A 57,671-nucleotide genomic window follows, 5' to 3' on the forward strand; every position below is an offset into this window, starting at 1 on the left:
CACCCGCTATGACAAGCTCGACGTCACGTTTGTGGGCTTCGTGCACATCGCCGGCACTATGAAATGGCTCCATTGACTTTCCGAACACGGCCTAGTCATGGCGGGTAAATTCCCCGCCGCTTGTGGTGTTCAACTGCAAGGCAAACTTAATTGAGCCGTATGGCGTTAATGGCATTTGATACCCCCGGCCGAATACTTTGGCCTTGAACGCACATAGCCCACCGGCAGATCGCGGCCTTGCTCGTATTCTCGATGCCAGCTCTTGAGCGGGTTCTTGGTTTGGTAGCTCAACTGACAAAGAGTCGCCCCAGTGCGTTTGCCGAGTTTTATTTAGAGCTTGACTGCTTGAATACGATCTTCGTATGAATACATGGAACTACCTCCAGGTAGTCCAAGATTTCCTCCGCCCACCCAACAGAAGCTGGATTTGGAGTCACGCCAATGAACTCCAAAGCTTCGGTTGAGTACCGGGGCTATGACGGTTTCAGTTGAATTTCTTCTCGCGATCGTCAGCCCTTTTGCTGGGCTGCACTCAGAAATTCATCAAACGTGTTGGGCGCGAGCAGCGCGGCAACAAGGGTGACCTCACCGTCTGCGAAAGTGAGCGCTGATGCCGGAACAGGACTCATCGCTGTGCGGCTCCGGTGATAGAGCCTTTCATCGTCATCGACTTGCCCGGGACGAAGTTGATGCAGACCCCGTCAAGCTCTTCCAGACGCAACGGCTCGCGCGTGAATCTGCAGGCATAAGAGGCCTGTTCATCCCTGCTGCAACTGTCGCTTTCCAGATGTTGACACGACGTGCAGGTGCCGAAGGGTTGTTTGCCTCTCTCTTGCGCTACCTGACCGAGCATGCGCTGCAAGGCATTGGCGAATTGACCTTGGATATTAGGGGGTAGAGAGTCCGCAGCACGGACCAAGGATTCGAAGGGGTCGTTCGCAAGAATGCCCCTGGCTTTCTCGGTCAGAACGAGCTGGACACTGCGTCTATCGTCCTCTGACCGCATGCGTGTCAGATAGCCTTGGGTTTCGAGGCTTTTGATGGTCTGTGACGCCGTGCCCCGGGTCGTCGCATGGAACGCGGCGAAAGCGGACGGCGTTCGTGAGAAGCGGTTGGCCTGCGCAAAGTACCTGAGCACCGCCCACTGGGCTGCCGTCAGACCCTCCACAAGCCCCTCGCCGGACGCTATACGCCCCAAGTGAAAGACCAGCTCCGCAATTGCGCGACTGTTCATTTTCAACTCCTTAATCATGTCACTATGATAGCGTCTAAAAACCATAATGACAAGAATGTGATTTCGAATCGATACTATATAGGCTTCTCTTTCTTACTTGTTCTAGCGTTCTCTCTGCTTACTTTGGAGCTTGACTTATGGCAATTACATTGACTGAAAATGCGGCAAAACAGATTCAGCGCCAGCTTGCCAAGCGCGGCAAGGGGATTGCCTTGCGCATCGGCGTGAAGAAAGTGGGTTGCACCGGACTGGCGCACACCTTCGACATCGCCGACGAAACTCGCGCGAACGATCACAGCTTCGAGTCGCATAACGCCCGTGTGCTGATCGATGCTGACAGCCTAGCATTCCTCGACGGCTCGCGCATCGACTTTGTCACCGAAGGCCTCAAGCAGATGTTCAAGTTTGACAACCCCAACGTCGACAGCGAATGCGGCTGCGGCGAGAGTTTCAACGTGAAAAAGACCAAGCCTGATGTCAAAAACACAGAGGTAGCACCATGAATGCAGTTGCTGAAAACATCCAGACCGAAATGTCTGCCGATTTTGTCTTTACCGACACCGCCGCGTCCAAAGTGACTGAATTGATTGCCGAAGAAGGCAACTCTGAACTGAAATTGCGTGTTTTTGTTCAGGGCGGCGGCTGCTCTGGCTTTTCCTATGGATTCACGTTCGACGAAATCGCCAACGAGGACGACATGACGATGACCAAAAATGGCGTGTCGCTGCTGATTGACGCGATGAGCTACCAGTACTTGGCGGGGGCAGAGATTGATTACAAAAATGATCTGGAAGGTGCGCAGTTCGTCATCAAAAACAATCCTGGTGCTACTTCTACTTGTGGCTGCGGGTCGTCCTTTTCAGCTTAACTCAGGAACAAAACTATGAGCGCAGTACTGCAAAATCTTGTCAACCAACCCTACAGGCACGGGTTCATCACAGACATCGAGTCGGATGTGGCACCCAAAGGGCTGAATGCAAACACCATCCGGATGATTTCGGCCAAGAAGAACGAACCCGCCTGGCTGCTCGAGTTCCGACTCAAGTCTTACCAGGCGTGGCTCAAAATGGAAGAGCCGAAGTGGCCCAACGTCCATCACCCGAAGATCGATTTCCAGGCGATTAGCTACTACGCGGCGCCCAAGCAGAAGCCGAAGTTGAAAAGCATGGACGAGGTCGATCCTGAATTGCTGCGCACCTTCGAAAAACTCGGCGTGCCGCTGCACGAGCGCATGGCGCTGGCTGGCGTTGCAGTTGACGTCATTTTCGACAGCGTGTCGGTAGCGACCACCTACAAGCACAAACTGGCCGAGGTCGGCGTCATTTTCTGTTCGATGTCGGAGGCCGTGCTGGAGCATCCGGAGATGGTACAGAAATATCTCGGTACGGTGGTGCCGACCGGCGACAACTATTACGCCGCGCTCAACTCGGCGGTATTTACCGACGGCTCGTTCTGCTTCATCCCCAAGGGCGTCAAGTGCCCGATGGACTTGTCGACTTACTTCCGCATTAATACCGAGGAGTCAGGTCAATTTGAGCGCACGCTGATCATTGCAGAGGAAGGGGCTTCTGTCTCATATCTGGAAGGTTGCACGGCACCCGCATTCAGCACCAACCAGCTGCATGCCGCGGTGGTTGAGCTCGTTGCGCTTGACAACGCCGACATCAAATACTCGACGGTGCAGAACTGGTATGCGGGTGACGAAAACGGCATTGGCGGCATCTACAACTTCGTCACCAAGCGCGGCCTGGCCAAAGGCGTCAACTCGCGCATTTCGTGGACCCAGGTCGAGACCGGATCGGCGATTACCTGGAAGTACCCGTCCGTCGTGCTGCGAGGCGACAACTCGGTGGGCGAATTTTATTCGGTCGCCGTCACCAACCACCTGCAGCAGGCCGATACCGGCACCAAGATGATCCACCTCGGCAAAAACACCCGAAGCACCATCGTCAGCAAGGGTATCTCGGCCGGGCGTTCCAACAACAGCTACCGCGGCCTGGTCAAGATTGCGCCGACCGCCGCCGGCGCGCGCAATTATTCCCAATGCGACTCGATGCTGATAGGCGACCAGTCTGGTGCCAACACCTTCCCCTACATCCAGGTGCGCAACAACAGCGCCCAGGTCGAGCACGAGGCCTCGACCTCAAAAATCGGAGAAGATCAGCTATTTTATTTTGCGCAGCGCGGCGTCAGCGCCGAAGCGGCCGTGTCGATGATCATCAACGGCTTCTGCAAGGATGTGTTTCAACAATTGCCGATGGAGTTCGCCGTCGAAGCGACCAAGCTGCTCGGTTTCAAGCTCGAAGGAAGTGTCGGATGATTTACCAAGACAGCAAAACCATACTCGAAATACGCGGGCTGTGCGCCACTGTGAATGGCATCGATATTCTGAAAGGCCTGGACTTCACGGTGAAAAGCGGCGAAGTGCATGCCATCATGGGACCGAATGGCTCGGGCAAGAGCACCTTCGCCAAAGTGCTAGCCGGTCACACGGCGTATCAGGTGACGGGCGGCAGCGTGCTGTTCGAAGGCAAGAATCTGTTTGAGCTGGCGCCCGAAGAGCGTGCCCGTGCCGGGGTGTTTCTGGCCTTTCAATATCCAATCGAGATACCCGGTGTCGCCAATAGCCAGTTTCTGCGCCTGACATACAACACGGTGCAGTCGCAGCGCGGCAAGGAAGAACTCGACCCACTCGAATTTGACGACTTTGTGCGCGAGAAGATGAAGCTGTTAGAGATGAGTCCCGATTTTCTCGACCGCAGCGTCAACGAAGGTTTTTCTGGTGGCGAAAAAAAGCGCAACGAAATCTTGCAGATGGCGCTGCTCGAACCCCGCCTGGCGATCCTCGACGAGACCGATTCCGGCCTTGACATCGACGCGCTCAGGATCGTCTCCCAGGGCGTTAACCAACTCGCCAACAAGGACAACGCCATTGTTCTGGTGACGCACTACCAGCGACTGCTCAACTACATCGTGCCCGACTTCGTCCACGTGATGGACGCCGGCCGTATCATCAAGACCGGCGGCAAGGAACTGGCGCTTGAACTCGAAACGCGGGGCTACGACTGGGTCGCTGCCGAGCACCAGGCGGTGAGCGAAACGAGGGCTGCAGAGGTGGCGACATGAGCACAGTCACATCTATTCGCCGACCCGCTGCGGGTTTCCTCGAAACGCTGCTGGCAGGCCAGCCGCAACTGCCGCCCAGCCCGTTGGCTCGGATCAACGCGCTGCGCGCCGAGGCGCTCAATCGACTCGACGCGCTGACGCTGCCCACCCTGCGTGACGAGGAGTGGCGCTTCAGCGATATTTCTCAGCTCACGAAACTGTCGTTTTCTCCGGCACTCAGCGCAAGCTATCTGGAAGCCGCCGATATCGCTCATTTTCATATTGAAGAAGCAAGCACTCTACTGGTGTTTGTCGATGGTATCTATGTGCCGCACTTGTCTAGTGCAGCTGCAAACAGCAGCGTAATGGTGTCCAACCTGCCGACGGTCCTTTCCACGCACGCCGCAACCATCGAAGCACATCTCGGCCGTCACGTTGCCTTCCGCGACAACATATTCGCTGCGCTCAATACTGCCTTCCTGCAGGATGCGGCAGTGATTGTGGTGCAGCGCAACGTGGCGCTTGCATCGCCGGTACATTTACTGTTTATTGCGACGCAAAAAGAGGTTGTCAGCACTCCCCGTTGCCTGGTGGTTGCCGAAACTGGTAGCGAAGTGACGGTGATCGAGGATTACGTCGTGTTGTATAAACCACGTTGGCAAGAAGAAGCCCATTTCACCAACGCTGTGACCGAAATTGCGCTGGAAGCCAATGCGCGTGTGAATCACATCCGGATTCAGCGCGAAGGTGCACAAGCATTTCATATTGCCAATTGCGCGGTGTCCCTGGGGCGTTCGAGCAATTTTCAATCGGTTAGCGTCGCGCTCGGCGCACAGATTTCGCGCTATAACCTCGACGTCTTGCTGGCCGAAGGTGCCGAGTGCGCGGTCGATGGGCTGGCACTGATCGCAGCGAATCAGCTGGCCGACACCCACACCAGCATCGACCACGCACAGCCGCACGGCGTGAGCCGCCAGCTGCACAAATGCATCGTCGGCGGCAGCGCGCACGCGGTGTTCAACGGCAAGATCATGGTGCGCCAGGGTGCGCAGCGCACCGACTCGGTACAGTCGAGCCGCAACCTGCTCCTCACCGGCAAGGCCCACGTCGACACCAAACCTCAGCTGGAGATTTTTGCCGATGACGTGAAATGCGCGCATGGCGCGACCATCGGCCAGCTCGACAGCGAGGAAGTCTTTTACCTGAAGAGCCGCGGACTGTCTGACAGCATCGCTCGCAATCTGCTGACCTATGCCTTCGGCGCCGAGATCATCGAGCGCATCCCCGTCGCATCGCTCAAGCACCGGCTGGAGCAGACGGTGCTTGAACAAACCAGCAGCCCCTCATGAACGCCATCCAAACCGTACTCGCCGCCCCATCGGCACGCGTCCTGCTGGCGTCCGTGCCTGGCGTGACAACGACCAGCAGGATGCCCACTAGGGAACCATTCGATGTGGAGCGCATACGCGCCGACTTTCCGATCCTCCAACTCCAGATCGACGGTAAGCCGCTGGTCTATCTCGACAACGCCGCATCAAGCCAGATGCCGCAGCAGGTGATCGACCGCCTGGTGCGCTACCAGACAAGCGAGCACGCCAATATCAACCGCGCGGTGCACTATTTGTCGGAGACCGCGACCGCCGAATATGAGACCGCTCGGCGCAAGCTGCAGCGCTTCATCAATGCACCCGACGAGCGCGAAGTGATATTCACCAGCGGCACCACCGATGCAATCAACCTGGTAATGCACGGCTACGGCCGCAAGTTCATCAAGGCCGGCGACGAGATTATTCTGACAACGCTTGAGCACCATTCGAACATCGTGCCATGGCAGATGCTGGCCGAAGAAACGGGCGCGAAAATCCGCGTGGTACCGATCAACGACGCCGGTGAACTGATGATCGATGAATATGAAAATCTGTTCAACGAGCGCACCAAGCTGGTCGGTGTGATGCAAGTTTCGAACGCGCTGGGCAGCATCAACCCGGTCAAGCAGATGATCGCTTTCGCGCATGCCCATGGCGTGCGGGTGCTGGTGGACGGCGCCCAGGCGGTGCCGCACCTGCAGGTCGATGTTCAGGATCTGGACTGCGACTTCTACGCCTTCTCAGGGCACAAGCTGTGCGGCCCGACCGGCATCGGCGTGCTGTATGGCAAGGCCGAGCTGCTAGAAAAAATGCAGCCCTTCAAGGGCGGCGGCGACATGATTTTGTCGGTGACCTTCGAAAAAACAATCTACAACACCATCCCGCATAAATTCGAGGCCGGCACGCCGCCCATCGCAGCGGCTATTGGGCTCGGCGCCGCTGTCGATTACCTCTCAGCCATCGGCATGGACGCCATTACCGCGCACGAGCTCGATCTGCTCGATTACGCGACCGCGCAGATGAAGTACATGCCAGGCGTGCGCATTATCGGCACTGCCCAAAACAAGGCTGCAGTGCTGTCATTTACAGTCGACGGCGTGCATCCGCACGACATCGGCACCTTGCTCAATCAGGAGGGCGTTGCGGTGCGCACGGGTCATCATTGCGCGCAGCCGGTGATGCAGCGCTTGAAAGTGCCGGCCACCTCGCGCGCCTCGTTTGCGTTCTACAACACACTGGCAGAGGTCGATGCACTGATTGCCGGCATTCGCAGCGTGCAGAAAGTGTTTGCGTGATGGCCAACTACAAAGCGTTATATCAGGAGGTCATCCTCGACCACAACAAGAAGCCGCGCAATTACGGCACGCTGGCGCATGCGAGCCACCATGCGGTCGGCCACAACCCGTTGTGCGGCGATCACATCAGTGTGGCGCTCAGTCTTGATCGCGAGTGCATCGACTGCATTGCGTTTCAGGGTGAGTCGTGCGCGATCTGCAAGGCGTCGGCGTCGATGATGACGTCCGCTGTCAAGGGAAAAACGCGTGCGGACGCAGAAATTCTGATCCAGGAATTTCTCGCCATGGCCACTGGGAAGCTCAAAGTTGACAGTCTGAATCACATCGGACGGCTCGCGGTATTCGCCGGTGTGTGCGACCTGCCGACGCGCGTCAAATGCGCGATTTTGCCCTGGCACACGCTGCACGCGGCGCTCAACTCAGTTGCCAGTGCCTCAACCGAATCCGGACCAGACCCATCGCATGCCCCCATCGCCAACCCGTGATGCGTTGCCCGCTATCAGGCAAGACTTTAAAAGGACCAGATGCTGACAGCAAATGAACTAAAAAACTACCTCATCAATGGCTTGCCCTGCGACCACGTGGAAGTGTCGGGCGATGACGGCCAGCATTTTGAGGCGGTGGTGGTGAGCCCGCAATTTGTTGGCAAAAGCAAGGTACAGCAGCATCAGCTGGTGTATCAGGCACTTGGGGACCGCATGCGTTCAGAAATTCACGCACTGGCCATGCGTACCTTCACGCCCGACGCCTGGGCCCAATCAGCCATCACATAACTTTGGAGAACTCAAAAATGAACATCCAGGAAAAAATTCACCAGCAGGTCACAGCCGATACCGTCGTGCTCTACATGAAAGGCACACCCCAGTTCCCACAGTGTGGTTTTTCTGGTGCGACGGTGAAACTGCTCAGGGCTTGTGGCGTGCAGAACTTCACCGCCGTAGACGTGCTGGCTGACCCGGAAATCCGTGAGGGAATCAAAGCCTACAGCAACTGGCCGACTGTGCCGCAGCTTTACATCAAGGGTGAGTTTGTTGGTGGCGCCGACATCGTGCGCGAGATGTACCAGCTTGGTGAGTTACAGAAGCTGGTCAGTTCCGCGCAGGTTGGATGATGAATACGTTTTTGGGCGCATTGCCGCCCGGTCAGGACAGTCCATGCCAAAAATTAAAGATATTGAAGACACCCCCAACCCGAATGCTGTGAAGTTCACCCTTTTCGAGCCGTTGACCTGGGGCATAACACGCTCCTATGAAACCGCCGAGCAGGCAAAGGACGATGCGCTGGCTTGCGCGCTGTTCAACATTGAGCATGTCAGCAACGTGTTTTACGTTGACAAATGGCTCACGGTGACACAGGACGGTGGGGCCGACTGGCCGGTTTTGGTTCGTTTGGTGGCGGTGCCGATTCGCGCCGCACCAGCGGCTGCGGCCCAATCTGCTGCCGCAGTGTTTGCAGCCCGCACGTCAATTGAAGCGCTCAGCGAGCAAGATCAAGTACGTCTTGACGCGATCAACACCCTGCTGGACGAGCAGATTCGCCCGCATTTAAAAAACGATGGCGGCGACCTTCATGTGGTCGGTCTCAGCAGCAATCTGCTGAGCGTGCACTACCAGGGTGCGTGCGGAACCTGCCCGAGCTCGATATCCGGCACGCTCAGGGCTATCGAAAACCTGGTCAGGTCGCTTGAACCCGACATTGAAGTCGTAGCGGTTTAAGTTTGTCCCCCCGGTCAGCTTGCCGTAGCTAGTGCGTTGCCACCGGTTAATTGAAGATACAAGGAGCTCATGCCATGCAGGCTACTCATCAGAACCCCAACCAGGCACCAACGCCTGGCGCGCCGTCCCCAGCGGCCGCTGGCACCGACAAGCTGCCGGGGATACGTCATATCATCGCCGTCGGCAGCGGCAAGGGTGGCGTCGGAAAATCCACGGTGAGTGTCAATCTGGCGCTCGCGCTACAGCAGCTAGGGGCACGCGTCGGAATTGTAGATGCCGACATCCTTGGCCCCAGTATCCCCGGCATGCTCGGCATTCCAACCGGTGAGCCGCCTGCGATGACCCCGGACAGCAGAATGATCCCGGCGGAGCGGCACGGACTGAAGGTGGTGTCGATGGGCATGCTCACCGGAGACGACAAACCGGCCGTCTTGCGGGGGCCGATGGTGGGAAAATACCTGAAGCTGTTCGTCGACGGCGTGCAATGGGGACAACTGGACTACTTGATCCTCGACCTCCCGCCTGGTACCGGCGATACCCAACTGACGCTGGCGCAAAGTATGCCGCTGTCGGGCGTGGTGATCGTGACCACACCACAGGCCGTGAGCCTGAAGATCGCCCGCCGAGGCTTGCGGATGTTCGAGAAGGTGCAGGTCAAGATTCTCGGGATCGTCGAGAACATGCGCACCTTCACCTGCCCCCACTGCGGCGAGAGCACGGATATCTTCCGTCACGGCGGCGGCGAGCGGATGAGTCAGGAGCTTGGCGTCCCATTCCTGGGTGCCTTACCTCTCGATGCCGATGTCGTCACCTGCGGTGATGAGGGGCGTCCGATCGTGGCGGACCAGCCAAAGTCGGTCAGCGCCATGGTGTATTGCGCCATTGCCACGGCGCTCGCTGAGCAGCTGCACGCGGCGGTCAATGTGCTGAAGCCCTTTGTGTGGAACTGGGACAGCAACGAGGGGGTGCCTGGATGGATGGAAGGTGCGGCGCAGCCTGCTGGCGCGCAGAACACTCCAATTGGTTTCCTCCGTCGCGATCCGCGTACCTTATCCATCCTCTGGGAGGACGGTCATCGCGACGACTTTGATGTCCGCGACCTGCGCTTGGCATGTCATTGCGCCCTCTGCGTCGAGGAGATGAGCGGCCGCAAGTTGCTCGATCCAAAGACGATACGATCTGATGTGAGCCCGCGACAGATCGTGAGTATAGGCAACTACGCGATCCAGTTCGATTGGAGCGACGGCCATAACAGCGGTATATATTCTTTTAACGACCTGCATGCCTTAGGCGCGCGCGCTGCGGCGAAGAACGTTGAAAATGTCTGATTTGCTGCTTGTTGATCTGCCGGTCAGCATTCGCGTGGAGATTTCTCTCGCTGACCCCGACACTTGCAAGTTCATCGTGAGCCGTACCTTGCATCCTGGCGGCCCCTTCTTTTTCGGCAACAAGGAACGGGCCGTCGGATCGCCTCTCGGCGAGCGACTGTTCGCCCTCCCCGGCGTGGCCAACGTCCTGATTGCCGAGAGTGTGGTGACCATCTGCAAAGAGCCGATCGCCTCGTGGTCAGGACTGAAAGCCGCCATCGGGACGGCCATCCGGGCGCAGCTGCTGACTGGCGTGCCGGCGATCTTGGAGATGCATGCCCACACTGGCACGCAAGGACGGTCCGATGCAGAGCTGAATACGGCTATTCAGGCACTTCTGGACAAGGAGGTCAATCGTTCAATCGCTAACCACGGCGGGAAGATTTCGATTGTGGACGTCCGGCAAAGCAAGCTTTTCATCACCATGAGCGGCGGCTGCCAGGGATGCGCGTCCTCTCAGGTGACGCTGAGGCAGGGATTCGAAGTCATGCTGAAAAGGGTCGCTCCCGAAATCGAGCATATCGTAGATGCTACGGACCACGCTGCGGGGAAGCAGCCGTTCTACCCGCGCCATGAGGTGCCCCTATGACAAATCGACTAGCCCAGAAAACCTCCGCAACCGTCGAGACGCTCGACGAGCTTGCAAAATTGGCAAACTACTCGCTTATGGACACGCTCAACTGCGATCCTGACGCGACCACAAACGGAGCCGACCACGCGCCGCGACAAGTCCGTACGGGCCACTATGTCCCCGTCAATCCCATGTCAATCAAAGACCCCGAGTACGTCGCGCACAGCAAAAACTTGTTTCGTGAACTTGGCTTCGCCGACAACATGGCACAGTCGGCCGACTTCGTCCGGATGTTCTCCGGCGATCTCTCACAGATTCCGCAGCCGATGCGCAAAGTCGGTTGGGCGTGTGGCTACGCACTTTCTATCTTCGGCACCGAATACTACCAACAGTGCCCGTTCCAAACAGGTAACGGATACGGCGACGGTCGCGCAGTTTCCGTACTTGAGGCCGTTATCAACGATCGGCGATGGGAAATGCAGCTAAAAGGTGGCGGCCGCACGCCATACTGCCGTGGCGCGGACGGTCGCGCCGTCCTGCGTTCGAGTGTCCGCGAGTTCCTGGCACAGGAGCACATGCACGCGCTCGGCGTGCCAACCTCACGGTCGCTGAGCTTGTACGTTTCAAAAACAGAGAAGGTCAAGCGACCGTGGTACTCGGAGGGCTCGCGCTCCAAGGATCCGGACATGCTTATATCGGAGCCAGTCGCCATCTCGACGCGCGTCGCACCGTCGTTCATCCGGGTCGGCCAACTCGAGCTCTTCGGTCGCCGTGCCCGCAAGAAGGAACACTTGAAAGCAATGGAAGAGCTAGAGAAGATTGTGTTGCACTTGATCAATCGTGAGTACGCTGACGTCATTGACAAGAAACTAAGCACTGCCGAAAAAGTGGTGTTGCTCGCGTGCGAGTTCCGCAGCCGCCTGACATCGCTTGTGGCGAACTGGATCCGCGTCGGCTACTGCCAGGGCAACTTCAACAGCGACAACTGCGCTGCCGGTGGCTTCACACTCGACTACGGCCCATTCGGATTCTGCGATGTGTTCAACCCGCACTACCAGCCATGGACGGGTGGAGGACATCACTTCTCGTTCCTGAACCAACCAGTGGCAGCGGAACGCAACTTCCACATGTTTTGCACGGCATTGCGGCCGTTGCTGACGTCGCATCAGGACTGCCTGCGACAGCTCGACGAGATTCACAGTGGCTTTTCGGCAGTGATGCAAACGCAAATGGAGCAGATGTGGGCTGCCAAACTTGGACTCGGCATTTTTCACGCGGCGTTGTTCAGTGAGCTCGAAACGCTCATGGTGCAAACGCCTGTCGATTACACCCTATTCTTCCGCGAGCTCTCGACGGTGCCTGACGAAATTGGCCCACTTAAAAAAAGCTTCTACAAAGACTCGCAGCGCGCCATGGTTGCAATGCACCCGACATATCAGACAGACCCTGAAGGGATGGACAAGCGCTGGTCAGAGTGGCTCACAAAATGGAAGTCGCTCATCGGCAGCTTCCGCACGACCGACGCGAATGCTGCTGCTCCCCGCACCCGTGAGGAGCTCTCTAGGCAGATGAAACTCGTGAACCCAAAATACAGTTTGCGCGAGTGGTTGGTTGTGCCTGCGTACAGCCAAGCGAGCGCGGGGAACTACTCTCTCGTTCGAGAGCTGCAGGAAGTCATGACGCAGCCCTACGCCGAGCAGTCGAAGGAGGTGGAAGAAAAATACTATAGGCTGAAGCCGTCTGAGTTCTTTGCGGTCGGTGGATTGTCGTATTTGAGCTGCTCGTCGTGATTTTTTGAAAACTGACTTCCCGTCGTCTTTCTGACCTTGCTCCTGGATTCCGTATCCCATAACCGAGATCATGAACTGGCTTGCTTGCGCTTAGCGGCAAGTCAGGTTTGCTCGAACTGCATCGGGCTGACGTAACCCATGGTCGAATGCCGCCGATTCCTGTTGTACCAGAGCAGCCACACAACAGTCTCGGCCTTGGCATGGTGCCGCTGCGGGTGGGCTGCCGCCGGTTCTATGTCCACTGACCTTAGCTTTTAAAGCTTCCTCGCACCGTATAAGGTTGGCATTCCCCAGCCTTGAATGCCAGCAATTAGAGTTGCAAAACCTGTCAATGTAATCTACCGATATCGTACCCAGATATACCCCTTGTCCGACCTCCCCGCCTCGAACCCTCCAGAAATGAGGAAGACATTATGGAAGAGGTTAAGCAAGGGGAGGGGCTTTGGTGATTTTTGGTTGGAATTGCTAGGTTGTAAAAGTAATATGATGGGCTCGTTGGTTGAATTCTTTGCTTTGATCAGGATTTTTTGAATGCCTCTTGCTCCTGCGCTTACTCTTGATGCTGCGCCCGAAGCCTTGGACGGTATGGCCTTTTTTGAGGCTTGGCAGTCAAGCCGGGTTCTGGACACGCACCGCAAGCCCATGGGCGCCACAGGTTTGGCGCAGGCCGGGTTCGTCTGGCGCAAGTGGCTGGCGTTTTGCTCGGTTCGGGACATTGACTGGCAGGCGGCAAGTCCGGAGGATGTGCAGGCTTTCGCCGGCGACATCTCGCCGCGCAAGCCGGGCACGCCCTGCGTCTCGCCCGTGACGCTCAGGCGCTACTGGCGCATCTTGAATGACCTGTATGCGCATGCCTGGCTGACCGGTGCTGTGGCACACAATCCGGCCGCCTGCGTGATGCCCGCCACCAGCGAGAAAACCTCTTCCCTCGCCCTGCCCCCGCATCTGTGGGCGCTGCTTCAGGAGGGTTTGCCGGGCGGATGCCAGTTCAAGGCCAGACGCAACCGTCTGGTCCTGCTGCTCATGATGCGCTGCGCGCTGACCGTCACGGAGATCATCAGCTTGACCCTTGGCAGCGTTCAAGTGTACGAAGGTACGCCTGACGAGATTGCCCAGCGACTGGCGCTGGCGGGCCTGCCGCTGCTGCAGCCCGAGAGCCCGTTCCGGGCGCCGCTGGCCTCCTCGTCCCCTGTGCCCGCCTACGCCTTGCAGCTGTCGGGCGCACGCTTGGCGCAGACGCGCCAGCTGGTTTTGGACAGCCGTACCCGCGCTGCCCTGCACGACTGGCTGGAAGTGAGAAAGCCCGGCAAGGCAGGCAAGGCAGGCAACCATGACCGGCTCATCGTCGGCAGCGCCGAGGGCGCGGCCATCACCCCCAAGGGCCTGTACAACCTGTGCCAGGCACACATGGCGCGGTGCCTGGTGGGTTTTGACATCGCCCAGATGGGGCCCAACACGCTGCGCAACACCTGCATCAGCTGCTGGCTCAACCAGGGTGTGCCTTTGAACGAAATCCTGCGCCGCTGCGGGCTGAAGGACGAGCAGGTACTCATCCGCCTGCAAAAGCACCTCAATTCCATTGTCGTTTTCTGAGGTCAACTCCATGCCCAGTAGTCAACGTAGCGAACACCCTACCGCACCGGGTGTGGAGTCGATAAGGGTGCAGTGGCTGCTGGTGTGCCGCTCGCGCGGCACACCAGCGCCCGATCCGGCGCGGGCCCTACCCTTTCTGGCCGGCCTGACAAACCTTCATGGGCAGGCGTTCGAGGCACTGACGCAGGCATTGGTGCTGTGCCTCAAGGGTCAGGAAAAGCGTCGGGAACTCGAAGTCCTTGCCTGGGCCGCTGGCTGCACGCGGCCGACCTTGTTGGCGCAACTGCAGGCGCAGGGCATTGTGTGCACGGGTCACGATCTGTTTGGCGTAGGCCTGGGCCTGATGGCCTCGGGCTGGGACATGTCGGCGCGCCTGGCCCAGCTGGTGCAGCACCCCGAAGACGTGACGTCGCTTCGTCAAGCCCTGGCACTGCAGGCGTCAGCGAGCCGTCTGGCGCTTGAGGTCCCGGCCCTGCCAGCAAGGGCTGATGCGACGGCGCCAGTAGACCCCGCAGGGCCGGATCAGGACCGGGCGCCGGCGCTTCAACCCGAGAGGTCACAACTGCCCAGAATGTTGATGCCTTCCGTTTCAGCCCCAGAACGCCGCATGGACAACTATCCGCCGCTGGCAGTGGTCCCCGATGCGCCGTCGGAGTTCCCCGAGTGGGATGGATGCGAATTCGAGGTACAGGACCCGAATGACGCAGCACCGGCCAGCCCGCGCCTGCAGGTCAAGCTGTTTGGAAGCAACGCGGCCCATACTCTGGAGATTGGCACGCACCGCCGCAGCACCAGCTTCATGGGCGTGCAGGTGGTCACCATCGAGTCGGCCCGCGCCTTGGGTAGTGGTGGAAGTGGCGGCTACGACTGGGGCCATAAACTGACCGTGCAGCTCACGCCCGAAGAAATGCCAGGGGCCATGGCTGTTTTGATGAACCTGTATCCTTCGGTGCGGTTCGGCCAGCATGGCGCGGCCAGGGACAAGTTTGTAGAGCTGCGCCGCCAGGATGGCGGCATGGTTCTGGTCACTGGTCAAGGCAGCGCGGTCTACGCCGTGCCTGTCAAGACGCCACAGCTGTATTACCTGCTGGGCCTGTTTGCCCGGGCCATGGCCCAGGGACTGCCGGGCGGCTCCGTAGCCGAGGTCCTGGCGCTGGTGAAAGCCAGCCAGTGATACCAAGAGCCTGCAGGCGTTGCGCCTCTCGTTATGCAAGCACCTTATGAAGTTTCTGCCGACGGAAGCTGATACTGTTGGCAGTTGGCACTTGGCACTTGGCCGCAGCACCGTAAATCTGGCAAATAGTGTGGGGACATTATCAAAAATCGAGGAACTCATAGAATGTTACCGTGCCTGCCCCCACGTTCACCCTCTTCGACTCCTTCGCCGTCCTGCCGCTCTTGGCAGTTACAGCCGCGTGGACGAGCAAGCTGGCGTGTGCCACGCAGACGCCTCAGCCGGCTGCACATTCCTAAGCCCGGCGATACCCCTTTCATTCTTTAGCGCAATCCATCTATCGCCGGGCCCCAAGCCCCGCGCGGTAGCGGCCGTCGTGTTCCTCAAACCCGGTCGCATTCGTTGGAGTCATTCATGCATGCTGAAATTGACGGTGAGCGCACGCTGACCGAACTGGACTTTGCCCGCCTGAACAAGTTGCGTGACAGGTATTGGCCTGTCGGGCTCGTCGCCATGGACCAGTTCACCGACCTGGTGGCGTCAACCGAGATTGCGCCGGACATCGTGACGATGTATTCACAAGTGGAAATCGTCGATTTGGGTTCGCGCTGCAGGCACAAGCTGACGCTGTGCTATCCCGGCGATGCCGAGCCCGGCATTGGCTTCATCTCGGTGCTTTCGCCTGTAGGCGCGAGCTTGCTGGGCTTGCGCGTGGGCTCGATTGCCCGCTGGCACACACCGCACGGCGACGCCTGCTCGGCACAAGTCGTGGCCATGCTGTTCCAGCCCGAAGCCAGCGGCGATTACGCCACCTAGCTGACGCTTCCGCGTTCGTTTCCCCGTTGCCCATTGCCCACGGCGCCCATGCAGCGCGCCGGCTTCAGCTTGTCCAGGAATTCACCATGCACCTTCACTCGATACTCGCCATCACTGATTTTTCCACCCAGGCCGAACACGGCCTTGAGCGCGCTGCGCTGGTCGCCGCAGCGCATCAGGTCAAGTTGCGGATTGTGTATTTCACGGAATATGCGACGCACGGCTTTTTGAATCCGGGCGGGCGGCTGGCGCAGCGTGCGCGCCAACTGGCCCGACGCCATGACATCACCGTCGATGCAGTCACCCGGCCCTGCAATTCGTTGAACGACATTGTCAAGGAGGCCGGCAGCGCTGACCTGATCGTCGTGGACGATCGGCGCCAGCGCACGCTCAGCAGCCTGTGGCGGGGCACCGAGGTGGTCCAGCTGCTGCGGCACTGCCCGTGCCCGGTGCTGGTCGTCAAGCAGGCCCCCTTAACGCATTACAGCAGCATGCTGGTCGCCACAGACTTCACGGCCGACTCACTGGCGCTGGTGCGCTATGGCAGCCGCTTCGATGTCAATTCGGAACTCGAACTGTTTCACACCCGCAGAACCATCAGCCACGCCCATCCCGCTTTGGCAAAGAAAGCCGCTGCACGGGAGACTGTTTTCAGCCAGGAAGCGCATCGCCTTCTGCGGGGCCGCATGTTTGAGCTGACGGACTCGTTCGATACACGGCTGAACCGGGTGGATTGGGTGCATGGCGACTTTGACCCGGCACGGCAGACCTTGGTACGGCAAAAAACGTCAGGTGCGGACCTGGTTGTCGTCGGCAAGCAAAGGCGCTCAACCCTGGCCGATGTTTTGCTGGGCAGCGTCGCACAACGCCTTGTCGAATCGGCTGACAGTGACGTGCTGGTCGTGCCGCACGGGTACAGCGCATCATCGCGCGCAGCCGGAAAAGCCCGCATGCAGACCGATTTGAATTACGGGCCTGGCCCGCTGCCTGTCGTCAGGCGACGTTCCATTTGACAAGCTAACGGGGCGGTTGTTGATCGGAATCCTGCCATGAGAAGCACCTGGCCTTGAGCTGCCTGTCAACGAGGCGCAGGCGATGCAAGCGAGCGCATCACGGCTTGTGGGCCAACGGTTTTGGCATGGCGTTCGACCTATGAAAGAAAAGTGCCCATGGTGCGAGGCCCCGTGTACTGCACGCTTTTCGTGCGCCTTGTCCCCTCCGTTTGGAGGATGCAGCGCGTCCATCGCCGAGTAACACTGCATCCAGGTCATGCATTTACCAGGAAGCAACATGTTCAGACTTGACGGAAAAGTGGCGCTCGTCAGCGGCGCCGGGCGCGGCATGGGCCTGGGCGTGGCGCAGACGCTGGCGCGCCAGGGTGCGACCGTCCTCATCAACGATTTCTACCCCGAGCGTGCCGAAGCCGCTGCACAAACGCTGCAGGGCGAAGGCCTGAAGGCACACGCCGCAGCCGCCGACATGACCGACCGCAGCGCGATTTTTGCGATGGTCGAACGGCTGGCGGCCAAGCACGGCGCGATTGACGTGTTTGTCCACAACGCCGGCATTCCGGCCCAAGGCTGGGGCTACAGCCAGTTTCTGGATTCGCCGCCGTCCGAATGGGATGCCTGGCTGCAACTGAACCTGCACGGCCTGATGCATGCCTGCCAGGCGCTCCTGCCCGGCATGATCGAGCGCCGCTGGGGCCGCATCATTGCCATCAACTCCGACGCCGCCCGCACCGCCACCGGCATGGGACTGTGCGCCTATGGCGCGGCCAAGGCGGCGGCTGTCGGCTTCATCCGCAACCTGTCGGGCGAGGTGGGCCGCCATGGCATCACCGCCAACGCCCTGTCGCTGGGCACCATGAACAACTGGGAAGGCGCCGAGCAGATCGCCCGCAAGACCAACTCGGTCGGCCGCGCCGGCTCGCCGCAGGACGTGGGCGCGGCCGTGGCCTACCTGGCTTCGTCCGAAGCCGAATGGGTCAACGGCCAGCTGCTGCCGGTCAACGGCGGCAGCCTGGTTTGCTGAGTTTTTTTATTTCCAATGCAAGGACTTTTTCATGCGTGACACCACGGCTCCCCTGTTCAACCTCAGCGGCCGCGTAGCGCTGGTCACCGGCTCCGGCCAGGGTATGGGCCTGGGCGCGGTGCGCGCGCTGTGCCGCCAGGGCGCCCGCGTCGTCATCAACGACTTCTACCCCGAGCGCGCCGAAAGCGCCGCCGCCGCGCTGACGGCCGAGGGCTTCAGCGTCTGCGCTGCGCCGGGCGACATCACCCTGCCAGAGGTGCGCGAGCGGATCGTCGCCACCGCGCGCAATACCTTTGGCGAGATCGACATCCTGGTGAACAACGCCGGCGTGCCGCCCGGCATGCCGAATTCGCTGCGCACCTTCAAGGATCTGGGCGACGAGGACTTCGAGCGCCAGCTGGATTTGAACCTGCGCGCCATCCTGGGCCTGACGCGGCTGGTGCTGGACGGCATGTGTGAGCGCGGCTTTGGCCGCATCGTCATCATCACGTCCGAGTCGTGGCGCAACGGAATGGCCATGGGGCTGTCGAACTACGCAGCGGCCAAGTCGGCGGCGCTGGGCTTCATGCGCCACCTGGCGCACGAGGTCGGCCGCCAGGGCGTGACGGCCAATGCGCTGTCGCTGGGCGCGATGAACAACTTTGGCTACGACGAAATCGCCAAACGCAACACCGCTGTCGGCCGCGCCGGCACCGCCGACGACGTGGGCGCGGCCGTGGTCTATCTGGTGTCCAACGAAGCGAGCTGGATGAGCGGCCAGGTCATTGCACTGAACGGCGGCTCCTGCACCGCCTGATGCGCCTTTGCCAGCCTCAAACATATTTCAAGCAAAAAAGGCAATTTGCGCAAGTCTGGCTTGCGTTGATAGCTATTAATTCAGTAGCGCAAGGCTAAAGTTTTCTGGTTGCCTGGTTGATGTGTCATGTATTGGCCATTGCCAAGAACCGTCGCCGCAGCATGTCCCGGCCTCAAGGCGTGATGATGCGCAAAAGACCGCGCCAGATTTGCGCTGCTGAGGGCCCGGTTTTGCTCCTGAAAACATAGCCAACAAAGCTTGCCGGATAAGCGTGAATGACATTTTTTAACCCTAAAATTGACTGTATGTGCCGGCCATGCCCATAGCGGCGGCATCCTGCACTGCGCCAGCCTGTGCAGGCGCCATCGTCTGAGCGGACGATGACTGGAGTTCGCTCACGCCAAAAAATGCAGTCAAGCCCTGCTCATGAACCTACAACAGATGCGAACAGCGAACGCCAAGCCTGACTTGTTCACGGGCAGGCTTGCCGAGCCCAAGTTTTACCCGCGAGGACATTTTCCATGACCCAACCCGCCCACGGCTGGCGCAGCCACTACGCCCTGCTGATGCTGCTGTTCGTCTATACCATGAGCTTCATCGACCGGCAGATCATGGGCATCCTGGTGCAGCCCATCAAGCAGGAATTTGGCGTGTCCGACACCGCCATGGGCGTGTTGGTCGGGCCGGGCACCAGCGTATTGACGCGGATGCCTTTGGACGCCAGCACTTTGGCCATGCTGCGCGTCAGGCCCATCAGCGCCGCTTTTAACGCGCAGTAATGCGCCGGCCCGTCGCCGCTGGCCGCTGCGGTGCTGGCGACATTGATCACCACGCCGCGCGTGCCGGCCTTGAGCATGGCGCGCACGGCCTGGCGGGCGCAGTAGAAAGCGCCGTTCAGGTTGACATTGAGTACCCGCGCCCAGGTTTCATCGCTGATGTCGGCAAAGGCATCGACCGAGCCAATGCCGGCGTTGTTGACCAGCACATCGACCCTGCCAAAAGTGGCAACGACTTCATCGACCACGGCAGCAACGGCTGCGCTGTCGGCCACGTTCAGGCTGCGCGCCATGCTGCGTCCGCCCAGCCCGGCCAGCGACTCCTGCGCGGCTTCCAGGTTCAGGTCCAGCGCCACCACGATGGCGCCCTCCTGGATAAAACAGCGCGCAATGGCACGTCCCATTCCCTGCCCTGCACCGGTCACCAAGGCTACTTTGTCTGCGAGTCTCATCTGTTGTTCCTTTACGAATCATGGGGGTCAATCTGATGATCAAAGCTTAGTCAACGACTAGCGAGAGGCCATCGTCTGATGAGACTATTGATCACCCTTGATTTATTCAGAGCTGTCTCAATTCGCAAGAAATGAACCGTCTGCGCTTGATCATCGGCAAGGTCAGGGGCCAATACGCACCCTCCCCTGTTGCCCTCATGCATCCAGGTATTTTTTTAGAACAAGAACACGTCGTCTTTTAAGGAAATGAACGGTTTAATCGATCATGTTCTTCATTATTTTCATGGCATAACCCTAAGATTGCACCTTCATATTTGTGGGATCGATACCGTGCTTTTTGACAAGCTTTCCAAAAGCCCGACGCTCCTTACCAGCCAGCCGCGCGGCCTGCGTGACATTGCCGCCTGCCTGGCGCATGACCTCCATAGCGTAGTCATGCTCGAAGGCACGTAGCACCTCGGCCTTAGCCTGCTGGAAACTGGACATGGTTTTACCGGCTGTGTATTTTTCATGAGGGGATGCCGATGGTGCCGCGCAGATCGTCGGGCCATCTTCCATCAGCAACTCGCGATGTACCCAATTCTCCAGTTCGCGCACATTGCCCGGCCACAAATAGTTGCCAATCCAGGCCAGTGTTGCGGTATCAAAATTCTTGCGCGGCAGCTTGTATTTGTCGGAAAGCGTGCAAAGGAATTGCCGGGCCAGAAGTTCTGCATCACCGGTTCGTGCACGCAGTGGCGGCAGTACCAAATGCAATATTTTCAACCGGTACAGCAGATCACAGCGAAAATGTCCGTTCTGCATAATTCCGCTCAGTGCCTGGTTGGTTGCTGCGATGACACGCACATCGGTACGCTGCTCCTGAGAGCTCCCCAGTGGCCGGAAATGCTGGTCCTGCAAGAATCTCAGCAACGTAACTTGGGCCTTGGCGCTCAGCGCATCAACCTCATCCAGAAAGAGCGTGCCTCCGTTGGCCTGTGCCACAAGGCCGCGGCGTGCGGTTTTCGCATCGGTGAAGGCGCCGCGCTCATGGCCAAACAATTCGGCCTCGACCAAATGGTCTGGCAGTGCCCCGCAATTGACGGGAACGAACGGCCTGCCCCTGCGCGTTCCCCGGTAATGGACGGCGCGCGCAACCAGTTCCTTGCCCGAGCCAGTTTCACCTTCGATCAACAAGGGCGCTTCGCTTGTTGCAATACGGCGAAGCTGCGACAGCGTGGCAAGGAAGGCCGGCGATGCGCCCAGCAATTCACTGCACCCGTCTTCGTTAGTCAGGCAGCCATGGCACCCGGTATCAGGCCCGTTCATCAGCTTGACCTTGACAACTGCAAGCGGATCGAAATGGGGAGCGAAATTTTCGGCTTGTGAGGGCGTTTCATTCAGCTCAACTCCTTGCGTTGACGGTGCATGAACCGCAAAGCAAATGATCATCGGTTCAAAGTCGTAATTTGCTCCATTTTTGATTTCATAAACAGGAAATCAATGTTTCTGATGTAACGCAAGGCTATAAACCTGATGGCCATTTCTTTGCTGAAACCTTTATTTACTCCAACATTATTCGCAGTATTTGCAATTCAACATCCAAGCCTTTTTGAAAGGTTTCCAGCTGGCGAGACGCTTCCTGCGCCTGCTTTTGCGCATCGGAAGATTCGCTGCCGGCCTCGTCAAGCTGTTTTTTCAGAAGCGGATCGCTTTCGATCAGGCGCTTGACGGCTGCGCTTTTGACGGTGGCCGTCACAGCGGCGCGGTCGGCGGCCAGCGCCTCGGCGCTGCTCTTCATGCGCTGGGCCACCGCTTGCAGGCCTTCGCGGGTGCGGGTGGTGAAGTCTTCAAAGGAATTGCCGGCAAGCGACTGGCTGTCGGCGTCCTTCAGTTCGGGCGCCTCGGGCAGCAGCAGCACGGTGCCCGCTTCTAGGTGCTGAAAATCCGCATGGGGATTGAGCATCCTGATCTGCTCCAGGGTCGCCTGGCTCAGTTCCTGGCTGCCGGCCTGGCCGCCTGCGGGGTTCCTGAGCAGCCTGGCGCTCAGGGCCTGCAGGTCGGATGCTTGCTCGATGACGATGAACCGCATGGGAGATTCTCCTGGTGGGGCGGGGTCAGGGTTGGCGGGCCGTTCAGCCGATGAGGTTGAGCGGCAGCATTTCGGGCCGCAGCGGCGCATTGATCGGGCGCGTGGTGATGTTGCCGATGGCAGCGACCAGCGCCCTGCCGTTGACCACGCGAATCGAGTCTTCGGCGCCGCGCACGCGGTTGGCGTGGATGAGGGCGACCGGTGTGTTCAGCAGCACGGCGCTGGTACTGAAATTGGCGCGCAGCTCGCAGCGGTTGTCGTTGAACAGCACTTCACCGCTGGCGCTCACGTCCACTGCCGGCGCGCGTCCGCGCGCGATGAAGACATTGCCCAGCACCGAGGCGCTGGCGCCTTGCACCGGCACGGCCGCACCGGCGGCATCCACGCCGGACGGAACCGTGTTGACCCAGGCCTGGCTGCCCGACAGCACCAGGATGCGGCTGTCGTCCACACGCAGTGCGGTGAAGCGCCCCAGGCGCGAGACCAGGTTGCCGCCGGGCTGGGGCTCGTCGATCTGCAGCGCCAGCCAGGCGATGTCGCTGGGCTGGTAGCTGGGCTGGGCGTCGCGCTCGACATGGTTATGGCTGATCTCGGCTTGCGCGTAGGGTGCGCGCACGCTGATGCCGGCCACGACGCCGCCGAAGTTGTCCAGCGGGCCTACTTCCAGGATGTCGTTGCCGCTGATGCGCGGACGCTGCACCGAAAATACGGCAATGCCCGCCACCAGTTGCCTGTTTTCGGCCGCGTCCCGGCCAATCTGGCGCAGCGTGTTGCCAGCCACGGTGGCCGATTCGGTGCGGAAAATGCCGATGCCCAGCGTCATGCCGGTATTGGCAATATCGGAGCGCAGGCCAATGCCGCGCAGCTGGTTGTTTTCAATCGACAGCGAGCCGGCGCGGGCGGAGTCAACCATCACGATGCCGTTGCCGCACTGCTCGATGAGGTTGAGCTTGACGATCAGCGCCTGCACCGGAGCCGCAACCAGAATGCCGGCGTCTGGAAAGCCACTCACCTGGTTGGCCAGCACCTGGCACTGGTTGCTGCCGTTCCTGTCCAGGCCGGTAGTGAGTTCGATGCCCGCGCCGCTGCGCGGGCGGTCGCCATCGGCCGTAGCCTGGAGCTTGTTGCCTTCGATCCAGGCGCCATCGACCGCGCAGCGAATGCCGGCGCCGTGCAGATTCAGGTTGTTGCCGCACAGGCGCACGCTGGCACCGGGCAAGGCAAAGCCTTCGGCGGCCAGGCCGACTTCATGGCTGCCAATCACCTGGTTGCCGGTCATGCGGGTTTCAAAGGCATGGCCGACGGCGCCTGCCAGCCGCACCGCACTGCCCGAGCACCAGAACACGTTGTCGTCGATGCGCAGCACGGCCGACAGCAGCAGGCGGGGCGCTTCTTCCTCGCGTGGCTCCAGCGCGCGCACGCCGTCGGATGCGATGAACAGGTTGCCTTCTATCGTCGCGCCGGCCACCACGCCGCTGAGCGTGACCGCCGCGCCCTGCGCATCGGCGTTGCCCAGCACCGCCACGGCGAGCCGGCGCAGCGCCAGCCCCAGCACGGTGCGAATGCTGATGGCCGACTGGCGCCCGAGCGAAAAGATGGCCAGATCGTCGATGACTACCGCCAGGCTGCGCTCGATGATGAAGGCCGAACCGGGTGACGCGATCATCGTCGCCGGACCCTGGCCGGTGATGCGCAGCGACCGGGCACCGCGCACGCGCACCGGCTCGCGCAACACATAGGCGCCGGCGTGCAGGCAGACCGTGCCGCCGCTATCCCTTGACTTGTCCACGGCATCCTGGATCGTGAGTTGACCGCTGGCATGCGACTCGGGCGTGACGCACTGGGTGCAGCCGCAGTTTTCGCCTGCCGTTGCCTGCGGCGGCCAGGGATGGCGGCAGTCGTTCACCGTGCCGCTGGCCACGTCCCAGAACCCCAGCCGCGCGTAATGGTGATGAATGCCGCGCGGCGGCGCGCCGTCCAGCAGTTCAATCGACGCATCGGCCGTGCGCGCGGCGAATTCCCAATGGTCGCCGGCCCTGAAAACCTGGGTGCCGGTGACGCCGGTGGTGCCAAAGCTCACCGTGATGCCGTTTTCCAGCAGCAGCGCGGTGCCGGCTGCGGGCACCTTGATCAGACCGGTGGTGCTTGCCGCATCCAGGTCCTGCACCTGCACCGGCGTGCCGCTGGCGTCGGTGCGAAAGACGCGGCCTTTCTGGTCCCAGCGGCGCACGCGCAGGTTTTTCGCGAGGGGCCAGTTGCTGTCGGGAAAGGCGCCGGGCAGCATCGCGGCTGGCAGCGCGGACGCAAAGCTGATGCGGCGCGTGACCTCATCGACAGTGACCTGGCGCATTTCACCGGCGGCCTGGGAGAATTCGCGCGCGTCGTCGGTGATCTCGACCCAGTCGCCGCTGCTGATGCGCAGCACCTCGTCGCGTCCCAGGCTGTCGAGTTCCAGCGCCGTGCCGGACACCACGCTGGCCACGCGGCTGCCCATGCTGGCGTTCTCGCGCGACCACTTGAAGCTGGCTGTGCCGCCGGGCTGGCCGGGGTCGTGGATCTCGACGCGGTAGAGCTGGTTTTCCAGCCCCCGGTAGCCGCCACTGGGCGGCAGCTCGCAAGGATCGTCGGCGGGCGGCACGTCGAAAGTGCCAGTGGTCAATACGCCGGTCGATGGCGCAATCAACTCGCTCCAGCCCGGGATGCCGGCGTCAGGCGTGGCGCAGCTGGCGCTGCTTCCGGCATCGGGCGCCAGCACGCGCACCTGCCAGACGGTCTGCAGGCGCGAACTGGTTTCCACGCCGACGGCGCTTTCCACCAGGCCCGGCTGCTCCAGGTGCGTGACCTCGCGGCTCCAGACATCGAGGTACACCAGGTGCCGGCCGGCGGTTGGCAGCGTGGGCGGCTCGGGCAGGTAGGGCTGGCTGGCATAGGGGGTCTTGCCCGCAAAGCTGGTCTCGGACAGCAGGCTGTCAAACACGCGCAGCGCCGCGTCTTTCGAGTCGGCGCCATGGTTTTCGGCCAGCAGGCCATCGACGTACAGCCGGCCCTTGTCGATCTCCAGCAGGCCTGCCGCCACGGCGGTCACCTTGAAGGCGTTGGGCGTGGTGCTGGACACCGTGGCGCGGCCCAGCGTGTCGCTGGCGAGCGCGCGCAGGCGCCGGTCGATCAGCGCCACCAGCTCGTTCGCGTCGGCATCGAGCAACACGCCGCCCTGCTTGAGCTCGACGCCCGCGTAGTCGAGCAGAGGGTTCAAGCGCACTCTGGAAAAGTCGGCAGCCATGGTGGTTCTCCCGGATGGTCGTTGGCCTTGTGGAATCAGGTCGCGTAAAAAATGCCTGCGTGCAGCCCGAAGCGCAGGTATTCATCGAGCCGCAGGCGCAGATTGGTCTCGCGCTGCGGCTGGAACAGAGCGTGCATCACGCCGATCTCGCCGCCGTCTTCGGCGCCTTCCCGAATCTCCTTGGCTGTGGCCGGCCGCAGCTGGCCATAGCCGGGATCGCCGTAGCGCAGCGAGGTGAAGTGCGGCAGGACGGACAGCCCGCCCGTCACGCAGCGGAAAGGGCGCGGCGTGATGGCGCCCGCAGGCAGATAGCAAAAGCGCATGCAGCCCTCCTGCCGGCGCTCGGCCATCAGCGGCGCGTGCCAGCTTTCAAGCGGCAAGGCCCCTAGCGCGGCGAAAAAAATGCTGTTCGACGCCAGCCGCATCAGCCGCGTGTGGACCTTGCCGATCACGGTGCTTTCGGTCACGGTGAGTTCGGCGCCCACGCCGCCCGCGCCATCGGCGTCGAAGGCCGCGTTACTGGCGCTGCCGGCGTCAACAATGCAGTCGTGCATGAAGACCTGGGCGCCGGCCACCGCCTGCAGCGGGCCGGTGATGCAGCGCTCCAGCGTGACCTGGGCAAACGGGTGGCTGATGAGCAGGCTGACCGCGCCGGGCGAGGCAGCGCTGCCGTCGGTGTTGAGCGACACGCCCGGCACCAGCGTGCAGTCGCGTAGCACCAGTTCACGCGGCTGGTCATCGGCGGCGGCGGCCAACTCCAGGGCGCCGCCGCTGATGACCAGGCCGTCGATCACCAGCCGGCCGCGCGCGCCTATAGCCAGCGTGACCGGAGCGCCCGAAGCAATCAAAGGCCGGGCGCCGTTGCGCGCGGCCACCACGACGGTCTTGCCCGGCGCGGTGGGGTCAAGCTCCGCATCGACCTTGAACACCGGCGTCTGCGCGTAGGTCAAACTGTCGCCCAGCATCAAGCGGCCTTCGCTGGCAATGGCGTCGAGCTGCGTCTGCAGCCCATCGCCGCCGCTCGCGCTGCGTTGCCGGGCAAGCTGGCCCCCTTGCGGGCTGCGCTCGTACTCGCCGCCACCGATGGGCAGCGAAAAACCGTGATGAAAGCTCGCGACAAACGGCTCGACCACATACTCGACGGCGCGCGTGCTGCCCAAAAGCACGCGGCCTCGCTCCGGGTCGATCAGGATGTCATCGGGCAGCGTGGCCGCCTCGTGCGCCCAGCCAACCGCTGTTCCGCCTGAATCGACGATGTCCCGCAAGTCGGCGATTCGCAACTCCGCAATGGCACGGAACGGCGGATCGCCCGGTGGCGCTGCGGGTCCGGAGCGGTTGACCGGCACCACTGCCCCAGAGCGGCGAAGCACAAAGCTGCGGCTATTGCCGTAGTCCTGCGTCTGTACCACCACCTCGCTGGTGTCTTGCGCCGTGTGCATCTGCAGCGCAAGCTCGCGGATGCGCAGCAGAGCAGGCACATTGGCCGGCTCGGCGATGTGCGTGATCTGCTTTTCAGTCGCTGGCAGCCGGAACAGCGGCTGGTCAGCGCCCAGCGGATTGAAGCGGAACCTGCGCCCCGAACTATCGCCCGGATCGGGTGTGAGCGGCACGTCGCTTAGTCGAAACGGCTGCAGGCGCCACAGGAAGATGCCGATGTTGGGGATGTTGTAGCGCCCGGAGCCGGTTTCGGGCCGGCGCATTTCCGCCGTGTGCGCTACCCTGTTGAACGGTCCGCCCTGCTGCTGCATCCTGGGCAGCGAGCGCAGGTCGGCGCTGGCCGGGGCGTGCAGCCGAACATGGTTCATGTACTGCGTGGTGGCCAGCTGCTCGAAGAACTCGACCGCGCGCGCCGGCCAGTCGGTCACGTCGCGCGCCAGCTGCTCCAGCATGGCGGCCGTGCCCTTGCGGCGCCGATAGGCAATCGTGTGGGCGACCTCGGCGCGCGGTGACGCAATGGCCGGCGCCACGCCGTGCAGCGGCCGGTAGCCGATCAGGTCGCCGATGTAGGGCGCCACCCAATCGGCGCAGGTCTCGATGAACTGGTCGTCGTAGAGCTGCTCGATGTTTTCCTCCAGCGCCTCGAACTCCTGCGCGATCAGCGCCACCAGCGCGCGCAATGGGTGGCCCTGCTGCTCGTCCCGGATGCGGTAAACCGCCGGCAGCAGCGCATAGAGGCGCTTGGCGTCAAGGGTGCTCATGGCATTTCCTCCAGCCGGTCCAGCGGCCCGGTGTCCAGCGTCAGCAATTCCGCTGGCATCGGCGCGCCGCCGCTGGCGTGCATGCGCGCCGCGAGCAAACGCGTCTGGCGCGACTTCTGGGCTTGCGCCTTTGGTGCCGTGCCGCCGTAGAGAAAGTCCAGATCGACTGCGACGACGCCGGGCACTGAATGCACGACGGCGATCACTTCCGACTGCATCACTGGCTGCCCCAGCGCGCGCGCATCGAAGGCATAGCGACTGCGCAGCGCGGCCTCAACGGCGGCCAGCAGCGCCTTGGGTTCATAGGCCGGATCGCGCCTGATTTTCAGGCCGAGGTGAAAGGTGCTTTTCTGGCAGGGCAGCAAGGCGACATTGACGTGCGGATCGCCGCTCGCCTTCAATGCGAGCAACAAATTATTCCATACCGGGTTGCTGGTCGACAGCTGGGCGCCGTCCTGTCCGGCCACGGTCAGGGCGATGGTCGGACCGCCGGCGAGCTGCAGCACCGCTGCACGCGCCTTGGCGATGCCGGCAAAGGCCATGGCGAAGTCTTCGTAGTCGAGCAGCGACACCACCCGGCCCAGCGTGCGCGTGCCCAGTGGCATCGTGCGGCGCGCCTGGTCAGCCGGTTCAGGGTCGGTGCCGCCCTGTGCGCTTACCGGGTTGCTGACGCTTTTCAGGCCCAGCGGCCGGCTCATCAGCTGCGTCAGCTGGTCGGCGCCGACATTGCCTTCCTGCCCCAAGCCCTGACGGTATCGGGCGCGAACGTTGTTGACGCCGCTGGGCAGCCGGGCGCCGCGTACGCCGTCGCCAAATACCATCCAGGACTTGCCTTGTCCATCGACGCTCAAGACGTAGGCGCGTTCGGCAGCGGTGGCGCCGTAGAGCGTCGGCTTTTCGGCCCACTCGACCTCGCCGACGCGCACGCTCAGTTCGCTGTCGGCGCCGCTCGCATTGGCGGCGCCCCGGTAGGTCAGCGGCAGGCGCTGCAATTCAAAGCGCTGGAAGCTGCGGCCTGCGTCGCCGGCGCCCAGGATTTGCGACACCGTCTCGCCATGCGTGGCCAGCGCGACATTGGCATGCACGACCACCGTTTCGCGCCTGAGCGTCGCGGGCAGCGGCGGGGTGATGGTCAGCAGCGCGCCGTTTTGATGCGGCTTCGCCTCGACCAGTGTGGCTTGGTGGACCAGCCGGCTGCCATCGCTGTCGCGCAGGCCGGTGACGATCAGCTTGCGCCCGGAGAAAAATCCGTCGGGCGATACCGCCAGCTGCAGCGAGGGGCCACTGACCGCCTCGGTGACGGGGTAGGGGGCGAGTTTCAGCAGTTCGGACTGGGCGTACACAGAGGTTTCCCGCACGAAATCAAAAAAATCCTTGCTCAGCCCCTGGTCCCTGAGCCCCAGGCGCGTGACCTTGCCCGACAGCGCGAAAGCGGCGAGCGACACATCGTTGACGCTGCTGACCTGGTACAGCCCGGTGAACGGTTTTTGCACAATGTCGAAGATGGCGGCCCCCCCAATCTGCGCGCCCACGCTTCCTGTGGGTACCACGGCGCCGGTGTTGAAGCCCAGGCGCGTCAACACCGCCATCCCGCCCGGCTTGATCTCGCCGAACACGGCGTCCAGATCGATATGCCCGGCCAGTTCGCTGAGCGTGAAGTCGGGCCATTCGGTCGCATCCTTGCCTCCCGGATAACCATGGCGGAACTGCCGGCTCATGCTGCGCCACATCGGCGCGTTGTGGCCGAACACGCTGGCGCGCTTGCGCAGCGCATGCACCTGCAGCGGGCCGGCGCCGCTGGATGCCACGCTCAGGGCGCCGTTCCAGCTCACGCGCGTACGGTCGCTCGCGTCGTCGGTTTCCACGCTGTCGATGCGCCGGAAATTCCAATGGGTATTGCTGGCAGGTTGGCTGAAAAACGCCGGATCGACGAACACCAGCGCATCACCGGGCTTGAGGTTGCTGCGCATGCCGGCCAGGTAGAAGTCGGTTGGGCCAGGATCACGCACTTCCGACAGCCAGGGGCGGATCGCGTTCCACTTGGGCCGCGCGGCCATGTCCTCGACGGTCTCGAAGGTCTGCGGCTTCTCGCCCGGGCCGGGCACGCTTTGCACCTTCAGACCGGCCGCCAGCGTCAGCGCGTCCGGGATGCCGGTGACGAAGGCGCCAGGCTCGGGCGGCAAACCGGCGGGCGCGAACCTTGGCGTTTCCAGCGCGAACGCCAGCCAGGTCTCGGCCGCAACGCCGGGGCGCAGCCGGTAGCCGATCAGCTTGCCCATTTCCTGCAGCGACACCCGCTCGATTGCGGTGCGCAAATAGGACTCGTTGGCCAGGCGCTCCTGGTAGAAGGTCAGCACGTCGGCGGCGCAGGCCACGGCATCTAACAGGCCCAGCGTGAAGTCATCGGCGTTGCGCGTGCGCAGGCCCGCCAGTTCGGGAAAGCGGGGTGACGACAGGCCGGCGTGCAGGCTTTCGCGGAACTGCGCGTAGTCGCCGATGCGGTAGCTGATCGCGTCCAGGCCGGCGCGGTTAGAAAGGCCTGCCGGCGTGCTGGCTTTGATGCCGTCACAGCAGCCGCAAGCATCAAGGCCCGGGGGCACGGGTGGGGTGTCTCTCATTGGCCGCCTCCTGCTTCGAGCGTCAAGCGCCCGCGTTCGCGGAAATTGGGGTTGTTGGCGAGTTGCGCGATTTCCAGCCGGCCCAGGGGCAGCATGCCGGCCTCCATCGGCAGCGTGTCGGGCTGGCCGAAGCGCTCGAATTTCTTCACCCACACCGCCTCCACGCCCTGCACCGCCTGCGCGGCAGCGACGATGCGGCTCAGGTACACCGGCTGGCCAAAGGTGAAGTTGTCGGGATGAAAAGCTGCCAGCCGGCCGTCGGGCAGCCTGCCTGCGCCGAGTTCGCGCTGCACCGCGCGCAGCACCGCGCTGCGGAAATAGCCGGGCAGTACGCACACGTGCAGCGTGATGTCCAGCGCCACATAGCGCGCCGCATTGACTTCCAGGTCATGGCCGGCCATCCTGAAACGCTCCAGATGGGCGCGCAGTCGCGCCTCGAAACGCGCATCGACGGCTGCGCCTTCCAGACGGTCGGCGCTGACGAAGACTGTGTGCCAGCTGCCGGTCCAGCGGAACGTGGCCGCGGCGCGCTGGATGTCGGGGCGGCGTTCGGCGGCTGCGGCGTAGTCAGCAGCCGTGACCGCGCGCTCTTGCGTCTGGAACGCCTCGGGCGCATCGCGGCGGGCGGCCTCCAAGTCCTCGGGCTCGATGCCGCCGGCCGCCGCCATAGGATTGGTGATGGCGCCAAAAATGCCGGCGCTGCTGCTGACGATATGGAAAATGGTCTGCGCGCCGACATTGCCGGCCACACCGTTGCCGACGCGGTAGCGGGCCGTGAACGACGTGCCTTCACGCGGGCGCTCGCCATGCACACCGTCGCCGAAGCGCAAAAAAACCGCGCCGTCGTTCCCGGTTTCAGCCACGAAGTCGCGCGCCACCGGCGAGCTGCCCAGCAAGTCGCGTTGTACCGTCCAGAAGCTGGTCAGGGTGCCGGTGGCCGACTTGAGCTGGCCCTCCAGCTTGTCGATCCGGGGCAGCGCGTCATGGGGATCACGATCGATCAAGGCACTGGCCGTCCACCAGCCTTCGTCCTGAAGCTGGAGCGGCAAGGCGTCCAGCCCCGGGTCCAGCGCCAGCGGCGTCGCCAGCTCTTTCGCCAGATCGAAGCCCTGCGTGAGCGGCGCGTTTCTTAGTGCGGGCAGAAAACGCGGCGGGATGGGTTCCGCCTCGGCATGCCGGCACGGCCCGGCCATGCTGGCGGCCGCGACACGCTTGAGGTGCGACTGGGGCACCGAGCCGAGTGCTTCGTTGCGCACGGTCTGGCCGTGATCGGCCAGCACGATGTTGCCCAGTGCGATGCTGATGTCCACGCCCGGCTGGTCCTTAATGGACAGGCACAGCGCAAACGGCAGCGCGTCGGCGGCGTCCCAGGCTATTTCGGTGACGTCCTGCGGTGCGTCGAGCGGCGGCTCGTCGAACAGCCGGCCGGACGGGTCGACACCGACCTTGACCCCGACCAGCCGCACCGCCCAGCGCCTGGCCGGATCGGCATCGTCCTTCCTCAAGGTCGTGGGGCTCAGGACTTCCTGGAATACCAGCACATGGTTTGGCTTTAACTCCGGATGCGCCCCGCGCAAGGTGGCGCGCGTGGCGCCGCGCGGCAGGCAGCACGCCTGGTCGCCCCAGGTGTAGAACGAAAAATCATTGAGGCTGGCCTGCAATTGGACCTCATGCGCCGTTTCAAACACCACGGCGCCAGCGGCCAGCGCATCGCTCAACTCCTTGCTGCCCGGCGCCAGTACCGGTGGAAGACGGCCACTGCGGGTCAGCAGCGGCGTGCCTTGGGGAAGGGTGTAATTTGCGGTCACCTTGACCTGCACCCAGGCGCGCGCGTTGCAGCCGTCGTGCAGCGCATAGTCCACCAGCCGCGCATGGCGGCGCACCGACACGCGCTGGCGCGCGGTGGTGAGATAGGCTTCTGCGGCAATCGCGTCCTGCCGGTATGACAGGTTGTCGGCAGCATAGGCCAGCATTTCGACCAGCGCCACCCCCACGTCGGCGGCCGAGCGCTCGCTCCAGCCGGGCGCCAGCAGGTTCAGCAGGTCCAGCATCAGGCGGCGAAAGCTGGTGTAGTCCTTCGCCAGGTAGTCGATGTCGGGCTTGAGGGAAACGGGCGGCGGGCAGGGCAAGGGCGCGGCGCAGTCGAAGTCCGACGGGCATTCGACCTTGAACGAGAACTCGATAGCCGACAGTTTCGGGTCGAACCCGTCGGGCTGGCCGCTGCCCGGGCTCTGGCGCAGATGCAGCGTGTAACGGGAAAAGTCGCCCGCCAGCGTGGTACGAATCACCAGCATGCGCGGCAAATCGCCAATGGCCATGCCTTCAACCAGCGCCGGGTCAACGCCCACCGGCAGCTTGTCGGCGGCGGCCACCCATTCGACCGGAACGATGGCGATGCGCTCGCCGCCGTCGATCAGCACGTCCTCAGGCGCCAGCGCGCAGTCGCCGTTGGCCTTGAGCGGAACTGTCCGCAGCAGCCGCATGAACAGCGTGCGCTGGCGCAGCGGCTGGATCGGCTCCAGGTGGTCGCGCACTTCCAGAAACTCGATGCCGTTGGCGCTGCCGGTACGTCCGATGACTGCCAGCCGCCTCGGGTCGCAGCAAAAGTATTTCACAGGCCGCCTCCTGTAGCGCCTGGCAGCGCAAAGCCCGCCTGCTGCGTGCTGCCGTCGGCCAGCACGACATACTGGACCGTCACGTGCAGCGCGGCGTCGATGTTCTCCACCACCACGGCGTTCACCGCGATCAGGTGCGACAGGTGCTGCTGCAAGGCGCTTTGCACCAGGAACTGCAGGGTCGCGGCGAGCGTGCCGCTGTTGGGCTCGAACACCAGCGCCAGCAGGCCGGCGCCGAAGTCGGGCCGCATCACGCGCTCGCCCGGCGCGGTGAACAGCACCTGCTCGATCAGGTCGCGCACATGGTCGGCTTGGTCGGTGGTGGCCGTGCGGCCCTGGCCGTCGAAGTGATAAGGGTGGTCCAGCGTGGGCATCCTGAGACTCCTTTCAAGTGGCGAGCACGCGCGTCTGCGCCGCCAGCGGCAGCATCGGCGTGCCCGTGGGAACGCACACGGACTGGCTCGCCAGGGTGGCCACCGGCGCGCCACCGGCCAGCACGCGCGCCGCGCCCATCACGAACTGGCCCGTCAGGCACGGCGGTACGGGCGTGCCGGTCAGCGCGCAGCCGGCAATCGCATACGGACTGGCCAGCGTGACCACGGGTTGCGCCGACACCAGCACGCGCGGGAAAGGCGACATCGGCAGCGCCTGGCCGGCGTGGCTGCACAGCACAGTGGCGCCAAGGTGAAGGATGGGAGCGGGCATGGCGGCGGTTCCTGGCTAGCGCACATCCGTCATGACCGGGAAATGACTTTTTCAGCATCAAAAATGCCTTTTTCGCATGCTGTGTATGCGCAAACAGCTACTGATTTAATAGCAAAAGTTCCAAACTCATTGAATGTCATGATGACCCCTCAAAGGGTTTTCGCTCTAGATGATGGTCAGGGCGCCAAGGTTGACGTCCGTCGTCGGCCCGGTCATGTTGATGACTGCGCCCTTGCCGTTGGAGATGATGATGCCCACGTCGCTCACCGAAATCATCGCGCCGGTGGTGGTCTGGATCAGGATCCCGCCGGTCGGCCCCGGCATGTCGCTGATCACGATGCCGTTTTTCAGCGTGGTCTGCAGCGTGATGCCGGCCACACCGGGCAGCACCAGGTTCGACAGCTTGGGCGTTTCGGCTGCGCTGCCCCAGTAGCCGCCGACCCAGATCGGGAAGTCCGGGTCGCCGCGCTCGAACTCGATCCACACGCCCGCGCCAATGGGCGGCACCGTGAACAGTCCCATGTTGATCCCGGCCACCGGCACGCACGGCATGGCCCAGCTCGACGGGATGAGGCCTGACACGTCGGGAACGATGGCTTGCAGGCGGCCGATCAGCAGCGGGTCGATGTTGTTGACCACGGTGCCGCGGTACTTGCCGTAGAAGGGGCTGTCGCTCATACCGGCACCGTTGGCAAGGTCGAGATCAGCGCGTTGCGCGCCAGGCTGAAGCTCTGCTTGTATTCGCCGCGCTTGATGTCGTGCGACACGCTTTTGACGTAGTAGAGCCCGTCGAACGGCAAACCGGCGCCGCGCACGCCGACCAGCTGGCGCGACTTGAGCAGCCGGCCATAGCGCGCCACGTCGAGCCGGCCGCTGCCGAACACCGAGTCGCCGTGCTGGCTGGCGTACGCCAGGCCGGTCATCAGCGCCGACAGCGGCGACAGGTGCGCCGTCTCGTGCAGGTTCTCGATTTTGGGCGGCAGCGGCGGCACCAGCCCGAGGGGCGGGTTCAGTGGCGAGATATCCGGAATCGGCAGGCCGATGGGCGCCTTGCTGAGCAGTTCCTGGAAATAGACAATCGGCATTTTCTTGGCTTCCTTGTCGAAGTTGAAGCTCAGTTCCTCGACGTTGGTGATCGCGTCCATGTTGACCGACAGCGCAGGCTGCGGCTGGCCGATGCGTATCTCCGGCCCCCAGTAGGCTTTGGACGTGCCCGGCACCGGGCCGGGCTCCAGGTAAAACACGTAGCCGACCTGCCGCGCCAGCCGCGTCACGTAGGCGTAGTCGGAGCCGCGCTGCTGCGGGATGCGCTCGACCGGAATCGGCAGGTCTTCCACGATGCTCGGAATCACCAGCGGGATCACGCCCAGCGCTGCGTACTTGGCCAGCACCAGCAGCACGCGCACAGCCGGCGGCATGGCCGGGTAGGGAATGCCCGACAGGTCGATGTAGTCCATCAGCGCGCTCATGTCCTTGCCCTTGACCACCAGCTTGCCCACGCCGCCCTCGCCCGGCAGCGTCTCGACATGGGTCACCATGCCGTCGATCAACGCTTCGGCATTGCCGCCAATGCGCGCCACCAGCACGACGCGCATCAGCGGCGCAGCACTCGCACCGCCCGTGAGCAGAAACAGCGTGCGCAGCGGCGAACGCGCCGCCAGTTCGAAGGTCAGCTCGAAGCCCGAGGGCGTGTCGCCGGAGCCGGCATCGACTTTCGCCGAACTCAGCGCTTCTATCGCCTCGGCAGGCGCGGGCACCGGTACCGGGCCGATCAGCAGCGAGAGCTGGATGCCGCCTTGCATGGCCGTCACATCCCTGCCGGCAGCGCAATGTCAACGCGCTGGCCCGGCGTGTCGGTGAGCTCGTTCGGGTCGATCACCGCGTTCGCGTCGGCGATGCGCCAGTAGAGCAGCGAATCGCCCAGGTACTTCGCGCCCAGCAGGTCGGGCCGGTCGCCGGCCACCACGGTATGCCGGGCCGCCAGGACCAGCGTGCCGGGCGCGGGCAGGAAGCGCCGACGCACGTAGGGGATGGCGGGCTCGCCAGGGCGGCGCTGCAGCAGCGCGAGCGGTACGCCGCTGTAGCGGCTTTGCGGCGCGAACGGCGTATTCGGAATCGCGCCGGCATCAATGAGGAGTTGGACAGGATCGTTCATGGGCATGCTCCGTGGCTCATGGTTCAAAGCGGAAGGCTTGAGAGGCCGAGCGATTGCAGCGACGCCGCACCGGTCTTGCCGGCCAGCGCCTCGCGCGTGCGCAGATGACTGATGAAGACGCCGCCGCCCCGGTGGTCAAAGCCCAGGTCGTCCGTTGTCATCACGCGCAGTCCCAGACTGACCTTGGCACGCAGCGGGTTGAGCGCCACGTCGAAGGCTTCCTCGGTGATCGAAAAGTCGGTCACGCGCACCGGCACCACGCGGCTCTTGCTCCAGATGAACAGCACCAGCGGCGCCTCGGGGGGCAGGATTTCCAGCGTGCCAGACTGCGACAAGGCGTTCAGCGCCAGCAACTCCGCCGTGCTCGGGTTCACCAGGCTTTCCAGCGCCGCCAGCTGCGGCGCGATGCCGAAGGCCACGGCGTTGGCGTTCTGCTCCGGATGCTCCAGCGCATCGGTCGCGTCGATTTCGGCTTCGAGCTTGATCGACTCGACCGCCGGGCCTTTCAGGCGGAACGGCTGCGCCCGCGCGCCGCCGCCATCCCCGCCCACGCCCTGCACCTGGTAACTGCGCGACAGGCTGTCGGGGTTGTACTGCAGCGCGATCGTTCGCCGCACGGCGCCGCTGGCCGGGTCGAGGATGACGAGGCCGCCTTTGACGAGCTTCGGAGAATTTGAGTAGCCACTCATAGCATCTGGTTCCTATCCGTTAAAACTTGGCGGCTGGTCGTATCGGACATGGCGAAGTAGCCTATGTCCTTGATTGCAATTACCTTTTCGCTAAATGAACTCCCTCACATACGGTTTAACTCTCTTCCCTGCTCCCCCTTATACAAAACAATGAAACCGCAGTCTGCTTCTCTACGCTTTCATAGCGTCAGGCCAGACTGAAATCATTGGCGGAGAAGCTGCTCGACAGCTTCGAGCGTTTGATCCATGCCCTGCGTATTTCCAAATTCCTTGATGGAATGGGCGATCAACGGATTTGTGTCGCCACCTCGATACGGGTGCGTGACGATGTAAATGTTCCCACCCGAGTCACAATTTTTGCCCTTCTGGCTGCACTCGAACAGGATGGATTCAAACTCCGCCGTGACATTGCTTCCCTTCGCGTTGACGCTCTTCGCTTTCATCAGCACGACCTTCTCATTCGGGCCGCCTGGATCAATTTCAACCATCGTCAGTTTCCCGGTTGTGAGCTTGCCCAGGTTCAACCCCTCAATCAGCGCCAACCTGATATGTTGTCCTTTCTTTGGTACCTTCACTGCAGGGCCACCTTTGTCCAGCGGCGTCTTTGACGTTGGAATGCGCGCCGGCACGTCAACCGTGCCTGCCAGTGGCTGGGTCTTGTCCGGGCGCGGAACGATCACCGGGTCTCGTGGAACCATGACCGTGTCCTTTCCTGAAACCTTGCTTCCGTTTCCTTTTGGTGGTCCGCCTCGGGCGCCGTCTTTAGAGCCACCTGCAGTCGCAGTACCCGTGCCTCCAAAGAATCCCAGACTCAAGCCAAGCGCAAGCGCCAATCTTCCGAGCAGCGTTCCGAGCATCGCTGCGATCTTCCCGGGCAGTGTGCGCGAGCCCCAGGCGACGATGGCACCAAGAATGGCCAATATCGCTGCCCCGGGAACCCAACTCGGCATCATGAAGGTGGGCTGTTGCGGCTGATCACGGCTGGGTTTGCGGTTGCCTCTGTTTGGCTTATCTTTGCCCTTATCGGGCTGATCTTTTCCTTTGTCCAGTTCGCCATCGCTCTTTCCTTCACCGTCGCCCTTGCCCTTGTCCTGCGTGTCAGAAGGCTGATCACCTGGTCGCACATAAATTGGCGGCACGGGAGGCTGCTCATCATCAGGGCGACGACACCGGCAAGACGAGTTGCGGACCAGTTGTGAGAATGGCGGCTCGCAATAGTATTGGTACAAACCCGGCTCGGTGATCTGCACCATGATTGTTTGCTGCGGACAACCCGGCGGATTCAAAGGATTATGGAAATACAGTGGTCCGGGCGGCGACGTATCCGGCATCCTGAATATTTCGTCGTATTCACCACTCAGCAGCATTTCGCGTGCGTAGTCCCTCAGTTGAGTGCGTCCGATGTCCGCCTGCCGTCCAGCATCGTCAAGCGGCTTGATTTCCCCAATGAACAGTGCGTGCTGTCCACTCCGGCGTTTTTCGTAGGAAAGATCGATTCCTGAGTTGGGTATACCTGGTACGGGACGCTCAGCGACCATGTCGGGATTCATCGCAATGAATGCACTCTGGACTTCAGCGTGCGAAATGTTACCGGCGGCCCTGCCGCCAGGATCGTTCATACAGATGCCACACCCAGCGGCGCTGCCGCGGGGCTGACGCTGCATCCGCGCTATGCTGCTCGTTGACCCTGACTGTTGCACCACATGTGCCAACTCATGGGCGAGCAGGTGCCGCCCCTCGTTCGATTCGGGTGCGAATCGGTTCGCCCCAAACACGATGTCATTACTGACGGTGTAGGCATTGGCATTGACATCCAGGGCCGATTGCTCGGCGGTCGCATCGGAATGCACCCGTACCCGTGAAAAATCGTGGCCAAAACGTTGCTCCATATCGTGCCTTAGCGCCGACTCCAACGGTCTGCCTGGCCCAGCAAGTACTCGGTTCACGCTGGCGGGCATCGCGGCAACAGGCTCGCCCGCCTGCCCGGCGAAGCGCTGGATATGCGGCGCAGCAGCGCTGACGGCCGCATTCGCCGGCGCGGCCAGCACTTGGTCGGCCACGTGGTCCGCTTCCTTTTCGAGGGGGCCGTTGCTTGCGCCGATGGCCAGGCGGTACGGCATGAGTTTCAGACCTTGGCATTGCGCGCATGCACCGCTGAGCGATGCGCCCGATGCGCCGCAGACGCATTTGCGCTGCAATAGAAAATCAGCGCGCGGTTTGCTCGCTTGCGACGCTGGCCGGGCAGTCTGCAGGTTCTTAGTCATAGAGCTTGCGCGGCGCGCCAGAGGGCCAGCAAGATAGGCGGGATCGCGACGTCATCGGCAAAACCGCCTACGAAGTCGTCGGCGACCAGTGCGAGCACTGCAACGATTCCAGCCGCGAGGACGAAGGCGGCAACTTCGGGATGCTTGGCAAAAAAATCACGGGCGGCGGCGTCATAGTCAACAATTTTGTCTTCGATGAGCGTTTTGACAAAGTTGAGTATCAATCGGACTTGCGAAGGCTGCGGTGCCGCTTGCGGCGCTGGCGCCTGCTCTTTCTTTTCCTCTTTCTTCTTGCTGGGTTCCTTCTCGGTTTCTTCCTGTTCCTGCCGTTTGCGCGGAATCGGGCAGCCGCAACCGCTCTGCTTAAGGCTGGCGAAGCTTGGATGGCAGTGATAGCCGTAAACGCCGCCCACCGGTGGATTGACAAATAGCGCTTGCACCGGGCAGTCTGGGGAGAGCGTCGGGAAAATGGCTGGCGGCAGCAGCTTGGTCAGCGGTTTGACCACCGAGCCCGGATACTGCGAAGAAATCATCCCAAGGTATTTACCGATCTGTAATATGCCGTCCTCATAGCCCTGCGCATTTGCCGGCTTGATCTCGCCGATCTCGAACCCTCCCGGCACCGCAATGGCCAGGTCGAGACGACCGTTTTCGTCGTCAGCGCTGTGCAGGCCAAGCTCGACCAGGCCCAGCGGATAGAGCGTTTCAAATTCCATCTGGATCAACGCGTGCGCTGCCTTGCCCGCATTTGCTGGCGTACCGTAGCAGATGCCACATCCCCCGGCAGGCTCCGTGCTCAGAAAGCGCCGCAGCACCGTGGCACCAGTGCCCGACTGCTGCACCACATGCGTCAATTCATGCGCAAGCAAACGACGCCCCTCATGCGTCCTCGGCGCAAACCGCCCCGCACCAAACACTACGTCGTGCCCCACCGTATAAGCATGGGCGTTCACGTCATACGCGGATTGCTCTGCGGCTCTGTCGGTATGCACTCGCACCCTCGAAAAATCGTGGCTGAAGCGCTGCTCCATGTCCTGCCTGAGCGCGGGCTCCAGCGGTCTGCCCGCGCTGGAGAGGACGCGGTCCACGCTGGCCGGCGCTTGAGCCGCCGCCTGTCCGGCAGCTTCCCCGGTGAAGCGTTGGATCTGCGGCGGCGCGAGGCTAAAGGCGGAATGATTCGGAGCCGCCAGCACCTGATCGGCCACCTGGTCCGCTTCCCGTTCCAGCGGGTCATGGCTGGCGCCGATGGCGAGCTTGGTCTGCAGGCGCTTTTTTCCTTTGCACCCGGCGCATTCGCCGGTCAGCGACGCCGTTGGCGAGCCGCATGCGCATTTTCGCTGCAGCAGCAAGCCGGCGTGGCCTGGATGACCCGGCGGCTTGGGCCTGGCGGCCAGGCGCTGCAGCGGTGCGGCGGTGTTCATGGACTGATCTCCCGGCCGATCCCCTGCGCCACGCCCTCGCCGACGCGCTGCGGACTTGCACCTTTTTCAGCCGGGACGCCGCTCACTTGCATCCGGGGTACATCGCCCATGCCGCGCAAGCGCGAAGCCGCATCGCGTCCGGACAACACCCGCTCCAGCTCCGCCTGCAGCCCCTGCCCGACGGCATGCCGGTCCTCGGGCCGGAAGCCCCTAAGCACCAGGCAGTCGATGTGAACGATCACGCGCGTCATGCCCACCCCCGTGTCTCGGCGTCGCTCAAGGGGCGCTCGCGCTTGCTGGCTTCCTGGTGCGCCGCGTGCAGCAGGTGCGCCATCGAGACCGGCGCCTGCAGCTCGGCCGCGCGGAACGCGGCGTTCAGGGCGATGTTGCGGATGCTGCCGCCGGTCACGCTCAAACGCGCCAGTTTGGCGTTGTCTATGGCGCCCTGAGGCATGCTCGCCGGAAAGGCGCCGCGCCAGATCGCCTCGCGCAGCGCCTGGTCCGGAAACTGAAATTGCACCACAAAGCGCAGGCGGCGCTGAAAGGCAGCGTCGAGCGCAGACTTCAGGTTGGTCGTCAAAATGGCCAAGCCCCGGTACGACTCCATGCGCTGCAGCAGGTAGCTGACCTCGATGTTGGCGTAGCGGTCGTGGCTGTCCTTCACTTCGCTGCGCTTGCCGAACAGCGCGTCGGCCTCGTCGAACAGCAAAATGGCGCCGCTGTCCTCGGCGGCATCGAAGACGCGGCGCAGGTTCTTTTCGGTTTCCCCGATGTACTTGCTGACCACCGCAGACAGGTCGATGCGGTAGAGGTCAAGCTGCAGCTCGCGCGCCAGCACCTCGGCTGCCAGCGTCTTCCCAGTGCCACTCTCGCCAGCAAACAGCGCGCTGATGCCCAGCCCGCGCATGCCCTTGTCGGCAAAACCCCAGTCGAGGTAAACCTTGAGCCGGTTGCGCACATGGGCCGCGATCTCGCGCAGCGTGGCCTGCTGCACCTCGGGCAGGACGAGGTCGTCCCAGCCTGCGGCGGCGTCGATGCGCTGCGCCAGTTCATCGAGCCGCGCGTGGCCCAGGTTGCGGCAGGCCGAGCGCATGACGCTGGCGGGCTGTTCGCTGGCGACCAGGAGCGGCGCCAGGCGCTCGCCTTCGGCCTCGATGGTGCGGGCGCTCAGCCTGAACTGGCCGGCCACCAGGTCGAGGGCAGCGTCGAGGCTGGCGTCGAGTTGGCCGTCCAGCGCGCCGTCGGACCGGTCTGCTCCAAGGCCCAGTGCCTGCCGCCACAGCCGTTTCTGTTCGAGCGCGCCGGGCTTGTCCACCGCAAAGCGCAGGCTGGCGCGTTCGAGGGGCTGCGGCTGGCGCGCGCCGACGAACACCAGGCCGCGCAGCGATTCGACGAGCCGCAGGGCGGCATCGGGCAGGGCGTCGGCGCCGCAGCGCAGCAGCAGGGCGCTGCCCAGCAGCAGGGCTTCGCGCTGCCAGAGCGTGGCCAGCGCGTCGATCTCGGCGTGGCCAGCCGGCACGTCGTCCGCACGCAGCACCCGCAGGCCCAGGCCCAGCATGGCCGCGACCTCTGCGGCCACATCGGCCTGCCCGGGCGGATCGTCGCCCAGCAGCCACAGCAGCGGAGCGTCGCTGGTGTCTTCAAGTGCCAAGGCATCCGCGATGGCGCCGCAGACCGCGCGGTGCGCCTCGCCCATGACGGCCGGCGGCGCGGCTTCGCGCAGCAGGCTGTGCAGGCGAAGGTCGAGGTAGTTCACACCTGCCAGGTAGTGCAGGATGCGCTCGTCGATGCGCAGCCGCGCGCGCGCCAGTCCAGCCGATTCATCGACCTCCAGCAGCCGCCAGCGCCGCAGCGGTCCGACCGGCGCCAGTGCGCTCCAGTGCGGCGACGCCAGAGCCGCCAGCGCCAGGCCAAAGCTGGCGCCCTGCCGGCGCGGCTCGCCGTAGGCCGTTTCGCATTGCGCGGCGAGTTGCGCATCCATCTCCACCCCGGCGCACAACAGCAGCACGTCGCGCTCGAAGGCGCTCAGGCCAAAGCTGTCCGCCAGATGGTCGATGGCGGCCGGGGCCGGCATGGCGGCGCGGGCCGCGTCGAGCGTCGAAGCCAGGGCCTCGGCGTCATCGGACGCGCCCAGCCGCTGCCGGAGGCGGCCCAGCTCGGCCGCCATCAGCTGCTGGTTGGCGTCTGTCCAGGAAAGGGCGGCGGGCGTGGTCATACGGGCAGCTTGATGCGGTGGCTGAAAAAGACCGGCGGCCGCGCGCCGCGGTCGATGGCGATGCTTTCGATGCCATCGACCTTGAGCCGCAGCAGCGGCGTGGCACCGGCGGGCGGCGCGTCGGCAAAATTGAAGTCCAGCGCCCCAGTGCTGGCGTTGAACGGCTGCGCCGGCGCCTCGCGCGTGTCCATCAGCAGCGCAACCTTCTGGCCCACGCGCACTTCGGGCTGGAAGCCGATGCGCAAGCTCAGCGTATTGCCCGCGCTGCGTGTCATCGCCACCGGAGGGAAAGTGATGACCGGTGCCAGAGCCACCGGCAGCGGGTTGCTGGTGCGCGGCGCGGCTTCGCCGGGACGCAGCACGCGCAGTTCTAGGCGGTACAGGCCCGCTGGCAGGCTGGCTGGCAGGCTGGCCGTGAAATTGAGCACAGTGTCATCGCTGCCGTCGGGCAGCGCAATTTCATGCGCGAGCCTAAACACATCATTGCGCAGCACCAGGAAGCGGCTGGTTCCCGCAAGGTGATGTCCGCGCACGGTGGCCAGGTCTCCGACCTGCAGCGTCGAGGGCGTCTCGTGCGCCGCCACATTCACCGACTCCAGCGTCGGGTAGGGCGGCACCAGTCCGGGCGTGACGACCACGCCCTCTTCACGCTCCGGCTCCCCGGGGATGAGCGGCGGGATGCGCTGGCCGCGCGTGAGCACCGGCAGCGGCGACACGGCGGCTGCCTGCGACTCGATCAGCACCACAGACACCTGAAAGGCGGCGGTCGGGCGGTAGTGGGCCGTCAGCGCCGACCACAGGCGAGACATTTCCTCGGCATTCATCGCCGTGGGCGTGATTTTCAGCAGCTCGACCTGTTCCGCCAGGTCTGCGCTGCGCAGCGCCTGGTACACCGTGGGCAGCAGCGCGCCGCTGACGGGCGACGGGTTTAGCGCGGCGCGGATCGCCGCGCGCGAGAGCACCGGGTTGTCGTGCAGCAGCTGCATGCCATAGCCCAGCAGCACCTCCGCCTGCAGCTCGGCGATGCCGTAGGCCGTGAGCAAATAATGCAGGTCCAGCGCCAGCGGCGGGTTGCGAATGCGGCGCCCACTGGCGTTGGCCGAAGGCAGCTCGACATTGCGCCAGGCCGCGTTGGGAGTGACCTGGTGCAAAAAAAGGTTGAGCCTCGGCACGGCCCCGTCGCCGCTGATCGGCACCATATCTGGCGCCAGCGACGACACCAGCACCCCCGCGCCCAGCGCGTCCGTGACCTGGTGGTCGATCAGCCCGGAGTCGAGCAAATCCTTCAGCACCGCCGACACCCCGGCAATCGCCAGCGCGTTGCTCATGGCCGGCCCCCCTGGCTTCCGTGCAGGTAGTCGGCCAGCGTCACCGAGGGCTGGCGCGGCACCGGACCGCGCGCTGGCGCAGGCGCTGCAGCGGTGTGGGCGACCACCTCGATGCGGCCGATCGTGACATGGACCACCGGTCCGTTGTCGTGCGGTATGGGGACGCGCTGCGCCAGGCTGGCATCCGAGAGGGGCCAGGCCTCCTGCGCCTGGGCTGGCGGCGCGCCCGCTTCCTGAAGCACTGGCACAGCCGGCATCACCTCAGCCGCCGGACTCGTGGCCTGGGTGCTGACGGGCCTGGCGCGCCCCGCGTTGTCGCCAGCCCGGTCCTGAACGGCGCGAGAAGGCGGCGGCTCAGGCGCGCCCGGTGCTTTGGCTGGCACAGCGGCTAGCGACATGGCCTGTTCGCGCTCGCTTCGCCGCGATTCGCTGGCCAGTGCGACCGGGATGGCTTGCCCCGGTTGAACAGGTGCGACCGCATGGCGTTGCACCGCCATCGGGCTTGCCACGGGCGCCCAGCCTGGCGGTGACCACGGCGAAGCCTCGTCGCTGGCCGGGCGCCGGGCTGAGCGCGCCTCGTCCATGTTTTCCTGCAGCGGATGCAGACCCGAAAAGCGCGAAGGCAGCACCGCCAGCGCGCGCGCGGCATCGGTTTCGCGGGCGGGGGCCAGTCGGCGCAGGAAGTCCATCATGGCTCATCCTCCCGCCGTCACCATTTGCAAGTACGCCGCGCGCCGCAGCGGCGACAGGCGCAGCACCTCGCGCTCGGTCCAGCCGTAGGCGCGCGCCAGCGCGTCGATGTCGAGCAGCACTCGTTCGGCCGCCGCCCTGACCTTGCGCCAGAGCATCTCGCCCACATCGAGCGGCGCCTGCCAGCGCGCCGCGCACTGCGGGCAGTCGAGCGCGAACGACACGCTGGCACCAGGGTCCAGCGCTTCCATCTCTTGCGACAGCGCATCGAGCACGGACTCGGGCAACCGGGCGAGCGCAATGCTTTGGCCTTCATGGGTACAGGCCAGCACGCAGCAGCCCAGCAGGCGTTGCATGAAATTGTGTTCGCCTTGAGGGGCGCACGCCTGCGCGATGTCGGCGCTGCCGGGCAGGCGAAATTCAACCGTGTGCCCGTGCGCTTGCAGGCGATGCGGCGGCGCGGTTGCCAGTCCCGGCCGCATTCGAGCGCTCAGCGCCTGGCAGTCGGCGCTGAATTGCGCCACCGCCTGGCACGCTGGACAATGGCTCAGCAGCTCGATCTCGCGCCCGAACAGGCACGCATGCAACTCGATCAGCCTGGCGTTGCGCTCGCCCAGGGTGGGCGCTGGCTCACCGCTGTCAGGCCAAGCCCGCAGCAGGGCTTCAGCGCGCGCCTCGGCGGGCTGCTTTAGCACGGCTTCCCACAGGGCCAGGAGGGCTTCGGTGTCGTTACGGGCGGGCATGCGGGCTTTCGGGGGTCAGGCTGGCTCGCTAAAGCTCGGCTCGGCGGGCTCGGCCACTTCGTAGTCGCGCTCCCAGCCCTCGTTTTCCAGCTTGATGTGCTGGATCGCCACCGCGTTGGCATTGGCGTCCAGGTCGGGCAGCGACTGGAATTCGGACACCCAGCAGCGGTACACCTTGTAGGCCAGCGCCAACTGGCCAGCCTCGTTGTACACCTCGATGATCAGGTCCTTGCGAAAGTCCTTCAGCGACACCTCGGCGCCCAGGCCGGAGCCGAAGTTCCAGACCTTGTTGGACCACTTTTCGAACTCGGTGTCGTGCGTCACGCCGCGCTCCAGCGTGATGGCCTCGAACTTCGAGCGCCCCGGCGACTTGCGTCCGGTGGACGGGTCGCCGCCTTCGCGGTGCTCGACCACCTCGGTGCTGCGCTTGAGCGCCGACACCTTGCTGATGCCGGCGACATAGCGGCCGTCCCATTTCACCCTGAACTTGAAGTTCTTGTACGGATCGAAGCGTTGCGCGTTGACAGAAAACTGGGCCATGGTGCTTCTCCGGAAAGAGGTTCAATCAGGTGGGAATGTCGCCGGCGATCTGCTGGAGCTTGACCACCACGAACTCGGCCGGCTTGAGCGGCGCGAAACCGATCAGGATGTTGACGACGCCCAGGTTGATGTCGGCCTGCGTGGTGGTTTCGCGGTCGCACTTGACGAAATAAGCCTCCTTCGGCGTGCGCCCCTGGAACGCGCCCTGGCGAAACAGCGTCTGCAAAAACGCGCCGATGTTCAGCCTGATCTGCGCCCACAGCGGCTCGTCGTTGGGCTCGAAGACCACCCACTGCGTCGCCCGGTAAAGGGTTTCTTCCAGGAACAGCGCCATACGCCGGACCGGGATGTACTTGTACTCGTCACCGATGCTGTCCGCCCCGCGCAGCGTGCGGGCGCCCCACAGCACCTGGCCCGCGACCGGAAACGAGCGCAGGCTGTTGATTCCGCGCGGATTGAGGTCGCCGTTTTCGCCATCATTGAGGTTGACCTGCAAACCGACAATCCCGTTGATGGCCGCGTCCAGGCCCGCCGGCGCCTTCCACACCCCGCGCGCCGAATCGGTGCGCGCAAAGATGCCGGCAACCGCCCCGCACGGCACGAAGGTATCGGCCTGCCCCTCACGCATGAAGTCGGACTGGTTGATCCTCGGGAAGAAAAGCGCCGCGTTGCGCGCTGCCGAACCGTTCAACCCGAGGGCGGGCAGGCCGGCCAGCGCGCTGGCGACGGCCGTATCCGGGTTGGCGCTCCATGCGGCCGGTGAATCGACAATGAGCATGGCGCGCCGGGTGACGCAATAAGCCATTGCCTTTTGATAAACCCCGATGGGTGTGTCGCCTTCGCGGGTGTCGGGCGGAATGCACAGAAGATTGAACAAATCCGCCTTGTCCAGTGCATACAGCCCCTTCTTGTCGCCGGGGCTGCCCTGGAAATCCGCCTCCAGCAAGGCTTGGCTGTCGGCCGCCTGGCCTGCCGGGTCCACGTCGATTTCCCCGGGCGCCGGCCTGGAGGCCAAGGGCTTGCCGGCCACCACCCTGACCAGCGACGATTCACTGGCCAGCACTCGGCTGACCAGGCGGGTTGCCGTGGATGCGCTGCTGACATTGCGCATGCGTTCGCTCTTGCCGGTCGCCCTGTCAGTCACGGTCAGGTTGTACAAGGTAGGGTCTGCGCTGCCATCCTCGTCCTTGGGGCGGGTGTCGTGGTCCACCTTGACCCGCAGCCCATTGCCCCACGCGCCCGGGGTGGCGGCTTCCAGGGTCAGCACGCCGGGGAAAGTCAGCCGTGCCCGGTTGATGGGTGCCGCCTCGCCAGCTGCCGTAATGACGGCGGCGGCAACGGAACTGGCCGCCGCAGCGGCGACGCTGGTCGCATCGGGCAGCGGCAGGGAGAGCGTCGCCGTCGGACTGGCGCCACCGCTCAGGGTGTTGCTGCTCAGCACGATCAGGGGCTGCGGGCCGGCCAGCGTTCCGCCGAAGGTGATCAGGAACGAAAAGTCCGGGGACGGGCCACCGCTTCGTGCCACGCTCGAGACATTGCCCGCGCCAATGCCTGCCAGTCCTTCCAGTTCGGTCTTGAGGTCGGCCTCGCTGGTGCCGCCGGTCAGCGTGGCGAGTGAGATATCGGCCGTCTCGCTGCCTGCAAAACTCAGCTTGATGGCGCCGCCGGTCGGACCGCCCGAAATCACCATCCGCTGCGCGGTGGTCATGTAGGGCGGTTTCACCGATTCGGCTTGCGCCGCGTCAGCCACTTTCTGCGCCGCCAGACGGGCCGCCTGCCCGGGCGTGCCAGCGGTGGCGACCTGTCCATTTGCTGCAGCAGCCACCGATGCGGCTGTCGCCCCGGCAAGGCCGGCAGCCGCTGCAGCCGCCGCGCTGACCGCGTTGGCAGCGGTTGGCGCCTGGGCCGTGGCGGCGGCCAGCGCAGTGGCGCGCTCGGCATCGCCAGGAAAGAAGGGCTTGTAAAGTCGCACGATCAAGGCCTGCGCGCCCCCGTTGCCAAAAAAATCCTGCACCGCGTAGGCCAGGGTATGGTCTGCCGCCAGTCCGCCAAACAGGCGCTCGAATTCGCCAAAGCTCCTGACCATGGCCGGTTCATTGACCGGTCCACGCAAGGTGCGGCCAATAAAAGCCGTGATCGAGGTTGCCACGCCGGTGATGGTGCGAACGCCGCTTTGCACTTCTTCAATATAGACGCCGGGATAGGTCAAGGCCAATGGCATGGTGAAGCTCCTAGTTGCTGGTGCGCGCAAAAAGACCAGTCAAGGCAGCAGCATCGCCGCGCGAGCCTGCTGCTGCCGGGGTGCCGTCATGCCCGTGGCGATGACGCCTGCCTTCCGTTTTTTGAATACAGCGCCGTTCCGTCGGCCAGCCTTTCCTCGCGCAAGGCACTGCGCGCCACCAGTTGCCGCAAGGCCGATTGCACCTCGGGCAAGGTAGCTTCTGCACCACGGTCGTCCAGCCACCAGCGGGCTACACCCTCTGCTGAATCAGCCGCATGCGGATTGCTCGCAAGATATTTAAGAAGTGCACGTTCAAGGTCAATATCGTCCATCTGATTTTTAGGATCGTTCAACGATCCTCATGTAAAAGACTCTTAACACTTAATCCAGCAAAGCCCATGCCATCCCGATGACATAACTCACCGGCTTCTCAGGGCGCGCGATTTGACTACGAATGCCAAACAACGGTGGGGCATAAAAGACCCACCCTAAAAATAGGCTGCGGTTTGCCTCAAACCGCAAATTGTCTACTTCAACACGCCTCGAAACCTTCTACTGCGCAGACGCCCAGCTGTTCAAGAGCGAAGCGAAAATCAGGTGGGCATAAACTGACCCAGGTGGGTGCTATTTCTACATCTTCCGCATGCCGGGCCAGCACTGGTTGTTAACCTGTACGCAAACCGATTTTCCAAACTGAAGCACACCAGTACAGGCGAGCTTTTAAAAAAGTGGGGTGGCTGGGCTGATGCGGCCGACCAAGCCGATCGCCGTGGCACAGATGCTGGCGACTTTGACCCCAGGGATCCTGCGAAGTGAGACCATCGCCAAGATTTGGTACGGTAGCCAATCGCGCAGCCGAAGAGAAATCTGGTACTTGGAATTAGCTTGGGCTATATCCCTAAGATAATTGTCAATTCAACCGGAGCTGTTGCCGCAAAAGCCGTTTTTTACCTTCGAGAATCGAGTTGTGGAAACAGTTCAAGCCGGGCGGCCATTTCGAGTCTCCACTCATGCGAGTTTTACCCCTTGATTCGATTTTCTACCCTGCCCCGTCTCGCAAATGATTGAAGAATGACCCACGCTTCCCGATCCGCCGTCCCCCTGAACCGTTTTGTGCGCCGCCTCGGGCCGCACCATTTTGCGCACCTGCGCGCCGTCAGCGAAGGCCTTGACGTCGCGGACTGCGCCCGGCGCTATCTGGGCATCGAGCATGGGCAAGAGGCACGCACGGCGCACCAGCAAGCGGTCGATGCGGTGCGCGCAGTGGCACGGCGCCGGGGGGAAGCCGCCTGGCGCCTGGTCGGCCTGAGCATTCGCCTGCAGGCGGGGTCCGGGCGCCCGCTTCTTGACGATTTCGTTGGCCAGCGCGGCCTGGAGGGTTTCTCCGAAACCGAGGTACTCGAACTCTACAATGCGGCTTATTCGCCAGAGCGAAAAGCGGTGCGCAGCCAGCGCCTGCGCGCACGCCAGCTCGCGCTGCTGCGCCGCATGGAAGGCCTGGCGGCCGAAACCCCGCAGGCGAGTGACTTGGTGGCGGGCTGGTTCGATGACGTCACAGCAAGCAAGCTGATGACCGCCGGGCTGACTTCACTGGGCGAGCTGCGCGCCCACATCGCGGCGGGGGGCCGCTGGTATCGCACCCTCCCCGGCATCGGGCAGGCCAAGGCGCGGCGCATTGCCAGCCACCTGGCCACGCTACTGCCGGGTCAAGCCCGTCCCATCAAGCCGCTGTTTGCGTTGCGGGCGGCGCCTGGTTTTTTTTCCCATCCTACCTTTTCAGCTCAGCCTGGTCATGCCGCTGGCCATGAAGCCGTCCTTGAGACCGTCCACGGCCGTGCAGATTCTGTTGTCTTGGGAGATGCGGCGCTGACCGGCCGACCGCCCTCCTCCCCTTCGCTGCTGCCAGCGCGCAACGATGTCGAAGCGGTCCAATGCTGGATCCGCGCCCGGGCCGGCTCCGTGGCCACGGCCAAGGCATACCAGCGCGAAGCGACGCGCTTGCTGCTGTGGCTGCAGTACGAATGCCGGAGCGCCACCTTGGCGCAAATGTCGGTGGGCCATTGCAGCGACTTCATGGCTTTTTTGCAGAACATTCCGCACGCCTGGATTTCGCGCGAACGTGCGGCCCCGGGAACCATCGGCTGGGCGCCCTTTCGCGGAGCCCTGTCGCACACCAGCCATCGCCAGGCGGTCACCATCATCTCCTCGCTGTTCACCTGGCTTCAATCCGCGCAGTACCTGGCTGCCAACCCCTGGCTGCTGGTGAACCAGAAAACCGGCGATGACCGCAACCACAGGATGCTCGACACCAAGGCGTTCAGCGAGGCGGCCATGCTCGAAGTCCTCCGGTTCATTGACGGCCAGGCGCCTTCTGCCTCGCGCGCCCGGATCCGCTTCATCCTGCGCTTTGTGGAGGCCGTCGGGCTGCGCTCGGCCGAGCTGCTGCAGGCCCGGCTGGGGGACCTGCGCATGGAGCCCGAGGGCTGGGTCATGCAGGTGCACGGCAAGGGCGCGCGAAACCGGATTGCCGCAGTGCCCGGTCAGGCGCTGGAGGCGCTGCAGGACTACCTCGAAGCCCGCCAGCTGGGCACCATCCAGACCGCGCCGCCCGCAGCGCCCCTGCTCGCGAGCAGCCTGGACCCGATGGCCAGCGTAGGCTACCAGGCGCTGTATGAGCATGTGAAAGGCTGGCTGACCCGGGCGGTGCGGGCGTCCAGCCTGCCAGCGAACGAGCGGGACAAGCTCGCCGGGGCCACCACGCACTGGTTTCGCCACACTTTTGGCACCCGGGCCATTGCGCGCGAGGTACCGCTCGACGTGATCCAGGCGCAGATGGGCCATGCCAGCATACAGACCACTACCGCTATCTATGGACGGGCGCCCATCCGGCGCCGGCTCGATGAACTGGGCAAGGCGTTCAAATGAGTTAAGGTCAACGCAATAAAGCCCGATACACGATAGCGTTCAGGCCAAGCCAGCATCACCAAAAGTCGCAGCCACCGTCAAAAGCTCCTGGTCGCTGGGCTGATTCCAGTTCGCGCCAAACGCAGCCTCGGCATAAGTCCCGAGGAACTTGGACTTGACTAAAGGGTGCTGCCACCCATCCTTCCTAAGACGCTTGATGATCTGCGAGTGCAGCCCAGCCGCTTCCATGGCATTGATAACCTGTTGGGTCAGTGCATCTTGCTCGGGAGCGGACATAGCCTTGAAGTCCGCTTCAATGACGGCAAGCCGCTGGGTACTCCAAGCGTTTCGCCAAGCAAGCTGGCGTTGAGTTTTGGAAGCCAAAGACTGGCTACTCGTGGGCATAGCCTTGGCAGCTTTTTCGCTTGCGGTACGCGTCGCCTGGGTAGCATGTCCCGGCATGATAGATACCAAGTATCGAGTGGGATCTCGCACCGGCTCTGGATAGGCAGACTGCACGCGCCTAGACAGTTCTGGCAACGCCGTGATCAAAGCTTCGTTACCGTAGGTCTCCACAATATGCTCGATTCGCTCATCCGGGATACCTAATTGGCGCGCAATGTGAACGGATTGTAGGTCGGCTTTTTCAGGCGATTTTCGTAAGGTACAGGCTTCCTGCGCCTTCTTTTTTATGAAAAACTGCACCTCTGAGATGTAACGACCACGTCGATGTTCCACCAACTCAATATCAAACGGCGAGACAGCGTTGACCTCGGCGACTGCAGGCTTCAAAGTGTCTCGTTTGAAAAAAGAATACTCGAGTTTCTCCAGCCTGCTGGCGTCTGGTATGCGGCCTGTCATAGGATCGTGCCACCAGCGCCAAGGCTGGCGTGGACTGCGTCCTATGTTCTGATAACGGCAGGCCAGTTCATATAAAAAGAGTGCTGGGTGGGTGCGTAGTTGAGAGACAACTTCCATTTTGATACGAGCAAAGATGGTCGGGTTCAACAATTCGCTTCGCAGGTTAACAGCAAAAGACCAGTCAACCCAGACCTCGGCGCGTTGCTTCCTGATCTTGCAATGCGCCAGCAAACCGCAAGCTTCCCAATCGATGCCCTCCCCCGTCGTAGGGGACTGCCATTCGACTACCGTTGAGATCATTGACTTCAAATGCTTTTTGATCAGGTTCAAGTCGTTCGAGTCGTATTCAAGCAAATGAACGATGTCCGAAAGCGGGGCGGTATGGACTTCGCGGTCATGGCCTGCTTCCTTGTCATTCTGAGACAGGTGAAGTAGGACATTGTAAGTTTTGCGAGCTAGGGCAGAGATGCGCTCACTCTTGGCCGTGATAGCCAGCGCCGTGACGGACTTTTTCAGGTCAATATCTCGGATGTGCGGCTTTTTGGCAGCGTCTATGGACTTCATGATATCGACTGTAACGCAGCATTGCTTTAGATGAATCATCAAATTCATGTTAATTTTAACGGTGTCGTGGTACACGCCTAGCTGTATAGATGAAGAAAATCACGTGAAATTTTCCTGAAACATCTCATGTGAACCAAGAAAATTCAGGCCTTCTTCCGCTTTCCTGATCCCAATACGGCTCTATTTAAGTACATCCAGCATATGTAAGAAGGTTGAGTCGTTTTCCTGTATCCACCCTTCCCTTATCCTGAATACACGCGAAATTCCCCTGTATCCCCTGCAATGAGCTCCCGAAGTAGCTCGAAATCATCCTGAAAAAGCTCCAAAAACCGCCATAAGTCTTTGATTTTATTAAATATTTCCTCTCCCAAATGTATTTATAGGTATTGAAGGGATATAAACTTAATAAACCCAACAACGACTGTGTTAGCGCTGAATTTCTCCAAGTTAAAGCCTTTGCATGAGAGGAATCAGGATTTTTAGTGAAAAAGTTTGCGCAAATTCAATTCGTAAACGAAAATTACGCACACTCGCATAGTGCGTGTACTTACATAAAAGATAAGCAAATGAAAACTGTTAGTGAGAACTTGTTGCAGCCCATGACCATGAACGACATCGTTCAACAAGCAGCTAGGGCCAGCGATATGGTCAGTGCGGTCAGGACAACTATGCTTGCGCCAACTGCGAAAAAATTGAGTCCCACATACAACCAGACGGAAGTCGCGACGCTTTGTGGAATGGACCGTGGACCTTTTGCCTACAGGATGAAAAATGACGAAAGTGGCAAACTTCCCCAAGGCGTGTCAAAACCAGAACGTCGTGGGAAAGAATTTACCTTGGCCGAAGCACGGACCTGGGTAAGGGAAGTACGCAACGATAAGCTTCGGCCAGAAGGTGCTGAAGCGGTTGTAATCAGCATTGCGAATTTCAAAGGGGGAGTTGGAAAATCCACCACAGCCATGGCATTGGCGCAAGGTCTATCCTTGCTCGGGCACCGCATACTGTTGATCGACGCAGACCCTCAAGGTTCGCTCACCACACTGACGGGTTTGCTTCCTGACTTGGACGTTGAAGACAAGGATACATTCTTACTACTCGTTTCTGGAGAGGAGGAGTCGATTCGCTACGCGATCCGGCCAACTTACTGGGACGGCATTGACTTGGTAGCGGCAGCACCATTGCTCTTTAGCATTGAATTCACGCTCCCTTCACGGCAAGTGCGCGAAGAAGGTTTTGAGTTTTGGAATGTATTAAATCTCGGCATTGACGAAGTGCGTGAAGACTACGATGTCATCATCATTGATACTGCCCCTGCTCTGTCGTACGGTACTGTCAATGCGTTGATGGCCAGCAACGGCATTATCATGCCGCTGCCACCCAATGCGCTTGACTTTGCTTCTGGCGCGCAGTTCTGGAGTTTGTTTGCGGACTTGTCTGAAAGTCTGGCAGGCAGCGGACGTTTGGACAAGACCTACGATTTCATTAGCGTGCTTTTATCACGCGTTGAAACAGATGCAGCAAGTGCAATGGTCCGTAAGTGGATCATTTCCACCTATGGTGACAAGGTACTGCCAGTTGAAATTCCAAAGACTATTGTTACGTCGACATCGAGCGCAGAGTTCGCTACCGTTTACGATATTTCGCGATATGACGGATCAGCCCGTACCTACAAGCGAGCACGTGAAGCCTATGACAGTCTGGTCGCTTATGTCGAGCGTCTAGTTCACGCTGTTTGGCTTCGTGATTCCACTAATCGAAAATCGGGATTTAACTGACCATGGCACGCAAATTATTTGAAAAGGGTGATTCGATCTCATTGCCGGCAGGGATTGGTGCAACGCATCTACAAACATCTAATGCGAGCCGTCCACGTACGGCCATCGGCGGAATGGCTCAATTTGTAGTGGATGAATCCAAGGTACGGCTTGAACTTGAGTCATTACGAGCAAAGTATGAAAAGCATGAAGGTGCAAAGCCAGCACGTCTGCTAGACCCACGAAAAATCAAGCCCTCACAATGGGCAAATCGGCATGAAGATTCTTTTTTATCGGAAGAATTTATCAATTTGCGAGCTGAAATTGAAAATGCGGGCGGCAACGTCCAGGCGATTAAGGTGCGACCATTGTTGGCTGAAACGGTTGAACAAGAGCGTCGCAAGGACGCTAAACGGCTTGCCAAGCTCTCTGAAAAAGGGGGGGTTGAACCGTTCAACCCCCCCTACGAATATGAGATCGTTTTTGGACATCGACGCCATCGGGCTTGTCTTGACTTGGGGATTCCAGTGCTTGCGTTGATCGAGGAGACAACGGAGCAAGAACTTTTTATCGACATGGATCGAGAAAACAGGCTGCGCGCCGATCTCTCGCCTTGGGAGCAGGGAATGATGTACGCTAAGGCATTGGACAGGGGTTTGTTTCCTTCAAATGCGCGTTTGGCGTCTGCAGTTGGTCGCGATACGGGTGTAATTGGCAAAGCGCTCGCCCTAGCTAGATTGCCTTCAAGTGTTGTGGATGCCTTTCCCACACCGCTGGAGATTCAGTACCGCTGGGCCAAGCCGCTGACAGACCGGTTGCTTGCAGATCCCGAGGCTGTAACTCATCGGGCTCGAGATTTAAAAGGCTCAGAGAAAAATTTTTCTGCGAAAGAGGTTTTTGAGTTGTTAACCTTGGAGCCGGCAATATTTTCTGATGAAAAAAACCAACCCGTTTCAAAATCTGAGAACCTGGTTACAAAAGTGGACGAGTTATCTGGAAAAATTTTAATCGGTCATCGTGGCAAGAACATGGCCACGCTTTCCACAGACAGTAAAGGCCGGGCGATGGTTCGTTTTAAAACAGCTATGACTTCCAGCAATCGTGAAGCGCTGGTCAAGTTGATCCAGGAGTTTTTTGACCAACAGTCTTGAGTTGCCGCAGTTAATCTATCTACGGCAATATCGCCTCGATTTAGCGTTCAGATGAACGTTTTTTCAACTCAACCACTCGCCTCTGGACCGGCACTCAGCCAAGAATCGCAGTGATGGTCCGGATGCTCGCGTGTCCGATCTGTATATGACTCACGTCGAGCGGTACTTCGCACCCGATCGCCCTGATGCTAAAGGTGTGACTCAGCTATTGCTCAAGCCCACTGAAGTCTTAATTTTTACGGCTCGACTCCCAAGCTCAGTAGTCGATTTTTCTGAAGACTTTACAGGGCCAGATCAATAGGGCGTAGTCGCCAGCACCAGCCAGGTCCTGTGTGTTCATAGATCGCTTGGTAGCCGATTGGCGTCATCGTATTAACTAGCAGGGCGTTCAGACCACGTGCCAGAAGGTAGTTTTCCAGCGTAGCCAGTGCCTTGTCCCCCCTTAGCCGCCGGAGGCATCCTCAAGCGCTCTCTTGGAGCATCGTTTTGTGCAGCAGCAGAGTTGCCCGATGGCGCTTGTGATGTCATTGAACCCACTCACGACCGGTTTGTTGAGCTGCGGGGTTTCGGCTTTCAAGCTTTCTAACCGTCTCAGCCGTTCGAGCTGGCGCGCGGGCTGGTGCTGGCTGAGCACGACCAGGCTTCTTGGCAGCGCGCGGACAACTCGTTGTCAAAATCCCGTCCAGCCCGTGCTGCTCCGTGAATGTCTGCAGGGCAGGGCGCGTGCTGTCCGCGATCGGGCGCAATCCGGCCACGCGCCAGGCGGACTGGCCGTGGCGGCGTCTACGGTTTCGTGGTGTGCGCAGGTAGGCGACTTGGCGGGGCCCGAAGCGGCGCACCAAGCGCCCGGCAAGGGGTGCCAAAAAGAGGAGGAGGGCGAGCAGGTGGCGGTGGTTCATGGGCTGTTGCTGCGCCAGTCATCAGGTCATGAAGGCGTTGGCAGGGTCAGGGTAGCGCGCCTGGCCAGGCGCGAGGACTAAAACACTGCCCACCAGAACGCGCCAGGCGGGTCGATCGGGCCGCTGTCAAGGGTAGTGGCAGGGCGCACTCACAAAGCCGCTGGCGGGGCTGCCATTGCATGCCAAGTTGACCGGGTGGTCCAGGATCAAGGCGCAGGTCGCGCATACACCGGCCCTGTACCCGCGAACATCCCAGGGGATTGCGAACGGGCACAGGGGAGTGCCAAGTGCTTGTCAGGCCTGGATTATTTCATGATGTGCCCGTGGGATCATGTTTTGACCGGGAAATTTCACCCTGAGATAATGCATCTTATCTTAGGTTACAGTGCCAGGAAAACCTGAACACGGCGTTCATTCACCGTTCAGACAACTAAATTTGACCCTACTTTGCAACTAAATCTGGCCCTACTTTTGACCGAACTCTGACCTTGCCCCTGGATTGCGTATCCCATAGCCGAGCTCATGAGTTGGCTTGCCTGGCAAGCCATTCGCTTTCGAATTGCATCGGGCTGACATAGGCCAGCGTTGAATGCAGCCGGGCCTTGTTGTACCAGAGCAGCCACGCGATGGTTTCGTCCTTGGCGTGGCGCCGAGTTGCGAAGCGTTGGCCGTGCAAGCGCTCGACCTTCAGTGAGCCGAACAGTGTCTCGCTGCAGGCATTGTCCCAGCAGTTCCCACGCCGGCTCATCGAACTCGTGATGCCGTACCCCTTGAGCACGTCCCTGAAGGCGCCGCTGGCGTACTGGCTACCCCGGTCGCTGTGAAACATCAAGCCGGCCTGCTTGTCCGGCTGGCGCCTGAACCAGGCCATGCGCAGCGCGTCAATGACGATGTTTGATGTCATGTCGTCCCGCAGCGACCAGCCCACCACCTGGCGGCTGAACAGGTCAATCACCACGGCCAGGTAAAGCCAGCCCTCATCGGTCGCGATGTACGTGATGTCGCCGACCCAGGCTTTGTCGGGCTCGGTCACGCCGAACTCGCGGTTGAGCAGGTTAGGCGAAACCGGCAACTTGTGATTGCTGTCGGTCGTGACCTTGAAGCGCCGCTTGCCTTTGGCACGAATGCCGTGCAGTTGCATGAGCTTTTGCAACCGATGCTTGCCCACCGGCACGCCGCGCGCTACCAGCTCGCGCCAGATGCGCGGCCAGCCGTAGGCGCTGCGGGTCTCGGCGTGCAGGGCCTTGATATGCACTAGCAGCGCCTCGTCGCTCAGGTGACGGCGCGGCGCGCTGCTGGCACGGCGCACCAGGTGCGCGCGGTAGCCGGCTACGCTGACCTGCAATACCCGGCATTGCACCGAGACAGGCCAGGCATGGCGGTGACGATGGATAAAGGCGTACTTCAACTGTGGCCCCTGGCAAAGTACGCCGTCGCTTTTCCCAGGATATCGCGCTCCATCTTCACGCGCGCCAGCTCGGCCCTGAGCCGGCTGATTTCCATCTGCTCGGCGCTCACCGGCGCTTTACTGTCCGCTCCCGTGAGCTTGCCCTGCCGATGGGCCTTGACCCAGTTGAACAGCGTCTGGTCGACCACCCCCAGCGTTCTGGCCACCGCAGCTATAGTTTTTCCACCTTCGACCAGCCTGACGGCCTCTTGCTTGAATTCAAGCGTGTAGCGCGCCCTTGATGTTTTCGTCA

Annotated in this window: 48 protein-coding genes and 1 pseudogene (1 of these 49 running past the window's edge); 22 read left to right on the top strand and 27 right to left on the bottom strand. The window is 62.0% G+C overall.

What is annotated here, in order from left to right:
* Positions 1-625 precede the first annotated feature (625 nt).
* Entirely contained in the window at positions 626-1,234 is a 609-nt protein-coding gene (locus GZ092_RS13565; protein ID WP_293637142.1) for a MarR family transcriptional regulator, read from the bottom strand.
* A 137-nt stretch (positions 1,235-1,371) separates the two neighbouring features.
* Between GZ092_RS13565 and GZ092_RS13570 the strand changes: the two genes are divergently transcribed.
* The 13 genes from GZ092_RS13570 to GZ092_RS13630 all read left to right on the top strand — a co-directional run bounded on the left by GZ092_RS13570 (position 1,372) and on the right by GZ092_RS13630 (position 12,444).
* On the top strand, positions 1,372-1,737 hold the full coding sequence (locus tag GZ092_RS13570) for an iron-sulfur cluster assembly accessory protein (RefSeq protein WP_293637143.1): 366 nt from the start codon (positions 1,372-1,374) through the stop codon (positions 1,735-1,737).
* On the top strand, positions 1,734-2,102 hold the full coding sequence (gene erpA, locus GZ092_RS13575) for an iron-sulfur cluster insertion protein ErpA (RefSeq protein ID WP_293637144.1): 369 nt from the start codon (positions 1,734-1,736) through the stop codon (positions 2,100-2,102). Before GZ092_RS13570 ends, erpA begins: the two co-directional genes overlap by 4 nt.
* A 15-nt stretch (positions 2,103-2,117) precedes the next feature.
* Complete coding sequence (gene sufB / locus GZ092_RS13580; protein ID WP_293637145.1) at positions 2,118-3,554, top strand: Fe-S cluster assembly protein SufB; 1,437 nt, start codon at positions 2,118-2,120, stop codon at positions 3,552-3,554.
* On the top strand, positions 3,551-4,360 hold the full coding sequence (gene sufC / locus GZ092_RS13585) for a Fe-S cluster assembly ATPase SufC (RefSeq protein ID WP_293637146.1): 810 nt from the start codon (positions 3,551-3,553) through the stop codon (positions 4,358-4,360). The genes sufB and sufC overlap by 4 nt, the downstream gene beginning before the upstream one ends.
* On the top strand, positions 4,357-5,688 hold the full coding sequence (gene sufD, locus GZ092_RS13590; protein WP_293637148.1) for a Fe-S cluster assembly protein SufD: 1,332 nt from the start codon (positions 4,357-4,359) through the stop codon (positions 5,686-5,688). Before sufC ends, sufD begins: the two co-directional genes overlap by 4 nt.
* 80 nt (positions 5,689-5,768) lie before the next feature.
* Positions 5,769-7,001, top strand: a complete 1,233-nt coding sequence (locus GZ092_RS13595) for a cysteine desulfurase (RefSeq protein WP_293637215.1) — start codon at positions 5,769-5,771, stop codon at positions 6,999-7,001.
* On the top strand, positions 7,001-7,486 hold the full coding sequence (gene sufU / locus GZ092_RS13600; protein WP_293637150.1) for a Fe-S cluster assembly sulfur transfer protein SufU: 486 nt from the start codon (positions 7,001-7,003) through the stop codon (positions 7,484-7,486). The genes GZ092_RS13595 and sufU overlap by 1 nt, the downstream gene beginning before the upstream one ends.
* A gap of 39 nt (positions 7,487-7,525) precedes the next feature.
* Positions 7,526-7,774 (top strand): BolA family protein, encoded by a 249-nt coding sequence (locus tag GZ092_RS13605; protein ID WP_293637152.1) that lies wholly within the window; start codon positions 7,526-7,528, stop codon positions 7,772-7,774.
* Positions 7,775-7,791: 17 nt separating this feature from the next.
* Positions 7,792-8,112, top strand: coding sequence for a Grx4 family monothiol glutaredoxin (gene grxD / locus GZ092_RS13610; protein WP_293637154.1), 321 nt, complete (start codon positions 7,792-7,794; stop codon positions 8,110-8,112).
* A gap of 43 nt (positions 8,113-8,155) precedes the next feature.
* On the top strand, positions 8,156-8,716 hold the full coding sequence (locus GZ092_RS13615; protein ID WP_293637156.1) for a NifU family protein: 561 nt from the start codon (positions 8,156-8,158) through the stop codon (positions 8,714-8,716).
* 74 nt (positions 8,717-8,790) lie between these two features.
* Positions 8,791-10,044 (top strand): P-loop NTPase, encoded by a 1,254-nt coding sequence (locus GZ092_RS13620; protein WP_293637158.1) that lies wholly within the window; start codon positions 8,791-8,793, stop codon positions 10,042-10,044.
* Positions 10,037-10,672: a NifU family protein gene (locus tag GZ092_RS13625; RefSeq protein WP_293637160.1), complete on the top strand. Its 636-nt coding sequence runs from the start codon at positions 10,037-10,039 to the stop codon at positions 10,670-10,672. Before GZ092_RS13620 ends, GZ092_RS13625 begins: the two co-directional genes overlap by 8 nt.
* Complete coding sequence (locus GZ092_RS13630) at positions 10,669-12,444, top strand: protein adenylyltransferase SelO family protein (RefSeq protein ID WP_293637162.1); 1,776 nt, start codon at positions 10,669-10,671, stop codon at positions 12,442-12,444. Before GZ092_RS13625 ends, GZ092_RS13630 begins: the two co-directional genes overlap by 4 nt.
* Before the next feature lie 101 nt (positions 12,445-12,545).
* Here the strand turns inward: GZ092_RS13630 and GZ092_RS13635 are convergent.
* Positions 12,546-12,644, bottom strand: a pseudogene (locus tag GZ092_RS13635) (IS3 family transposase); the annotation flags it as partial.
* Between the two features lie 331 nt (positions 12,645-12,975).
* Here GZ092_RS13635 and GZ092_RS13640 point away from each other — a divergent pair.
* The 6 genes from GZ092_RS13640 to GZ092_RS13665 all read left to right on the top strand — a co-directional run bounded on the left by GZ092_RS13640 (position 12,976) and on the right by GZ092_RS13665 (position 18,857).
* Complete coding sequence (locus GZ092_RS13640; protein WP_293637164.1) at positions 12,976-14,037, top strand: site-specific integrase; 1,062 nt, start codon at positions 12,976-12,978, stop codon at positions 14,035-14,037.
* A 10-nt stretch (positions 14,038-14,047) separates the two neighbouring features.
* On the top strand, positions 14,048-15,211 hold the full coding sequence (locus GZ092_RS13645; RefSeq protein WP_293637166.1) for a hypothetical protein: 1,164 nt from the start codon (positions 14,048-14,050) through the stop codon (positions 15,209-15,211).
* 414 nt (positions 15,212-15,625) lie between these two features.
* The gene (locus GZ092_RS13650; RefSeq protein WP_293637168.1) at positions 15,626-16,027 is read left to right on the top strand and encodes a GreA/GreB family elongation factor; all 402 of its coding nucleotides are present in this window, start codon (positions 15,626-15,628) and stop codon (positions 16,025-16,027) included.
* 86 nt (positions 16,028-16,113) lie between these two features.
* Positions 16,114-17,040 carry a universal stress protein gene (locus GZ092_RS13655; RefSeq protein ID WP_293637169.1) on the top strand — a complete coding sequence of 309 codons (927 nt, stop codon included), beginning with the start codon at positions 16,114-16,116 and terminating at the stop codon, positions 17,038-17,040.
* Between the two features lie 277 nt (positions 17,041-17,317).
* On the top strand, positions 17,318-18,061 hold the full coding sequence (locus tag GZ092_RS13660; RefSeq protein WP_293637170.1) for an SDR family NAD(P)-dependent oxidoreductase: 744 nt from the start codon (positions 17,318-17,320) through the stop codon (positions 18,059-18,061).
* Between the two features lie 31 nt (positions 18,062-18,092).
* Positions 18,093-18,857, top strand: coding sequence for an SDR family NAD(P)-dependent oxidoreductase (locus GZ092_RS13665; protein WP_293637171.1), 765 nt, complete (start codon positions 18,093-18,095; stop codon positions 18,855-18,857).
* Between the two features lie 580 nt (positions 18,858-19,437).
* Here GZ092_RS13665 and GZ092_RS13670 read toward each other — a convergent pair.
* The 23 genes from GZ092_RS13670 to GZ092_RS13780 form a co-directional block, all read right to left on the bottom strand.
* The gene (locus GZ092_RS13670; protein ID WP_293637172.1) at positions 19,438-20,085 is read right to left on the bottom strand and encodes an SDR family NAD(P)-dependent oxidoreductase; all 648 of its coding nucleotides are present in this window, start codon (positions 20,083-20,085) and stop codon (positions 19,438-19,440) included.
* A 294-nt stretch (positions 20,086-20,379) separates the two neighbouring features.
* Complete coding sequence (locus tag GZ092_RS13675) at positions 20,380-21,516, bottom strand: sigma-54 dependent transcriptional regulator (protein ID WP_293637174.1); 1,137 nt, start codon at positions 21,514-21,516, stop codon at positions 20,380-20,382.
* Between the two features lie 112 nt (positions 21,517-21,628).
* Positions 21,629-22,156, bottom strand: a complete 528-nt coding sequence (locus GZ092_RS13680; RefSeq protein WP_293637176.1) for a hypothetical protein — start codon at positions 22,154-22,156, stop codon at positions 21,629-21,631.
* A 43-nt stretch (positions 22,157-22,199) separates the two neighbouring features.
* Complete coding sequence (locus GZ092_RS13685) at positions 22,200-25,436, bottom strand: DUF6519 domain-containing protein (protein WP_293637178.1); 3,237 nt, start codon at positions 25,434-25,436, stop codon at positions 22,200-22,202.
* Between the two features lie 35 nt (positions 25,437-25,471).
* Positions 25,472-27,634 (bottom strand): hypothetical protein, encoded by a 2,163-nt coding sequence (locus GZ092_RS13690; RefSeq protein WP_293637180.1) that lies wholly within the window; start codon positions 27,632-27,634, stop codon positions 25,472-25,474.
* Complete coding sequence (locus tag GZ092_RS13695; protein ID WP_293637182.1) at positions 27,631-30,252, bottom strand: putative baseplate assembly protein; 2,622 nt, start codon at positions 30,250-30,252, stop codon at positions 27,631-27,633. The genes GZ092_RS13690 and GZ092_RS13695 overlap by 4 nt, the downstream gene beginning before the upstream one ends.
* A complete protein-coding gene (locus GZ092_RS13700) occupies positions 30,249-32,867 on the bottom strand; it encodes a putative baseplate assembly protein (RefSeq protein ID WP_293637184.1) in 2,619 nt (872 codons plus the stop codon). Before GZ092_RS13700 ends, GZ092_RS13695 begins: the two co-directional genes overlap by 4 nt.
* Positions 32,864-33,241: a GPW/gp25 family protein gene (locus GZ092_RS13705; RefSeq protein ID WP_293637186.1), complete on the bottom strand. Its 378-nt coding sequence runs from the start codon at positions 33,239-33,241 to the stop codon at positions 32,864-32,866. Before GZ092_RS13705 ends, GZ092_RS13700 begins: the two co-directional genes overlap by 4 nt.
* 13 nt (positions 33,242-33,254) lie before the next feature.
* Complete coding sequence (locus GZ092_RS13710; protein WP_293637188.1) at positions 33,255-33,572, bottom strand: hypothetical protein; 318 nt, start codon at positions 33,570-33,572, stop codon at positions 33,255-33,257.
* A 165-nt stretch (positions 33,573-33,737) separates the two neighbouring features.
* On the bottom strand, positions 33,738-34,250 hold the full coding sequence (locus GZ092_RS13715) for a phage baseplate assembly protein V (protein ID WP_293637190.1): 513 nt from the start codon (positions 34,248-34,250) through the stop codon (positions 33,738-33,740).
* A complete protein-coding gene (locus GZ092_RS13720; protein ID WP_293637216.1) occupies positions 34,247-35,374 on the bottom strand; it encodes a hypothetical protein in 1,128 nt (375 codons plus the stop codon). Before GZ092_RS13720 ends, GZ092_RS13715 begins: the two co-directional genes overlap by 4 nt.
* 5 nt (positions 35,375-35,379) lie before the next feature.
* Positions 35,380-35,727, bottom strand: coding sequence for a Base plate wedge protein 53 (locus GZ092_RS13725; protein ID WP_293637192.1), 348 nt, complete (start codon positions 35,725-35,727; stop codon positions 35,380-35,382).
* Positions 35,728-35,750: 23 nt separating this feature from the next.
* A complete protein-coding gene (locus GZ092_RS13730) occupies positions 35,751-36,416 on the bottom strand; it encodes a hypothetical protein (protein WP_293637194.1) in 666 nt (221 codons plus the stop codon).
* Positions 36,417-36,619: 203 nt separating this feature from the next.
* Positions 36,620-38,680 carry a DUF4157 domain-containing protein gene (locus tag GZ092_RS13735; protein ID WP_293637196.1) on the bottom strand — a complete coding sequence of 687 codons (2,061 nt, stop codon included), beginning with the start codon at positions 38,678-38,680 and terminating at the stop codon, positions 36,620-36,622.
* Complete coding sequence (locus tag GZ092_RS13740; protein ID WP_293637197.1) at positions 38,677-40,101, bottom strand: DUF4157 domain-containing protein; 1,425 nt, start codon at positions 40,099-40,101, stop codon at positions 38,677-38,679. The genes GZ092_RS13735 and GZ092_RS13740 overlap by 4 nt, the downstream gene beginning before the upstream one ends.
* Positions 40,098-40,352 carry a hypothetical protein gene (locus tag GZ092_RS13745; protein ID WP_293637198.1) on the bottom strand — a complete coding sequence of 85 codons (255 nt, stop codon included), beginning with the start codon at positions 40,350-40,352 and terminating at the stop codon, positions 40,098-40,100. The genes GZ092_RS13740 and GZ092_RS13745 overlap by 4 nt, the downstream gene beginning before the upstream one ends.
* Positions 40,349-42,316 carry an ATP-binding protein gene (locus tag GZ092_RS13750; RefSeq protein ID WP_293637199.1) on the bottom strand — a complete coding sequence of 656 codons (1,968 nt, stop codon included), beginning with the start codon at positions 42,314-42,316 and terminating at the stop codon, positions 40,349-40,351. Before GZ092_RS13750 ends, GZ092_RS13745 begins: the two co-directional genes overlap by 4 nt.
* A complete protein-coding gene (locus GZ092_RS13755) occupies positions 42,313-43,644 on the bottom strand; it encodes a DUF4255 domain-containing protein (protein ID WP_293637200.1) in 1,332 nt (443 codons plus the stop codon). Before GZ092_RS13755 ends, GZ092_RS13750 begins: the two co-directional genes overlap by 4 nt.
* Positions 43,641-44,336, bottom strand: a complete 696-nt coding sequence (locus GZ092_RS13760) for a hypothetical protein (protein WP_293637201.1) — start codon at positions 44,334-44,336, stop codon at positions 43,641-43,643. Before GZ092_RS13760 ends, GZ092_RS13755 begins: the two co-directional genes overlap by 4 nt.
* A 3-nt stretch (positions 44,337-44,339) precedes the next feature.
* Positions 44,340-45,077: a hypothetical protein gene (locus GZ092_RS13765; RefSeq protein WP_293637202.1), complete on the bottom strand. Its 738-nt coding sequence runs from the start codon at positions 45,075-45,077 to the stop codon at positions 44,340-44,342.
* Between the two features lie 15 nt (positions 45,078-45,092).
* Positions 45,093-45,617 carry a phage tail protein gene (locus GZ092_RS13770; protein ID WP_293637204.1) on the bottom strand — a complete coding sequence of 175 codons (525 nt, stop codon included), beginning with the start codon at positions 45,615-45,617 and terminating at the stop codon, positions 45,093-45,095.
* Between the two features lie 25 nt (positions 45,618-45,642).
* Positions 45,643-47,838, bottom strand: coding sequence for a phage tail sheath C-terminal domain-containing protein (locus tag GZ092_RS13775; protein WP_293637206.1), 2,196 nt, complete (start codon positions 47,836-47,838; stop codon positions 45,643-45,645).
* Positions 47,839-47,924: 86 nt separating this feature from the next.
* The gene (locus tag GZ092_RS13780; protein ID WP_293637208.1) at positions 47,925-48,170 is read right to left on the bottom strand and encodes a hypothetical protein; all 246 of its coding nucleotides are present in this window, start codon (positions 48,168-48,170) and stop codon (positions 47,925-47,927) included.
* Between the two features lie 739 nt (positions 48,171-48,909).
* On the opposite strand from GZ092_RS13780, the gene GZ092_RS13785 reads away from it, so the two are divergent.
* The gene (locus GZ092_RS13785; protein WP_293637210.1) at positions 48,910-50,763 is read left to right on the top strand and encodes a tyrosine-type recombinase/integrase; all 1,854 of its coding nucleotides are present in this window, start codon (positions 48,910-48,912) and stop codon (positions 50,761-50,763) included.
* A gap of 39 nt (positions 50,764-50,802) precedes the next feature.
* Here the strand turns inward: GZ092_RS13785 and GZ092_RS13790 are convergent, their stop codons facing one another.
* Positions 50,803-52,242, bottom strand: a complete 1,440-nt coding sequence (locus GZ092_RS13790; protein WP_293637211.1) for a RepB family plasmid replication initiator protein — start codon at positions 52,240-52,242, stop codon at positions 50,803-50,805.
* A gap of 524 nt (positions 52,243-52,766) precedes the next feature.
* Between GZ092_RS13790 and GZ092_RS13795 the strand changes: the two genes are divergently transcribed.
* Entirely contained in the window at positions 52,767-53,942 is a 1,176-nt protein-coding gene (locus GZ092_RS13795) for an AAA family ATPase (protein WP_293637212.1), read from the top strand.
* A gap of 2 nt (positions 53,943-53,944) precedes the next feature.
* Complete coding sequence (locus GZ092_RS13800) at positions 53,945-55,072, top strand: ParB/RepB/Spo0J family partition protein (protein ID WP_293637213.1); 1,128 nt, start codon at positions 53,945-53,947, stop codon at positions 55,070-55,072.
* A gap of 1,419 nt (positions 55,073-56,491) precedes the next feature.
* Here the strand turns inward: GZ092_RS13800 and GZ092_RS13805 are convergent.
* Positions 56,492-57,671, bottom strand: a protein-coding gene (locus tag GZ092_RS13805) for an IS3 family transposase (protein WP_293637214.1) whose coding sequence is annotated in 2 segments (ribosomal slippage) — positions 56,492-57,414 and positions 57,414-57,671 — 1,182 coding nt in all (it continues 1 nt past the right edge of the window). Because the reading frame shifts where the segments join, the coding sequence is not laid out codon by codon here.

Source organism: Polaromonas sp., assembly GCF_010365105.1.
GTDB lineage: Bacteria > Pseudomonadota > Gammaproteobacteria > Burkholderiales > Burkholderiaceae_C > Polaromonas.

Coding starts and splice junctions, on each gene's coding strand:
- GZ092_RS13665 (WP_293637171.1), top strand. CDS start 18,093: ATGCGTGACACCACGGCTCCCCTGTTCAACCTCAGCGGCCGCGTAGCG.
- GZ092_RS13750 (WP_293637199.1), bottom strand. CDS start 42,316: ATGACCACGCCCGCCGCCCTTTCCTGGACAGACGCCAACCAGCAGCTG.
- GZ092_RS13780 (WP_293637208.1), bottom strand. CDS start 48,170: ATGGACGATATTGACCTTGAACGTGCACTTCTTAAATATCTTGCGAGC.
- GZ092_RS13615 (WP_293637156.1), top strand. CDS start 8,156: ATGCCAAAAATTAAAGATATTGAAGACACCCCCAACCCGAATGCTGTG.
- GZ092_RS13655 (WP_293637169.1), top strand. CDS start 16,114: ATGCACCTTCACTCGATACTCGCCATCACTGATTTTTCCACCCAGGCC.
- GZ092_RS13725 (WP_293637192.1), bottom strand. CDS start 35,727: ATGAACGATCCTGTCCAACTCCTCATTGATGCCGGCGCGATTCCGAAT.
- GZ092_RS13740 (WP_293637197.1), bottom strand. CDS start 40,101: ATGAACACCGCCGCACCGCTGCAGCGCCTGGCCGCCAGGCCCAAGCCG.
- GZ092_RS13710 (WP_293637188.1), bottom strand. CDS start 33,572: ATGCCCGCTCCCATCCTTCACCTTGGCGCCACTGTGCTGTGCAGCCAC.
- GZ092_RS13690 (WP_293637180.1), bottom strand. CDS start 27,634: ATGAGCACCCTTGACGCCAAGCGCCTCTATGCGCTGCTGCCGGCGGTT.
- GZ092_RS13705 (WP_293637186.1), bottom strand. CDS start 33,241: ATGCCCACGCTGGACCACCCTTATCACTTCGACGGCCAGGGCCGCACG.
- GZ092_RS13785 (WP_293637210.1), top strand. CDS start 48,910: ATGACCCACGCTTCCCGATCCGCCGTCCCCCTGAACCGTTTTGTGCGC.
- GZ092_RS13570 (WP_293637143.1), top strand. CDS start 1,372: ATGGCAATTACATTGACTGAAAATGCGGCAAAACAGATTCAGCGCCAG.
- sufB (WP_293637145.1), top strand. CDS start 2,118: ATGAGCGCAGTACTGCAAAATCTTGTCAACCAACCCTACAGGCACGGG.
- GZ092_RS13670 (WP_293637172.1), bottom strand. CDS start 20,085: ATGAGACTCGCAGACAAAGTAGCCTTGGTGACCGGTGCAGGGCAGGGA.
- GZ092_RS13730 (WP_293637194.1), bottom strand. CDS start 36,416: ATGAGTGGCTACTCAAATTCTCCGAAGCTCGTCAAAGGCGGCCTCGTC.
- GZ092_RS13650 (WP_293637168.1), top strand. CDS start 15,626: ATGCATGCTGAAATTGACGGTGAGCGCACGCTGACCGAACTGGACTTT.
- GZ092_RS13595 (WP_293637215.1), top strand. CDS start 5,769: ATGCCCACTAGGGAACCATTCGATGTGGAGCGCATACGCGCCGACTTT.
- GZ092_RS13745 (WP_293637198.1), bottom strand. CDS start 40,352: ATGACGCGCGTGATCGTTCACATCGACTGCCTGGTGCTTAGGGGCTTC.
- GZ092_RS13565 (WP_293637142.1), bottom strand. CDS start 1,234: ATGAACAGTCGCGCAATTGCGGAGCTGGTCTTTCACTTGGGGCGTATA.
- GZ092_RS13755 (WP_293637200.1), bottom strand. CDS start 43,644: ATGAGCAACGCGCTGGCGATTGCCGGGGTGTCGGCGGTGCTGAAGGAT.
- sufU (WP_293637150.1), top strand. CDS start 7,001: ATGGCCAACTACAAAGCGTTATATCAGGAGGTCATCCTCGACCACAAC.
- grxD (WP_293637154.1), top strand. CDS start 7,792: ATGAACATCCAGGAAAAAATTCACCAGCAGGTCACAGCCGATACCGTC.
- GZ092_RS13760 (WP_293637201.1), bottom strand. CDS start 44,336: ATGATGGACTTCCTGCGCCGACTGGCCCCCGCCCGCGAAACCGATGCC.
- GZ092_RS13630 (WP_293637162.1), top strand. CDS start 10,669: ATGACAAATCGACTAGCCCAGAAAACCTCCGCAACCGTCGAGACGCTC.
- GZ092_RS13765 (WP_293637202.1), bottom strand. CDS start 45,077: ATGCCCGCCCGTAACGACACCGAAGCCCTCCTGGCCCTGTGGGAAGCC.
- erpA (WP_293637144.1), top strand. CDS start 1,734: ATGAATGCAGTTGCTGAAAACATCCAGACCGAAATGTCTGCCGATTTT.
- GZ092_RS13605 (WP_293637152.1), top strand. CDS start 7,526: ATGCTGACAGCAAATGAACTAAAAAACTACCTCATCAATGGCTTGCCC.
- GZ092_RS13645 (WP_293637166.1), top strand. CDS start 14,048: ATGCCCAGTAGTCAACGTAGCGAACACCCTACCGCACCGGGTGTGGAG.
- GZ092_RS13660 (WP_293637170.1), top strand. CDS start 17,318: ATGTTCAGACTTGACGGAAAAGTGGCGCTCGTCAGCGGCGCCGGGCGC.
- sufC (WP_293637146.1), top strand. CDS start 3,551: ATGATTTACCAAGACAGCAAAACCATACTCGAAATACGCGGGCTGTGC.
- GZ092_RS13675 (WP_293637174.1), bottom strand. CDS start 21,516: ATGATCATTTGCTTTGCGGTTCATGCACCGTCAACGCAAGGAGTTGAG.
- GZ092_RS13695 (WP_293637182.1), bottom strand. CDS start 30,252: ATGAGAGACACCCCACCCGTGCCCCCGGGCCTTGATGCTTGCGGCTGC.
- GZ092_RS13775 (WP_293637206.1), bottom strand. CDS start 47,838: ATGCCATTGGCCTTGACCTATCCCGGCGTCTATATTGAAGAAGTGCAA.
- sufD (WP_293637148.1), top strand. CDS start 4,357: ATGAGCACAGTCACATCTATTCGCCGACCCGCTGCGGGTTTCCTCGAA.
- GZ092_RS13715 (WP_293637190.1), bottom strand. CDS start 34,250: ATGAGCGACAGCCCCTTCTACGGCAAGTACCGCGGCACCGTGGTCAAC.
- GZ092_RS13770 (WP_293637204.1), bottom strand. CDS start 45,617: ATGGCCCAGTTTTCTGTCAACGCGCAACGCTTCGATCCGTACAAGAAC.
- GZ092_RS13720 (WP_293637216.1), bottom strand. CDS start 35,374: ATGCAAGGCGGCATCCAGCTCTCGCTGCTGATCGGCCCGGTACCGGTG.
- GZ092_RS13800 (WP_293637213.1), top strand. CDS start 53,945: ATGGCACGCAAATTATTTGAAAAGGGTGATTCGATCTCATTGCCGGCA.
- GZ092_RS13680 (WP_293637176.1), bottom strand. CDS start 22,156: ATGCGGTTCATCGTCATCGAGCAAGCATCCGACCTGCAGGCCCTGAGC.
- GZ092_RS13640 (WP_293637164.1), top strand. CDS start 12,976: ATGCCTCTTGCTCCTGCGCTTACTCTTGATGCTGCGCCCGAAGCCTTG.
- GZ092_RS13625 (WP_293637160.1), top strand. CDS start 10,037: ATGTCTGATTTGCTGCTTGTTGATCTGCCGGTCAGCATTCGCGTGGAG.
- GZ092_RS13620 (WP_293637158.1), top strand. CDS start 8,791: ATGCAGGCTACTCATCAGAACCCCAACCAGGCACCAACGCCTGGCGCG.
- GZ092_RS13685 (WP_293637178.1), bottom strand. CDS start 25,436: ATGGCTGCCGACTTTTCCAGAGTGCGCTTGAACCCTCTGCTCGACTAC.
- GZ092_RS13795 (WP_293637212.1), top strand. CDS start 52,767: ATGACCATGAACGACATCGTTCAACAAGCAGCTAGGGCCAGCGATATG.
- GZ092_RS13735 (WP_293637196.1), bottom strand. CDS start 38,680: ATGACTAAGAACCTGCAGACTGCCCGGCCAGCGTCGCAAGCGAGCAAA.